This is a genomic window from Pseudomonas sp. 2822-17 (assembly GCF_002742485.1).
Taxonomy (GTDB): Bacteria; Pseudomonadota; Gammaproteobacteria; order Pseudomonadales; family Pseudomonadaceae; genus Aquipseudomonas; species Aquipseudomonas cyclaminis.
The window spans coordinates 169449-224904 of the sequence record NZ_LJRZ01000500.1 but is presented as its reverse complement, the minus strand read 5'-3'; the positions used below and the strand labels follow the sequence as shown (position 1 = coordinate 224904).

The 55456-nt window shown below is 61.2% G+C and carries 55 protein-coding genes, 1 pseudogene and 1 riboswitch (2 of these 57 only partly in view); of the genes and pseudogenes, 32 read left to right on the top strand and 24 right to left on the bottom strand.

Features of this window, described 5'->3' with window-relative positions:
• The 11 genes from AOA60_RS19470 to madM form a co-directional block, all read left to right on the top strand.
• On the top strand, positions 1–535 hold the 3' portion of the coding sequence (locus AOA60_RS19470) for a nucleotidyltransferase domain-containing protein (protein WP_099585827.1). The gene continues 95 nt to the left of window position 1, outside the view; 535 of the gene's 630 nt are visible here — the last part of the coding sequence; the start codon falls outside the window, past its left edge; it ends in the stop codon at positions 533–535.
• Positions 498–932 carry a hypothetical protein gene (locus AOA60_RS19465; RefSeq protein ID WP_099585826.1) on the top strand — a complete coding sequence of 145 codons (435 nt, stop codon included), beginning with the start codon at positions 498–500 and terminating at the stop codon, positions 930–932. The genes AOA60_RS19470 and AOA60_RS19465 overlap by 38 nt, the downstream gene beginning before the upstream one ends.
• A 171-nt stretch (positions 933–1103) precedes the next feature.
• On the top strand, positions 1104–2774 hold the full coding sequence (mdcA, locus tag AOA60_RS19460) for a malonate decarboxylase subunit alpha (protein WP_099585825.1): 1671 nt from the start codon (positions 1104–1106) through the stop codon (positions 2772–2774).
• A complete protein-coding gene (locus AOA60_RS19455) occupies positions 2775–3608 on the top strand; it encodes a triphosphoribosyl-dephospho-CoA synthase (protein WP_099585824.1) in 834 nt (277 codons plus the stop codon).
• Positions 3608–3907, top strand: coding sequence for a malonate decarboxylase subunit delta (locus AOA60_RS19450; protein WP_099585823.1), 300 nt, complete (start codon positions 3608–3610; stop codon positions 3905–3907). Before AOA60_RS19455 ends, AOA60_RS19450 begins: the two co-directional genes overlap by 1 nt.
• Positions 3900–4739, top strand: coding sequence for a biotin-independent malonate decarboxylase subunit beta (locus AOA60_RS19445; protein ID WP_099585822.1), 840 nt, complete (start codon positions 3900–3902; stop codon positions 4737–4739). The genes AOA60_RS19450 and AOA60_RS19445 overlap by 8 nt, the downstream gene beginning before the upstream one ends.
• Positions 4736–5494 carry a biotin-independent malonate decarboxylase subunit gamma gene (gene mdcE / locus AOA60_RS19440; RefSeq protein ID WP_099585821.1) on the top strand — a complete coding sequence of 253 codons (759 nt, stop codon included), beginning with the start codon at positions 4736–4738 and terminating at the stop codon, positions 5492–5494. Before AOA60_RS19445 ends, mdcE begins: the two co-directional genes overlap by 4 nt.
• Complete coding sequence (locus tag AOA60_RS19435; protein WP_099585820.1) at positions 5488–6084, top strand: malonate decarboxylase holo-ACP synthase; 597 nt, start codon at positions 5488–5490, stop codon at positions 6082–6084. The genes mdcE and AOA60_RS19435 overlap by 7 nt, the downstream gene beginning before the upstream one ends.
• The gene (mdcH, locus tag AOA60_RS19430; RefSeq protein WP_099585819.1) at positions 6081–6980 is read left to right on the top strand and encodes a malonate decarboxylase subunit epsilon; all 900 of its coding nucleotides are present in this window, start codon (positions 6081–6083) and stop codon (positions 6978–6980) included. Before AOA60_RS19435 ends, mdcH begins: the two co-directional genes overlap by 4 nt.
• 67 nt (positions 6981–7047) lie before the next feature.
• Positions 7048–7461, top strand: a complete 414-nt coding sequence (gene madL / locus AOA60_RS19425; protein ID WP_099585818.1) for a malonate transporter subunit MadL — start codon at positions 7048–7050, stop codon at positions 7459–7461.
• Positions 7446–8210, top strand: coding sequence for a malonate transporter subunit MadM (madM, locus tag AOA60_RS19420; RefSeq protein ID WP_099585817.1), 765 nt, complete (start codon positions 7446–7448; stop codon positions 8208–8210). The genes madL and madM overlap by 16 nt, the downstream gene beginning before the upstream one ends.
• A 110-nt stretch (positions 8211–8320) precedes the next feature.
• On the opposite strand, the gene AOA60_RS19415 is transcribed toward madM, so the two are convergent.
• The gene (locus AOA60_RS19415; protein ID WP_099585816.1) at positions 8321–9235 is read right to left on the bottom strand and encodes a LysR substrate-binding domain-containing protein; all 915 of its coding nucleotides are present in this window, start codon (positions 9233–9235) and stop codon (positions 8321–8323) included.
• Between the two features lie 144 nt (positions 9236–9379).
• On the opposite strand from AOA60_RS19415, the gene AOA60_RS19410 reads away from it, so the two are divergent.
• Entirely contained in the window at positions 9380–9997 is a 618-nt protein-coding gene (locus AOA60_RS19410) for a hemolysin III family protein (protein ID WP_099585815.1), read from the top strand.
• On the opposite strand, the gene AOA60_RS19405 is transcribed toward AOA60_RS19410, so the two are convergent.
• Positions 9992–10894 carry a LysR family transcriptional regulator gene (locus AOA60_RS19405; RefSeq protein WP_099585814.1) on the bottom strand — a complete coding sequence of 301 codons (903 nt, stop codon included), beginning with the start codon at positions 10892–10894 and terminating at the stop codon, positions 9992–9994. The genes AOA60_RS19410 and AOA60_RS19405 overlap by 6 nt on opposite strands.
• A gap of 96 nt (positions 10895–10990) precedes the next feature.
• Between AOA60_RS19405 and AOA60_RS19400 the strand changes: the two genes are divergently transcribed.
• The 3 genes from AOA60_RS19400 to AOA60_RS19390 are packed head-to-tail and all read left to right on the top strand — an operon-like array spanning position 10991 to position 13518.
• On the top strand, positions 10991–12238 hold the full coding sequence (locus AOA60_RS19400) for a D-amino acid dehydrogenase (protein ID WP_099585813.1): 1248 nt from the start codon (positions 10991–10993) through the stop codon (positions 12236–12238).
• Between the two features lie 10 nt (positions 12239–12248).
• The gene (locus tag AOA60_RS19395) at positions 12249–12599 is read left to right on the top strand and encodes a RidA family protein (protein WP_099585812.1); all 351 of its coding nucleotides are present in this window, start codon (positions 12249–12251) and stop codon (positions 12597–12599) included.
• 16 nt (positions 12600–12615) lie between these two features.
• Positions 12616–13518 carry a transporter substrate-binding domain-containing protein gene (locus AOA60_RS19390; RefSeq protein WP_099585811.1) on the top strand — a complete coding sequence of 301 codons (903 nt, stop codon included), beginning with the start codon at positions 12616–12618 and terminating at the stop codon, positions 13516–13518.
• Positions 13519–13592: 74 nt separating this feature from the next.
• Here AOA60_RS19390 and AOA60_RS19385 read toward each other — a convergent pair whose 3' ends face one another.
• Together AOA60_RS19385 and AOA60_RS19380 are read right to left on the bottom strand one after the other, a co-directional pair.
• Positions 13593–14312, bottom strand: coding sequence for a 16S rRNA (uracil(1498)-N(3))-methyltransferase (locus tag AOA60_RS19385; protein ID WP_099585810.1), 720 nt, complete (start codon positions 14310–14312; stop codon positions 13593–13595).
• Positions 14313–14344: 32 nt separating this feature from the next.
• Positions 14345–15751: an adenosylmethionine--8-amino-7-oxononanoate transaminase gene (locus AOA60_RS19380; RefSeq protein WP_099585809.1), complete on the bottom strand. Its 1407-nt coding sequence runs from the start codon at positions 15749–15751 to the stop codon at positions 14345–14347.
• Between the two features lie 272 nt (positions 15752–16023).
• On the opposite strand from AOA60_RS19380, the gene AOA60_RS19375 reads away from it, so the two are divergent.
• Together AOA60_RS19375 and AOA60_RS19370 are read left to right on the top strand one after the other, a co-directional pair.
• The gene (locus tag AOA60_RS19375; RefSeq protein WP_099585808.1) at positions 16024–16575 is read left to right on the top strand and encodes a cytochrome b; all 552 of its coding nucleotides are present in this window, start codon (positions 16024–16026) and stop codon (positions 16573–16575) included.
• A gap of 32 nt (positions 16576–16607) precedes the next feature.
• Positions 16608–17186 carry a YceI family protein gene (locus AOA60_RS19370; protein WP_099585807.1) on the top strand — a complete coding sequence of 193 codons (579 nt, stop codon included), beginning with the start codon at positions 16608–16610 and terminating at the stop codon, positions 17184–17186.
• A 94-nt stretch (positions 17187–17280) separates the two neighbouring features.
• Here AOA60_RS19370 and AOA60_RS19365 read toward each other — a convergent pair whose 3' ends face one another.
• The 5 genes from AOA60_RS19365 to ahcY form a co-directional block, all read right to left on the bottom strand.
• On the bottom strand, positions 17281–19167 hold the full coding sequence (locus AOA60_RS19365) for a DEAD/DEAH box helicase (RefSeq protein WP_099585806.1): 1887 nt from the start codon (positions 19165–19167) through the stop codon (positions 17281–17283).
• A gap of 222 nt (positions 19168–19389) precedes the next feature.
• Entirely contained in the window at positions 19390–20181 is a 792-nt protein-coding gene (locus tag AOA60_RS19360; RefSeq protein WP_099585805.1) for an ABC transporter substrate-binding protein, read from the bottom strand.
• A 63-nt stretch (positions 20182–20244) separates the two neighbouring features.
• A complete protein-coding gene (locus tag AOA60_RS19355) occupies positions 20245–21327 on the bottom strand; it encodes a hypothetical protein (RefSeq protein WP_099585804.1) in 1083 nt (360 codons plus the stop codon).
• Positions 21328–21410: 83 nt separating this feature from the next.
• The gene (metF, locus tag AOA60_RS19350) at positions 21411–22256 is read right to left on the bottom strand and encodes a methylenetetrahydrofolate reductase [NAD(P)H] (protein ID WP_099586237.1); all 846 of its coding nucleotides are present in this window, start codon (positions 22254–22256) and stop codon (positions 21411–21413) included.
• A gap of 178 nt (positions 22257–22434) precedes the next feature.
• Positions 22435–23844, bottom strand: a complete 1410-nt coding sequence (ahcY, locus tag AOA60_RS19345) for an adenosylhomocysteinase (RefSeq protein WP_017735703.1) — start codon at positions 23842–23844, stop codon at positions 22435–22437.
• Between the two features lie 21 nt (positions 23845–23865).
• Positions 23866–23972: riboswitch (S-adenosyl-L-homocysteine riboswitch) on the bottom strand.
• A 198-nt stretch (positions 23973–24170) separates the two neighbouring features.
• Between ahcY and AOA60_RS19340 the strand changes: the two genes are divergently transcribed.
• The 3 genes from AOA60_RS19340 to AOA60_RS19330 all read left to right on the top strand — a co-directional run bounded on the left by AOA60_RS19340 (position 24171) and on the right by AOA60_RS19330 (position 27551).
• The gene (locus tag AOA60_RS19340) at positions 24171–24575 is read left to right on the top strand and encodes an acyl-CoA thioesterase (RefSeq protein ID WP_099585803.1); all 405 of its coding nucleotides are present in this window, start codon (positions 24171–24173) and stop codon (positions 24573–24575) included.
• Positions 24576–24675: 100 nt separating this feature from the next.
• Complete coding sequence (locus tag AOA60_RS19335) at positions 24676–26592, top strand: patatin-like phospholipase family protein (protein WP_099585802.1); 1917 nt, start codon at positions 24676–24678, stop codon at positions 26590–26592.
• Between the two features lie 71 nt (positions 26593–26663).
• Positions 26664–27551, top strand: a complete 888-nt coding sequence (locus tag AOA60_RS19330; protein WP_099585801.1) for a formate/nitrite transporter family protein — start codon at positions 26664–26666, stop codon at positions 27549–27551.
• Here the strand turns inward: AOA60_RS19330 and AOA60_RS19325 are convergent.
• On the bottom strand, positions 27545–28804 hold the full coding sequence (locus tag AOA60_RS19325; RefSeq protein WP_099585800.1) for a sodium:proton antiporter: 1260 nt from the start codon (positions 28802–28804) through the stop codon (positions 27545–27547). The two genes, AOA60_RS19330 and AOA60_RS19325, sit on opposite strands and share 7 nt — an antisense overlap.
• A gap of 185 nt (positions 28805–28989) precedes the next feature.
• On the opposite strand from AOA60_RS19325, the gene AOA60_RS19315 reads away from it, so the two are divergent.
• The gene (locus tag AOA60_RS19315) at positions 28990–29376 is read left to right on the top strand and encodes an MAPEG family protein (RefSeq protein ID WP_099585798.1); all 387 of its coding nucleotides are present in this window, start codon (positions 28990–28992) and stop codon (positions 29374–29376) included.
• A gap of 53 nt (positions 29377–29429) precedes the next feature.
• Here the strand turns inward: AOA60_RS19315 and AOA60_RS19310 are convergent, their stop codons facing one another.
• The gene (locus AOA60_RS19310; protein ID WP_099585797.1) at positions 29430–30617 is read right to left on the bottom strand and encodes a murein transglycosylase A; all 1188 of its coding nucleotides are present in this window, start codon (positions 30615–30617) and stop codon (positions 29430–29432) included.
• Positions 30618–30744: 127 nt separating this feature from the next.
• Between AOA60_RS19310 and AOA60_RS19305 the strand changes: the two genes are divergently transcribed.
• Positions 30745–31194, top strand: a complete 450-nt coding sequence (locus AOA60_RS19305) for a cytochrome c (protein ID WP_099585796.1) — start codon at positions 30745–30747, stop codon at positions 31192–31194.
• 6 nt (positions 31195–31200) lie between these two features.
• Here the strand turns inward: AOA60_RS19305 and AOA60_RS19300 are convergent, their stop codons facing one another.
• From AOA60_RS19300 to AOA60_RS19280, 5 genes are all read right to left on the bottom strand, one after another.
• A complete protein-coding gene (locus AOA60_RS19300) occupies positions 31201–31596 on the bottom strand; it encodes a DUF1090 domain-containing protein (protein ID WP_099585795.1) in 396 nt (131 codons plus the stop codon).
• A 66-nt stretch (positions 31597–31662) separates the two neighbouring features.
• Positions 31663–33327: an NAD-dependent DNA ligase LigB gene (gene ligB / locus AOA60_RS19295; protein ID WP_099585794.1), complete on the bottom strand. Its 1665-nt coding sequence runs from the start codon at positions 33325–33327 to the stop codon at positions 31663–31665.
• A gap of 95 nt (positions 33328–33422) precedes the next feature.
• Positions 33423–33773 carry a hypothetical protein gene (locus AOA60_RS19290; RefSeq protein ID WP_099585793.1) on the bottom strand — a complete coding sequence of 117 codons (351 nt, stop codon included), beginning with the start codon at positions 33771–33773 and terminating at the stop codon, positions 33423–33425.
• Positions 33774–33988: 215 nt separating this feature from the next.
• Positions 33989–35179, bottom strand: coding sequence for a methionine adenosyltransferase (metK, locus tag AOA60_RS19285; protein ID WP_099585792.1), 1191 nt, complete (start codon positions 35177–35179; stop codon positions 33989–33991).
• An 18-nt stretch (positions 35180–35197) separates the two neighbouring features.
• Positions 35198–36193: a metalloregulator ArsR/SmtB family transcription factor gene (locus tag AOA60_RS19280; protein ID WP_099585791.1), complete on the bottom strand. Its 996-nt coding sequence runs from the start codon at positions 36191–36193 to the stop codon at positions 35198–35200.
• A 271-nt stretch (positions 36194–36464) separates the two neighbouring features.
• Between AOA60_RS19280 and tkt the strand changes: the two genes are divergently transcribed.
• The 6 genes from tkt (at position 36465) to fba (ending at position 42679) form a co-directional block, all read left to right on the top strand.
• The gene (gene tkt / locus AOA60_RS19275) at positions 36465–38462 is read left to right on the top strand and encodes a transketolase (RefSeq protein WP_099585790.1); all 1998 of its coding nucleotides are present in this window, start codon (positions 36465–36467) and stop codon (positions 38460–38462) included.
• A gap of 138 nt (positions 38463–38600) precedes the next feature.
• Positions 38601–39659: an erythrose-4-phosphate dehydrogenase gene (epd, locus tag AOA60_RS19270; protein ID WP_099585789.1), complete on the top strand. Its 1059-nt coding sequence runs from the start codon at positions 38601–38603 to the stop codon at positions 39657–39659.
• A gap of 17 nt (positions 39660–39676) precedes the next feature.
• Positions 39677–40840 (top strand): phosphoglycerate kinase, encoded by a 1164-nt coding sequence (locus AOA60_RS19265; RefSeq protein ID WP_099585788.1) that lies wholly within the window; start codon positions 39677–39679, stop codon positions 40838–40840.
• Positions 40841–40869: 29 nt separating this feature from the next.
• On the top strand, positions 40870–41097 hold the full coding sequence (locus AOA60_RS19260) for a hypothetical protein (protein ID WP_099585787.1): 228 nt from the start codon (positions 40870–40872) through the stop codon (positions 41095–41097).
• Positions 41098–41157: 60 nt separating this feature from the next.
• Entirely contained in the window at positions 41158–41490 is a 333-nt protein-coding gene (locus AOA60_RS19255; RefSeq protein ID WP_099585786.1) for an MliC family protein, read from the top strand.
• Positions 41491–41614: 124 nt separating this feature from the next.
• Positions 41615–42679: a class II fructose-bisphosphate aldolase gene (gene fba, locus AOA60_RS19250; RefSeq protein WP_099585785.1), complete on the top strand. Its 1065-nt coding sequence runs from the start codon at positions 41615–41617 to the stop codon at positions 42677–42679.
• 60 nt (positions 42680–42739) lie between these two features.
• On the opposite strand, the pseudogene AOA60_RS33995 reads toward fba, so the two are convergent.
• Both AOA60_RS33995 and AOA60_RS19240 read right to left on the bottom strand, forming a co-directional pair.
• Positions 42740–42853, bottom strand: a pseudogene (locus AOA60_RS33995) (fructose-bisphosphate aldolase); the annotation flags it as partial.
• Positions 42854–43083: 230 nt separating this feature from the next.
• Complete coding sequence (locus AOA60_RS19240) at positions 43084–43749, bottom strand: polysaccharide lyase family 7 protein (protein ID WP_099585784.1); 666 nt, start codon at positions 43747–43749, stop codon at positions 43084–43086.
• Between the two features lie 308 nt (positions 43750–44057).
• On the opposite strand from AOA60_RS19240, the gene AOA60_RS19235 reads away from it, so the two are divergent.
• From AOA60_RS19235 to AOA60_RS19225, 3 genes are read left to right on the top strand one after another with little or no spacing between them, the layout of a single operon-like run.
• Positions 44058–46163 carry a bifunctional diguanylate cyclase/phosphodiesterase gene (locus AOA60_RS19235; protein ID WP_099585783.1) on the top strand — a complete coding sequence of 702 codons (2106 nt, stop codon included), beginning with the start codon at positions 44058–44060 and terminating at the stop codon, positions 46161–46163.
• A 43-nt stretch (positions 46164–46206) separates the two neighbouring features.
• A complete protein-coding gene (locus AOA60_RS19230) occupies positions 46207–46707 on the top strand; it encodes a M48 family metallopeptidase (protein WP_017735682.1) in 501 nt (166 codons plus the stop codon).
• Between the two features lie 19 nt (positions 46708–46726).
• Positions 46727–47023 (top strand): helix-turn-helix domain-containing protein, encoded by a 297-nt coding sequence (locus AOA60_RS19225; protein ID WP_099585782.1) that lies wholly within the window; start codon positions 46727–46729, stop codon positions 47021–47023.
• A gap of 82 nt (positions 47024–47105) precedes the next feature.
• On the opposite strand, the gene AOA60_RS19220 is transcribed toward AOA60_RS19225, so the two are convergent.
• On the bottom strand, positions 47106–47558 hold the full coding sequence (locus tag AOA60_RS19220; protein WP_099585781.1) for a GNAT family N-acetyltransferase: 453 nt from the start codon (positions 47556–47558) through the stop codon (positions 47106–47108).
• A gap of 201 nt (positions 47559–47759) precedes the next feature.
• On the opposite strand from AOA60_RS19220, the gene AOA60_RS19215 reads away from it, so the two are divergent.
• Positions 47760–48497 (top strand): ABC transporter substrate-binding protein, encoded by a 738-nt coding sequence (locus tag AOA60_RS19215; RefSeq protein ID WP_099585780.1) that lies wholly within the window; start codon positions 47760–47762, stop codon positions 48495–48497.
• A gap of 4 nt (positions 48498–48501) precedes the next feature.
• Here AOA60_RS19215 and yccS read toward each other — a convergent pair whose 3' ends face one another.
• The 5 genes from yccS to AOA60_RS19190 form a co-directional block, all read right to left on the bottom strand.
• Positions 48502–50685 carry a YccS family putative transporter gene (gene yccS, locus AOA60_RS19210; RefSeq protein ID WP_099585779.1) on the bottom strand — a complete coding sequence of 728 codons (2184 nt, stop codon included), beginning with the start codon at positions 50683–50685 and terminating at the stop codon, positions 48502–48504.
• Positions 50686–50906: 221 nt separating this feature from the next.
• Complete coding sequence (locus tag AOA60_RS19205) at positions 50907–52085, bottom strand: NAD(P)/FAD-dependent oxidoreductase (RefSeq protein ID WP_099585778.1); 1179 nt, start codon at positions 52083–52085, stop codon at positions 50907–50909.
• Positions 52086–52138: 53 nt separating this feature from the next.
• Positions 52139–53476, bottom strand: a complete 1338-nt coding sequence (dbpA, locus tag AOA60_RS19200) for an ATP-dependent RNA helicase DbpA (protein WP_244643590.1) — start codon at positions 53474–53476, stop codon at positions 52139–52141.
• 130 nt (positions 53477–53606) lie between these two features.
• Positions 53607–55034 carry a multidrug transporter subunit MdtD gene (gene mdtD / locus AOA60_RS19195; RefSeq protein WP_099585776.1) on the bottom strand — a complete coding sequence of 476 codons (1428 nt, stop codon included), beginning with the start codon at positions 55032–55034 and terminating at the stop codon, positions 53607–53609.
• A gap of 35 nt (positions 55035–55069) precedes the next feature.
• Positions 55070–55456, bottom strand: partial view of an alpha/beta fold hydrolase gene (locus tag AOA60_RS19190; RefSeq protein WP_099585775.1) — the 3' portion only. The gene runs 504 nt beyond the window's last position; 387 of the gene's 891 nt are visible here — the last part of the coding sequence; its start codon lies off the right edge, out of view; its stop codon occupies positions 55070–55072.

Genomic DNA, 55456 nt, shown 5'->3' with positions numbered 1-55456 from the left:
CAATGAAATTGCGCGATGGGCTCATGTGGGCAAAGGCAGCCTCACCCGGGAGCTGGAGCGCTTGCAGTTGGCGGGCATTTTGAGCATGACGCGCCAAGGCAACCAGATCCACTACCAAGCCAACCCCCAATGCCCGATCTACTCGGAGCTGTTAGCCATTGTGCGCAAGACGCTGAGCCTGGATGAGCCATTGCGCGCTGCACTGGCACCGTTCGCCGAGAATATAACCTGGGCTTTTATCTACGGTTCCATCGCGAAGGGCGAAGCGCACTCATCCAGTGACATAGATCTGATGCTGATTGGCGAAAGCCTCAACTACAGTGAAGTCATGGAGCAGCTCATACCGTTGGAAGAGCAACTGGGCCGTCCCATCAATCCGACGCTTTACACCCCCGAAGACTGGCTCAGCAAATGGAATGCCGGGAACAGTTTTGTGCAGCGGGTCGTGCAGCAGGACAAGATCAATCTAATTGGGGGCAACCCTCTGGAATCCTCGAATGGACAGCAAGGCAAACCTGGAGAATCTGCGACGTAGCGGTGGCTTGAAGGCTGAGCCACCGGATCGCAAGGAGTGTGATGGGCTGATGCGTTCAGCCCTGCACCGCCTGAAAGATGCTGGTAATCCACAGTTAGCGTTCGCCAGTCGTTTCGACCTGGCTTACAACGCCGCCCATGCTCTCGCGCTCACGGCTTTGCGTCTGCGAGGCTATCGCTCTGACAAACGCTATCTGGTGTTTCAATGTCTGGTTCACACCACCGACGTGAGCAAGGTGGCGGTAAGGTTATTGGCCCTGTGTCATGAGCGTCGAAATCTGGCGGAATATGAAGGGTATATGGATGAGGATGAGGCCCTGCTGGGTCAATTGATTGATAGCGCCACAGCACTGCTGAATAAGGTGCAGGATTTGTTGGCTGGCCATGAGTGGAGATAGCGTGGTTCGTTCAAACACAGCCACTCCCACATTTTGACCTTCAGCTGGCTCGGGTCAGCGTTTGCTGACGGTCCATTACTCCAGCCGTAACGATCCACCGCCGGGCTTGATTGATGGCCCCCTGAATCACTCCTAAGGTAAGCCCACGACAGCAACCCTCGTGGAGCGACCATGACAACAATAACTACCCCCGACTCGCGCTGGACGCGGCGGCGCGATGAGAAGCAGCGGCGGCTCGGGCTGGTCAAGAAGTACGCAGACGGGGCCGTGCTGCCCAGTGACAAGATCGTCGAAGCGCTTGAAGCTTTGATCCTGCCGGGCGACCGCGTTGTATTGGAGGGCAACAACCAGAAACAAGCCGATTTCCTCTCGCGCTCCCTGGCCAAGGTCGACCCCACCAAGCTCCACGATTTGCACATGATCATGCCCAGTGTCGGCCGTTCCGAGCACTTGGACCTGTTTGAAAAAGGCATCGCCCGCAAGCTCGATTTCTCCTTTGCCGGCACCCAATCCCTGCGCATCAGCCAGTTGCTCGAAGACGGCCTGCTGGAAATCGGTGCGATCCACACTTACATCGAACTCTACGCACGGCTGGTGGTGGACCTGATCCCCAACGTGGTGCTCTCCGCCGGTTTCATGGCCGACCGTGCCGGCAATATCTACACCGGCGCCAGTACCGAAGACACGCCAGCGCTGATCGAACCCGCCGCCTTCAGCGATGGCATCGTGATCGTGCAGGTCAACCAGTTGGTGGACGATGTCACCGACTTGCCCCGCGTCGACATCCCGGCGAGCTGGGTGGATTTTGTGGTGGTGGCCGACAAGCCGTTCTACATCGAGCCGCTGTTCACCCGCGACCCGCGCCACATCAAGCCAGTCCACGTGCTGATGGCGATGATGGCGATCCGTGGCATCTACGAAAAACACAATGTGCAGTCGCTCAACCATGGCATCGGTTTCAACACCGCCGCCATCGAGCTGATCCTGCCCACCTACGGCGAATCCCTCGGCCTGAAGGGCAAGATCTGCCGCAACTGGACCCTCAACCCGCACCCGACGCTGATCCCGGCGATCGAAAGCGGTTGGGTGCAAAGCGTGCATTGCTTCGGCACGGAACTGGGCATGGAGAACTACATCGCCGCACGCCCGGATGTGTTCTTCACCGGCCGCGATGGCTCGATGCGCTCCAACCGCATGTTCTGCCAACTCGCCGGCCAATACGCGGTAGACCTGTTTATCGGCGCCACCCTGCAAGTGGATGGCGACGGCCACTCCAGCACCGTGACTCGTGGCCGCCTCGCCGGCTTTGGCGGCGCGCCGAACATGGGCCACGACCCACGTGGCCGTCGCCACGGTACCCCGGCGTGGTTGGATATGCGTCACGACGATGCGCCTGAGGCCTTGCTCGAACGCGGCAAAAAACTCGTGGTGCAAATGGTCGAGACCTTCCAGGAGGGCGGCAAGCCGACCTTCGTCGACACCCTCGACGCGGTGGAAGTGGCACGTAAAAGCGGCATGCCGCTGGCGCCGATCATGATCTACGGCGACGACGTCACCCACCTGCTTACCGAAGAAGGCATCGCCTACCTGTACAAGGCGCGCTCCCTGGAAGAGCGCCAGGCGATGATTGCCGCTGTTGCCGGCGTGACCGCCATCGGCCTGCGCCACAACCCCAAGGACACCGCGCGCATGCGCCGCGAGGGCCTGATCGCCTTGCCCGAAGATCTGGGCATCCGTCGTACCGACGCCACCCGCGAGCTGTTGGCCGCCAAGAGCGTGGCCGATCTGGTGGACTGGTCCGGTGGCCTGTACAACCCGCCCGCCAAATTCAGGAGCTGGTAAATGCGCGCTCTTAAACTGCACGAACTCAGCCTCGCGGATCGCCTGGCGGACATGGCCGTTGATGCATTGATCGATGAAGCCGATCTGTCGCCCAAACCTGCCCTGGTGGACCGTCGCGGCAATGGCGCCCACAGCGATTTGCACCTGGGGCTGATGCACGCCTCGGCGCTGTCGTTGTGGCCGATGTTCAAGGAAATGGCCGAAGCTGCGCTTGAAATCGGTGAGGTCGGCTTGCCCCTGCGCGAAGCCCTCGGGCGGATCGGCCGTGAAGGTGAGCAAGTGATGCTGATCACCACCAACGGTGTAAACACCCATCGCGGCGCGATCTGGGCGCTCGGCTTGCTCACTGCTGCGGCAGCCCTGGAACCTCGCGCAGTAACGCTGAATGCCGCCCGATTGGCCCTGCTCAACGACCGCTACGCCCCACAATCGCGGAGCCACGGTGCTGAGGTCGCGCAACGCTACGGCGCCCGTGGAGCCCGTGAAGAAGCACAACTTGGCTTCCCCTCGGTGATGCAACGCGGCCTGGTGCAACTGCACAAAAGCCGCAGCCAGAACGCCGGCGAACAGAACGCACGCCTCGACGCCTTGCTGGCGATCATGACCGAGCTGGCCGACACCTGCGTGCTCTACCGCGCCGGCACCGAAGGCTTGCACGCGATGCAGCGTGGCGCCCAGGCAGTGCTCGATGCGGGCGGCAGCGCAAGCCTCGCCGGGCGCCGCCAGCTGCATGAGCTCGACCACCAATTGCTGGCCCTGAATGCCTCCCCCGGCGGCGCCGCCGACCTGTTGGCCGCCTGCCTGTTTATCGACCGCCTCGACGGAGCGTTGTGATGGAAACCTTATCCTTTGAGTTCCCCGCCGGGCAGCCGCCGAAAGGTCGTGCGCTGGTGGGTTGCGTCGGCTCCGGCGACCTGGAAGTCCTGCTGGAACCGGGCACGCCCGGCACGCTGACCATTCAGGTACAGACCTCGGTGAATGGCGCTCAGCAACGCTGGCAGCATGTGTTCGAACGCATCTTCCAGGAGCAGACGCCGCCCGCCCTGAAGATTGATATCCACGATTTCGGTGCCACCCCCGGCGTGGTGCGCTTGCGCCTGGAGCAGGGTTTCGAGGAGCTCGGCCATGATTGATTTCTCCAGACACAGCTTCGTTGAGCTGGGCGCTCGGCAGCGGGCCAAGGCCTTGCTGGACGCCGGCACGTTCCGCGAATTGATCGACCCGTTCCAACGGGTCATGTCGCCCTGGCTCAGCCGCCAGGGCGTGGTGCCCCAGGCTGACGACGGCGTGATCATCGCCAAGGGCAGCATCGATGGCTTACCGGTGGTGATCGCCGCCATCGAAGGCAATTTCCAGGGTGGCAGCCTGGGTGAGGTCGGCGGCGCAAAAATCGCCAGCGCGCTGGAACTGGCCGCCGAGGACAACCGCAAAGGCATTGCGACCCGCGCCGTGCTGCTGCTGGAAACCGGCGGCGTGCGATTGCAGGAAGCCAACCTGGGCCTGGCTGCGATTGCTGATATCCACGCGGCGATTGTCGACGTGCGCCAATACCAACCGGTGATCGGGGTGGTGGCGGGCAGCGTTGGCTGTTTTGGTGGCATGTCCATTGCCGCCGGATTGTGCAGCTATCTGGTGGTGACCCGCGAAGCGCGCCTGGGCCTCAACGGCCCGCAAGTGATCGAGCAGGAAGCCGGGCTGGAGGAGTACGACTCCCGTGACCGCCCGTTTATCTGGAGCCTTACCGGCGGCGAGCAGCGCTTCAACAGCGGTCTCGCCGACCGTTATGTGGCCGACGATGTGGCGCAGATCCAACAGACCGTCACCGCGTTGCTGCATCAAGGCATGCCCGCTCAACAGCGCAGCCAGCAGGCTGATCTGTATCTCGCACGCCTGGCCGAACTGGACGCGGCGGCGCAAATCGACCCGGCGACGGTTCGCGATCTGTATCAGGGAGAACGCTCATGAGAGGTTTGCAGTGGTTCAACGCATTGAGCGCCGGCGCCGCACCTGTTGACGGGTTGCCGGCTTCGCTGAAAGTCGCCGATGGCCCATTAGGTCGTTTTATCGCCGTGGTCACGGATGAGCAAAACCGCTTCCCCCGTGCCCGCAATGGCGAAGTCGGCCTGCTGGAAGGCTGGGGGTTGGCCAAGGCCGTGGACGAAGCCATCGCTCGCGGCGACAAGCGTCCCATCATCGCTATCGTCGATGTGCCGAGCCAAGCCTATGGCCGTCGTGAAGAAGCCCTGGGCATCCATCAAGCCCTGGCCGCCGCCGCCGACAGCTACGCCCGCGCCCGATTGGCCGGGCATCCGGTGATCGCGCTACTGGTGGGCAAGGCCATGTCCGGTGCTTTCCTCGCCCACGGCTACCAGGCCAATCGCCTGATCGCCCTGCGCGATCCTGGTGTGATGGTGCACGCCATGGGCAAGGCGTCGGCGGCGCGGGTGACCCTGCGCAGCGTCGAAGAGCTGGAAGCATTGGCCGCCAGCGTGCCGCCCATGGCCTATGACATCGACAGTTACGCCAGCCTTGGTTTGCTGTGGGAAACCTTGACGGTCAGCCAGATTGAACAGCCTACGGCGGACGATGTGGCGCGGGTCAGTGATTGTCTGGTGAGTGCGATCAAGGACATTGGCACGTCCGATTTGAGCGGACGCCTCGGCGCCACCAATCGTGCCGCTTCCAGCCACGTGCGCCAACTGTTGCGCGAGCAATGGTGAACGCCCACGACCTGCTCTGGGGCATGACCCCGGCGCATCTGCCCGCCGACGCACCGGCCTGGGCGGTGGACGTGATCAGCGCCGGTCACCCGGTGGTGGTGCGTCGCGCCCTCGCCGAGCCGGGCGAGGTGGCGATCGGTGTGCGTGGGCGTTTGCGCGAACAGCGTTTTGCCGCCGTGATGCCGATGGCGGCGGTGCGTCGGCGCGTGGTGCCGGAGGCGTTGCGCGCCGTGATCTCGACCCGGGATTTGCCCGCGTTGCAGGCATTGCAGCAGGTGCGACCGGTGCTGGGCCAGGCAAGCTGGGGCGTCAGTGGCAGTGCGGGTTTTGAGTTGGCGAGCGGTATTGAAGCGCTGCATGCGATGAGTGACCTGGATTTGATCCTGCGCGCACCTGAGCCGCTGGATCGCAACGATGCGCGGGCGCTTCTGGAACAATTGGATAAGGCGGCGTGCAGCGTTGACCTGCAGCTGCAAACCCCGTTCGGCGCCGTCGCCTTGCGCGAATGGGCCGGGCCGTCACGCCGCGTATTGCTCAAAACCGTCAGCGGTGCGCACCTTGTACTCGACCCCTGGCAGGCCGTGGCATGAGCAGTCTGCTGGTGTTTCCGGGGCAGGGCGCCCAGCGCACGGGCATGCTCCAGGCGTTGCCGGCCGACATCCTGGCCGAGGCCAGCGATGCCTTGGGCGAAGACGTGCGCCGGCTCGACTGCGCGCAAGCCTTGGCCAGTACCCGCGCCGTGCAACTGTGCCTGTTGATCGCCGGCGTGGCGCACGCTCGCCTCCTGCAACACACCCCGGATTACGTGGCTGGTCTGTCCATCGGTGCCTACCCGGCAGCGGTAATCGCCGGCGCGCTGGCGTTTGCCGATGCGGTCAGGTTGGTCAGCCTGCGTGGTGAGCTGATGCAACAGGCTTATCCACAGGGCTATGGCATGACTGCTTTGATAGGCCCGCAGTTATCCACCGTCGAAACCTTGCTGGCTGAGGTCCACAGCCCGCAAACCCCGGTGTACCTGGCCAATATCAATGCCGACAACCAGACCGTCATCGCCGGCAGTGATGCCGCCATGAAGCGCGTTGCCGAGCGCATCAAAGGCAATGGCGTCGCCAAGCGCCTGGCGGTCAGCGTGCCGTCCCATTGCGCATTGCTGGAGCAACCGGCCCAGGCGCTGGCGCAAGCGTTCGTTGCACTGAAGGCACCGCGTATCACCTATTTGAGCAGCACCCGTGCGCGGCCGATCCACAATCCCGAGCAACTGCGCGACGACCTGGCCTTCAACATGTGCCGCGTGGTCGACTGGCGCGGCACCGTGCAAAGCGCCTATGAGCGCGGCGTGCGCCTGCAAATCGAACTGCCGCCGGGCGCCGTGCTCACCGGTCTGTCACGCCGCGTATTCGAACAAGGTACGGTGATCGCCTGCGAAGGCGCGCGCCTGGACACGTTGCAGGCCCTGCTGCAAGAGGAGGAGCGCCGCCACCGATAAAGCACCACCCAAGGCTTTCGAAGCACAAAAACAACAATTTCGATCGAGCACTTTGAGGACAACAACAATGATTATCTACGGTGTGGCGTTTCTGGCGCTCTGCACGTTGGCTGGCCTGTTTGTCGGTGAACTGCTGGGTAAGTGGATGGGTATTCCTGCCAACGTCGGCGGGGTGGGCATCGCCATGTTGCTGTTGATTGGGCTGGGCAGTTACCTCGGCAAGCGGGGCTTGTTTACCGGCAAGTCGGAGCAGGGCGTGAGTTTCTGGGCGGCGATCTATATCCCTATCGTGGTGGCCATGGCCGCCCAGCAGAACGTGTATGGCGCCATCAGTGGCGGGCCCATGGCGATACTGGCCGGGACCCTGGCCGTGGTGCTGGGCTTTGCCCTGGTGCCGGTGTTGGTGCGCATCGGCAATCGTGAGCCGAGCGCGGCCGTTCCCACCAAAGAGGCGGGGGGATCGCCATGTACGAATCCTTGATGAAAGTGATCACCGGCTACGGCCTGATCAGCGGTTTCGCGGTGATCGGCCTGACCATGTGGGTGTCCTACTGGATCTCCGACACCTTTACCAAAGGCCGCCTGCACGGCTCAGCCATCGCCATCCTGCTCGGGCTGGTGCTGTCGTACGTCGGTGGTGCCTTCACGGGTGGCGCCAAGGGTGTGGTGGATATTCCGTTGTTGTCGGGCATCGGCCTGTTGGGTGGGGCGATGCTGCGCGATTTCGCGATTGTCGCCACGGCGTTTGGTGTGAGTGTCGATGAGCTCAAGCGCGCTGGATACGTGGGTGTGCTTGCGCTGTTTGTCGGGGTGGGCTCGTCGTTTGTCGCCGGCGTCGGCGTGGCCATGGCGTTCGGTTACACCGATGCGGTGAGCCTCACCACCATTGGCGCGGGCGCCGTGACCTACATCGTCGGCCCGGTGACTGGCGCGGCGATTGGTGCCAGCTCCGAGGTGATGGCGTTGTCGATTGCGGCGGGGTTGATCAAGGCCATTCTGGTGATGGTGATGACGCCGTTCGTGGCACCGCTGATCGGTTTGAACAATCCGCGCAGTGCGGTGATTTTTGGTGGGTTGATGGGCACGTCCAGCGGCGTGGCGGGCGGGTTGGCGGCGACTGATCCGAAGCTGGTGCCTTACGGCTGTTTGACCGCAGCGTTCTATACGGCGCTGGGGTGTCTGCTGGGGCCGTCGTTGCTGTTTTTGCTGATGCGGGGGTTGGTGGGCTGATTTCGGGATTTGTGCTGTCTGGTGTGGCGCTATCGGGGGCAAGCCCCCTCCCACATTTTTAATTGCGGATACATTCAAGTGTGGGAGGGGGCTTGCCCCCGATAGCGGTCTCAGGCCTGCCGATTGGCATACATCCGACACTCCGCCAACAGCGCCAGTAAATTCGGGTCACGTTCCTTGGCCTTCAAGAACACCACGCCAATCTGCTGCTGCAACCGATACCTGGGTTGCAGCGGTATCAGCTTCACGCGGTTCTCATACACCGCCGCAATTCGCCCCGGCAGCAGCGCATAACCCACCCCCGAACTGACCATGCTCAACAGCGTGAAGATGTCATTGACCTGCATCGCCACTTTCGGCTCGAACCCCGCTTGCTTGAACACCCGGTTGCCATCCTGGTGAGTGGCGAAGCCTTGGGTGAGGGTGATGAAAGTAGCGTCGCGCACGTCGGCCAGGTCGATTTCGCGTTCACGGTCGAAGGGTGAATCGGCCGGTGTGGCGAGGAAGATGTCGTCGGAGAACAGCGCAATCTGCTCGCAATCGGGGTCGTTGGCGTGTTCGTCGAGGGAGATCAGGATCGCGTCCACTTCCATGTTCTTGAGCTTGTAGAGCAGGTCGAAGTTGGAGCCCAGGATCAGGTCGATGTTGAGCTCGCTGCGGCGGATCTTCAGGCCCATGATCAGCTGCGGCACGGTTTTGACCGTCAGCGAATACAGCGAGCCCAGCTTGAAACGCTCGGCGGAAAAACCCGCGGCTTCGCGGGTCAGGCGCACGCTGTCGACCACATCGGCCACCAGTTTCTGTGCGCGTTCTTCGAGCACGTAGGCACTTTCCAGCGGTGTGAGGTTGCGCCCTTCGTGTTTGAACAGCGGGCAGCGCAGGGCGTTTTCCAGGGAGTGGATGGCGCGGTGCACGCTGACGTTGCTGGTTTGCAACTCGGCCGCGGCGCGGGCCAGGTTGCCGGTACGCATGAACGCCAGGAAGATTTCGAGCTTTTTGAGGGTGAATTCTTCGTCGATCAGCATGGCCGCAGGCTCTTGTTCGAATGTTCCCGATTGTGCCCGCAAAACTGCGCGGCGTCGCTGGAACGTCATGCGGCGCTTGCACTCTTAAGCCCAAGGCGGGAGGCTTGCCGCCAGCCGTTAATGGTTACAGGAGGTCGGTAACACATGTATCACGGGGAACGATTCAACGCCTGGAGCCATTTGCTCGGTGCAGTCGCGGCGTGTATTGGCGCCGTGTGGATGTTGGTGGTGGCGAGCCTCGATGGCAGCCCCTGGAAGATCGTCAGCGTGGCGATTTATGGTTTTACGCTGATGGTGCTGTACAGCGCGTCGACCGTGTACCACAGCGTGCGCGGGCGGCGAAAAGAGATCATGCAGAAGGTCGATCACTTTTCGATCTACCTGTTGATCGCCGGCAGTTACACGCCGTTTTGCCTGGTGACGCTAAGAGGCCCGTGGGGCTGGACGCTGTTCGGCATCGTGTGGGGGCTGGCGGTGATTGGCATTTTGCAGGAGATCAAGCCGCGCTCCGAGGCGCGCGTTTTGTCGATCGTCATCTACGCAGTGATGGGCTGGATTGTCCTGGTGGCGGTCAAGCCGCTGATCGCCGCATTGGGCACCGCTGGGTTTACCTGGCTGGCGTCGGGCGGGGTGTTGTACACCGTCGGCATTATCTTTTTTGCCCTGGAGGACCGCCTGCGGCACTCCCATGGGATCTGGCACCTGTTTGTGATCGGCGGCAGCCTGCTGCATTTCGTGGCGATCATGCGCTACGTGCTATAGGCGTTCCAGCAACTCACAGGCGCGGCTGCCGAAGATCTCCAACAGCTTGGCCAACATATGCGGTGGCGGCTCATTGGCGCGTGTCAGGGCGTACAGGGTGATCGGCAGCGGCGGCGTGAGAGGGCGGATGCAGGTAGTGGCCGTCGAGGCGCCCAGTGCGGTGAAGGGGTCGATCACGGTCAACCCCGCGCCGGACTCGACCATCGCGCGCGCCAATGAATAGGTTTGCACCGAGATCGTCACCCGTGGCGCCGGTTCGACACTCTCCAGGTAGCTGTCGAGTTTGGCGGCCAGCGGGTCGGCGCTGGATAACCCAATCAGCGGCGCGCCGGCCAGGTCGGCCAATGGCAACGGCTGATGCAGTTCCGCATCCGGCCAATAGCCTTTGGACGCCAACGCCACCAGCACGCCGTTGGCCAGCACTTGGGTGGTCAACCCCGGATGGCCTGAGAAATTGAGGGTCAGCGCCAGGTCAATCTCGCGCATCAACAGCTTTTGCACCAGTTCGCGGCTATGGTCGCTGGACAGTTCACAGGCCATCTCCGGGTAGTCGCGCTTCCATTCCAGAATCGCCGGTGGCAGCAGCGACAGCGCCAGCGCGGGGATTGCACCGATGCGCACGCTTTGTCCCGGTGCACGGCGCAAGCTCTTGGCCAGGCGCCGCACCCCTTGCAGGCTCGCGGTGACTTTCTCGACTTCGCTTTCCAGCGCCAGGGCTTCCGGTGTGGGTTGCAACTTGCCGCGCACGCGCAGGAACAAGGGGAAACCCAGCTGCAATTCGGCGTGCTGCAACACTTTGGTCACTGCGGGCTGCGACACGTGCAGCAGTTGCGCGGCGGCGCTGACGGAGCCGGTCTGGCGGATCGCCTGGAAGATCTCGATATGACGCAAGCGCATGGCAAGTCCATAACCTTTGTTTATAGGTGGCCCATCTTTATTCATTGTCGGTGGCCTGTCACCTGCGCCTACGCTTGAAGCCTCTGATTTAAGCGGGTGACAACGATGGTGTGCATCATTGGCGGTGGGGTGATCGGTTTGGCCAGCGCCTACGCGTTGGTACGCGCAGGCCATGAGGTGACAGTGATCGACGCCCGCGACAGCCTGGGCAGCGAGACCAGTTACGCCAACGGCGGGCAGTTGTCCTACCGTTATGTGGCGCCGTTGGCCGACGCCGGTGTGCCGCTGCAAGCGATTGGCTGGCTGTTGCGCGGTGATTCGCCGTTGAAGCTGCGCCCGCGCCTGGACCCGCAACAGTGGCGCTGGATGGCCGCGTTCATTGGCGCCTGCCGTGGCTCGGTGAACACGCGTAACGCGGCCCACCTGCTGCGTCTGGCCTCCCTGAGCCAAAACACCCTGCAACAATGGCGTGTCGACGACCGCCTGGGCGACTTCGATTGGCGGCGCAACGGCAAGCTGGTGACGTTTCGCACTGCCGACACGTTTGAGCGAGCGCGCAATAAGGTCACCGATGTCCTGCAGCAACAGGTTCTTTCCACGCTGGATTGCGTCCGCCTGGAACCTGCACTGGCCCACGCGGCGCAGGGTTTTGTCGGCGGTATCTACACGCCGAATGAGGAAGTCGCGGACTGTCATGCCTTTTGCCAACGGCTGGCGCAGCGGCTTGAAGCTTCGGGGCGCTGTACCTTTATGCTGGGGCGCAAGGTGACTGGGGTTCGTCACGCCGACGGTGCAGTCACGGCCATCGAGTTGGGCGATGACGTGATGTCGGTCGAGCAACTGGTGCTGGCGGCCGGGCATCGCAGCGCGGAGCTGGGGTTGCCGGGGTTGTCGCTGCCGTTGTATCCGCTCAAGGGCTACAGCCTGAGTGTGCCGATTGGCCCGCAGCATCAGGCGCCGAATGTGAGCATCACCGACTACGACCGCAAGATCGTCTACGCACGCATCGGCGAACAACTGCGGGTCGCGGCGATGGTGGATATCGTCGGCTTCGATGCCGGCCTTGAGCCCAAACGACTGGCGCTGATGAAACGTCAGGCTGTCGAGACATTTCCTACAGCGGGTGACTACGACCATGGGGTGGAATGGGCCGGCATGCGCCCCGCCACGCCTACCGGTGTGCCGCTGATCGGCGCCAGCGTCTATCGCAACCTGTGGCTGAACTTGGGCCATGGCGCGCTGGGCTTCACCCTGGCGTGCGGCAGCGGCCACCTGTTGGCCGAACTGATCGGCCAGCGCACACCGTCCATTGATATGCAGGGCCTGGCGCCCCGCGCCGCTTGAGGATGCACACATGACCATCAACCGAATCAGCAGCAACGAGCGTCTTTCGGGTGCCGTGACCTATAAGGACTTGGTGTTCCTATCCGGCCAGGTGCCGGGTGACGGTCAGGATGTAGCGACACAAACCCGCGAAGTGCTGGCCAAGATCGACGAGCTGCTGGCCCAGGCGGGCAGTGACAAGGATCACCTGCTCAATGCAACCATTTACCTGAAAGACATCGGCACCGGCTTTGCACCGATGAACGAGGAGTGGTCGGCGTGGCTGTCGCCGGGGATGGCGCCCACGCGCACCACCCTGCAGGCGGAGCTGGCACGGCCGAGCGTGCTGGTGGAAATCAGCGTCATTGCTGTACGTAAATAACCAACGGAGCATAACAATGAAAAAAATCCTGTTGACCGGCTGTACATTGGGGCTGTTGTTCGGGGCTCAGGTTCAGGCCAATGAACCGGCGCTGAACGGCACGTTGAGCAAGATCGCCAACGCCAAGTCCATCACCCTGGGCTATCGCGATGCGTCGGTGCCGTTTTCCTATGTGGGGGATCACAGCGGCAAGCCCATGGGCTATTCGGTGGACCTGGCGAGCAGGATTGTCGAGCGCGTCCAGCAGAAAACCGGGTTGGCGGACCTCAAGGTGAAGTACAACCTGGTGACGTCCCAGACCCGAATTCCGCTGGTGCAGAACGGCACCGTCGACCTGGAATGCGGCTCCACTGGCGTGACCGCCGAGCGGCAGAAGCAGGTGGCGTTTTCCTATGGGTTTATCTACGTGAAAGGCCAGTTGCTGACGGCCAAAGACAGTGGCATCAAAGGCTTCAGCGATCTTGCGGGCAAGAACGTGGTGACCACCGCCGGCACCACCAACGAACGTTTTCTCAAGAGCTACAACGCCGAGCACAAAACCAATATGTTCGTGATCAGCGCCAAGGATCACGGCGAGGCGTTCAAGATGCTGGAGACGGGCCGCGCAGTGGCGTTCTACATGGACGACGCGCTGCTCTATGGCGAGCGCGCCAAAGCCAGGGACCCGCACAATTGGGTCGTGGTGGGCGAGGAGCAGTCGCGGGAGATCTACAGCTGCATGGTGCGCAAGGACGATCCGCAGTTTCTCGCGGTGGTCAACGAGACCTTGGGTGAGTTGTACCGCAGCGGCGAGATCAACGGGATCTACCAGCGCTGGTTTGAACAACCGATTCCGCCCAAGGGCCTGAACCTGGAGTTCCCGATGACCAGTGAGTTGAAGGCGATCATTGCCAAACCGGTCAGCGACCCTGTCGAGTAAGACGGGGTAACCCAATCCAAATGTGGGAGGGGGCAATCTCCCTCCCACATTTTTGACTGGGTTGGCAAAGGCGGTTAGAAGTCGCCCCAGAGTTGTTGGGCGACGGCCAATGCGACGACGGGCGCGGTCTCGGTGCGCAACACCCGCGGACCCAGGCGCGCTGCATGGAAGCCGGCACTTTGGGCAGTGTCGACTTCATGGTCGGTCAAGCCGCCTTCCGGCCCGATCAGGAAGGCCAGGCTCGACGGCTTGACATGGCTGATCATCGGCTCGGCCACCGGGTGCAGCACCAGCTTGAGGTCGGCTTCGGCCTGTTTCAGCCAGTCCGCCATCAACAGCGGTGGGTGAATCAGCGGCACCGTGGAGCGTCCGCATTGCTCACACGCACTGATCGCCACTTGGCGCCAGTGCAGCAGGCGCTTGTCGGCGCGTTCGTCCTTGAGGCGCACTTCGCAGCGGTCGCTGAAAATCGGCGTGATTTGGTTGACCCCCAATTCAGTGGCTTTCTGGATCGCCCAATCCATGCGCTCGCCTCGGGACAGGCCCTGGCCGAGGTGGATGTGCAGCGGCGATTCAGTCTGGCCGTTGAAGCTTTCGGTGAGGTTTACGGTGACACGTTTTTTCCCGACCTCCAGCAAGGTGCCGCGAAACTCCTGGCCGGAGCCGTCGAACAATTGCACGGCGTCGCCGTCGACCATGCGCAGCACGCGGCTGATGTAGTGCGCCTGGGCTTCGGGCAGTTCATGGTCACCGAGGCTCAGCGGGGTGTCGGTGAAAAAGCGGGACAGTCTCATGTCTGTTCTCTGAAGAATTTAGGTAGGAGCCATCAGCCCGGGTCGCGAAAGCCTGGGTGGAAGTCTGTTGGCACGGCGACGCTGACCTTGCTGTTGGTCGCGATATCGATGCCTTCGCTGGCGACGCTGGCGAGGAAGTCGATCTGCTCCGGCGTAATCACATACGGCGGCAGGAAATACACCACGCTACCCAATGGCCGCAGCAGCGCGCCACGTTCCAGGGCGTGTTCGAACACCTTCAAGCCACGGCGTTCCTGCCACGGGTAGGCGGTCTTGGTGGCCTTGTCCTGGACCATTTCGATGGCCAATACCATGCCGGTCTGGCGCACTTCCGACACATGGGGGTGATCGACCAGGTGGGCAGTGGCGCTAGCCATGCGCTGGGCCAGGGCCTTGTTGTTTTCGATGACGTTGTCTTCTTCGAAAATATCCAGGGTTGCCAGGGCCGCCGCGCACGCCAGCGGGTTGCCGGTGTAGCTGTGGGAATGCAGGAAGGCGCGCAGGGTTGGGTAGTCATCGTAGAACGCGTCGTAGACGTCGTCCGTGGTGACCACGGCCGCCAGCGGCAGGTAGCCACCCGTCAGGGCCTTGGACAGGCACAGGAAGTCCGGGCGGATGCCGGCCTGCTCACAGGCGAACATCGTGCCGGTACGGCCGAAGCCTACGGCGATTTCGTCGTGGATCAGGTGCACACCATAGCGGTCGCAGGCTTCGCGCAGCAGCTTGAGGTACACCGGGTGGTACATGCGCATGCCGCCGGCGCCCTGGATCAGCGGCTCGACGATCACGGCGGCGACGGTGGCGTGGTTTTCTGCCAGGGTCTGTTCCATGGCCAGGAACATGTTGCGCGAGTGCTCTTCCCAGCTCATGCCTTCGGGCCGCAGGTAGCAGTCCGGGCTTGGCACCTTGAGGGTGTCGAGCAGCAGCGCCTTGTAGGTCTCGGTAAACAACGGCACGTCGCCCACCGACATCGCCGCGATGGTTTCGCCGTGATAGCTGTTGGTCAGGGTAACAAAGCGTTTTTTGTCCGGCAGGCCGCGGTTGAGCCAGTAGTGGAAGCTCATCTTCAGGGCGACTTCAATGCACGACGAACCGTTGTCAGCGTAGAAGCAGCGGGTCAGGCCTTCGGGCGTCATCGCCACCAGGCGCTCGGAGAGTTCAATCACCGGCTGGTGGCTGAAACCGGCGAGGATCACGTGTTCCAACTGATCGACCTGGTCCTTGATGCGCTGGTTGATGCGCGGGTTGGCGTGGCCGAACACGTTGACCCACCAGGAACTGACGGCGTCGAGGTAGCGCTTGCCTTCGAAGTCTTCCAGCCAGACGCCTTCACCGCGCTTGATCGGGATGAGCGGCAGTTGCTGGTGGTCTTTCATCTGGGTGCAGGGATGCCACAGCACGGCGAGGTCGCGTTGCATCCACTGGTTGTTCAAGCCCATCGGTGATCTCCTCGAAGCGGTCCTGCGAGCGGCGCAGGCGAAACAATCGCGCAAGCCTATGCAATGGTGGCCTGGGTCACAAGCCATTGTCGGGAATTCGGAGTAAACACAGGACGGACTGTCACGTTTCTTAGGAATAGTCCTTAATCCTTGGTTAACTTATTGTGCATACGCTCCAGATCGTATTTCTCGATATTTCAAAGCGAAATTTTCCGCTTTAATTCGATAGGTAAAACGCTAATCTTGGGCGCGGCTCTTACGGGATTAAGTACATGCAGCTACGTAACTCTCCAGCCCGTTACGGCTGGGTCAGTATGATTTTGCACTGGGGCGTGGCCCTGGTTGTATTCGGTCTGTTCGCCCTGGGCTTGTGGATGGTCGGGCTCGACTACTACAGCGCCTGGCGCAAAGATGCGCCGGACCTGCACAAGAGCATCGGTATCACGCTGTTCGCCATCATGCTGGTGCGTATCGTCTGGCGCCTGCTCAGCCCGCCACCGCCACCGTTGGCCAGCTACAGCCGCCTGACCCGCCTCGGTGCTGCGTTTGGCCACGGGTTCCTCTATCTCGGGCTGTTTGCCGTGATGATTGCCGGTTACCTGATTTCCACCGCAGACGGTGTCGGTATCCCGGTGTTTGGCTTGTTTGAAATTCCTGCCGTGGTTTCCGGTCTACCGGACCAGGCAGACAACGCAGGCCTGGTGCATCTGTACCTGGCCTGGGTGCTCGTGGTCTTCGCTGGCCTACATGGCGTGGCTGCGTTGAAACACCACTTTATCGATCGTGATGCGACCCTCACGCGAATGCTGGGGCGCAAAGCCTGATGTTCAACCTCGACTCACAAGGAATATAAAGCATGTTGAAAAAGACACTCGCTGCTCTGGCACTCGGTACTGCTCTGCTGTCTGCCGGTCAGGTGATGGCCGCTGACTACAAAATCGACAAGGAAGGCCAGCACGCCTTCATCGACTGGAAAATCAGCCACCTGGGCTACAGCTTCATCCACGGTACCTTCAAGGACTGGGATGGCTCGTTCAGCTGGGATGCCGCCAAGCCTGAAGCCAGCAAAATCGCCGTCGACGTGAAAACCGCCAGCCTGTGGTCCAACCACGCTGAACGTGACAAGCACATCGCCAGCAAGGACTTCCTGGACGTTGCCAAGTTTGCTGACGCCAAGTTCGTGTCTACCGCTGTTAAATCCACCGGCGACAAAACCGCTGACGTGACCGGCGACCTGACCTTCCACGGCGTGACCAAGCCTGTGACCTTCAAGGCTACCTTCAACGGTGAAGGCAAGGATCCATGGGGTGGCGAGCGTGCTGGCTTCAACGCCAAGACCACGCTGAACCTGAATGACTTCGGCATCAAAGGCCCAGGCCCGTCGTCGCAGACTGTTGACCTGGACATCTCGCTGGAAGGCGTCAAGCAGAAGTAATTTCTGCCCACAGCAGGGCTCATTCATTTTTGCTGAGTCCAAAAAAATGCCCCGTCTCGAAAGAGGCGGGGCATTTTTTATGGGGCTTTAAAACTCAGCGGTTGCGGGTCAGCAGCGCTGGTTTTTCACCACGAGGGCGGCCTGGCAGTTGATCCAACTGCTCAGGTGTCGGGAAGCGGTCAGCTTTCGACTCCTTGTGGATGATCTTCGGCGCCGGGCCACCGCGCGGGTTTTGCACGGCTGGCTCGGACGAACGAGGTTGGTCGTCACGGGCCGGTCGGCGGTTGTTGCTGCGCGAGTCTTCACGGCGGGCCTGGCCGTCACGCGGTGCACCGCTACGCGGGCCGCTGCGCTTGGCAGGTGGAGTGCCGGTGGTGCCGCCGCTGCTGTTGCGCGGACCGTTTTGGCGAGCGCCCTGTGGCTGGCCGCCACGGGGTGCGCCCGTGCCTGCGCCCTGTGCTGGCGCACCTGGACGACGACCACGGCCTTGGGCCGGTTTGGCCTGGGGTACGTAGTCAACGCGGTTACCGAAGTTATCCACGTCGTCGTCGAGGAACTCGTCCGGGGCACGGTCGGCGGTAGCACGGGGCGGCTGGCTTGGCTGACGCTGTTCGCGGGCCGGGGTCCCTTCACGGGGTTTCTGCTCGCGGGCAGGGCGTTCGCCACGGCCGTTGGCGGGCGCTTTTTCCTTGCCGCCTTTGTCTTTGCCTTTGTCACGACGACCACCGCCGCCACCGCCGCCGTTCGGGCCATCGCCCTTCGGACCGCGTGGGTTGCGTGGGTTACGCACGTCCGGACGTTCGCGCACTTCAGGCTTCTCGGCCTCTACGGCGCTGGCATCGAAGCCCATCAGGTCGCCGTCGGCGATTTTCTGCTTGGTCATGCGCTCGATGCTTTTCAGCAGCTTTTCTTCGTCCGGTGCGACCAGGGAAATGGCCTCGCCCGAACGACCGGCACGGCCAGTACGGCCGATACGGTGTACGTAGTCTTCGTCGACGTTTGGCAGCTCGAAGTTGACCACGTGTGGCAACTGGTCGATATCCAGGCCGCGTGCGGCGATATCGGTTGCTACCAGGATACGTACGCTGCCGGCCTTGAAGTCAGCCAGGGCCTTGGTGCGCGCGTTCTGGCTCTTGTTACCGTGGATGGCGACGGCGGTGAGGCCGTGCTTGTCCAGGTATTCAGCCAGACGGTTGGCACCGTGCTTGGTACGGGTGAACACCAGCACCTGTTCCCACGCGCCGTGGGTGATCAGGTGGGCCAGCAGCGAGCGCTTGTGGCTGGCGGCCAGGCGGAACACGCGTTGCTCGATACGCTCGACCGTGGTGTTCGGTGGCGTGACTTCGATGCGTTCCGGGTTGTGCAGCAGCTTGCCGGCCAGGGCGGTGATGTCCTGGGAGAACGTTGCCGAGAACAGCAGGTTCTGACGTTTGGCCGGCAGGCGGGCGAGGACTTTTTTCACGTCATGGACAAAACCCATGTCGAGCATGCGGTCGGCTTCGTCCAGCACGAGGATTTCCACGTGGGACAAGTCGACGCTGCCTTGGCCGCACAGGTCGAGCAAGCGACCAGGGCATGCCACCAGCACGTCAACACCACGGGACATGGCCTGAACTTGTGGGTTCATGCCGACGCCGCCGAAGATGCAGGCGCTGACGAACTTCAAGTCGCGGGCATACAGCTTGAAGCTGTCGTGCACCTGGGCGGCGAGTTCGCGGGTAGGGGTCAGGACCAGTACGCGCGGTTGGCGCGGGCCGTGACGCTGGGATTTGTCCGGGTGACCATTGGGAAACAACCGCTCCAGAATCGGGAGGGCGAAGCCGCCGGTTTTACCAGTACCTGTCTGAGCCGCAACCATCAGGTCGCGACCTTGCAACACGGCGGGAATGGCCCGCTGTTGCACCGGAGTAGGCTCGGTATAGCCCGCTGCCTCGATGGCGCGGACTAAAGCCTCGGAGAGACCGAGGGAAGCAAAGGACATGAGTAATCCTGTTTTAGTTAGGGCTTGGCCCAAAGGGATAATCTTGCCGGGCGTGAATGGCGCTTAGGGGAGCGCAATCCCGTCCGGTCCTGCTGCGTCTGGCGGGCACTCCACCGGCTCGCGCGGGCTTCAAAGCTGCGCAGTAGCGGGGTTGGGTGCCTTTTTCAAGACCTCAGCGGCCGGGCGTAAGCCTGGCGGGAAAGCCGGAGTATAACAGAGCAATCACGGCGCGCCGCTTTCCTGCTGCTCAACGGCGTGTCCGAACGCTGTAAACGCTTGGATTCCACCATATTTGACGCTCAATTGCGTGTAGGCCGGCTCCTGTTTGAAGCGTTTGAGCTCGGCGGCAAAACGTTGCACCAACAGGTCCATGCCCGCGCCACGGCGTACGGCGAGGTATTGTTGCTGGCGGCTGACCACCACGGGGGCCTGGCTGACTTTGTTTTCCAGGCCCAGTGCCTTGATCACGTGCTGGCCCACCCGGCGGTCGGTGATCAACAGGTCGATGCGCCCCAGCAGCAATTTGCCGAAGTTGGCTTCATGGCTGGGGGCCGGCTCGCGGTTGAATTCGGTGGAGTCGATAAAGGGCGAACCGTACAGGTAGCCTGGCGACGTGCCGACCGTGAGGCCGCGCAGCTCGTCAAGGCTTTGGATCGGATGCGGACGTTCGTTGGCGTAGAACATTACGAACTCCACCTGCGACAGGGGTTCGCTGGGGTACAGCAACAGCGCGTCGCGGTCGTGGCTGTGGAAAATATCCAGCGCACCGTCAGCATGACCTTGATCAAGCATGGCCAGGCAGCGCTTCCAGGGCAGGAACTGCCATTGCACCTCGACCCCCAGGCGCTGGAATACGATCACCGTGGTTTCGTAGTCCAGCCCGTGCATGGCGCCGTGTTCCTCATAGACATAAGGCGCCCACGGCTCGGTGACAATACGCAATTTCTCGCCGTAAGCGGCCAGGCTCAGGCAAGTAAAAAATGCAGCGGTCAACAGCTTCAGAATGACGGGCATACCCTGAGGTTACGACGCCCGTGAGCTAAAGAGAAGCTCTGGCGCAAGCTTCTGCGGGCGCTGCTATTTTGTGGGCGAGGTCATCAGGTGTTCGTAGATGGCTGCACGTCGCTCGCCGAGAATCAGCCGCACCACAGGGTTGGCGAACCAATGTTCGAGTTGGTGCGCGTCGACGGGGGATTTCTGGCGTTCTTCCTGGTTCTGCAGCGCCTTGTCCCACCAAACCGGGCCACAGGCTTGGTCGAATTCATTTTCGTGCTCGTAGCAGCCGTAGAGAATCTCGCGGATGAACTGCTGCTTGCGCTTGGGCAGCGCCAGGGTGATCAGCTTGTACATCAAGCGTTGCAGGCGTGGCGGACGGGGCAGGTGCGCGGAGACCTTGCGTGTATCGGCCAGGGCCTGGGCGCAGAGCGGGTCGGCGGCGTGCTTGGTCACCCACGCCTTGACCTTGGCCCGGAACAACTGCTTGCGGCTCCAGTAGTGATGGATGAGGTCGGGGCACTGGCGGACGTCGAGTGTGCGGTACGCGGCCACCGACAGGCAGAACTCTTCCAGGGTGTAGGCGCCGCGGGCCATGGGGAACAGTTCGTCCATCAGCTCGATCGAGCGATCCAGAATGTGCGCGTCTTGCCGGGTCAGGCCCATGACGCCAGAGTTGAGCAGCCACATTTCGTCGTCGGCCAGGCCTTTGTCGGCCAAGTGTTTGGCCAGGGCTTCATACAGCACGCTTTCGTGGTTATCGCCGTACTTGGCGTGGAAGGCATTGCACAACACGGCGCCAGGTGCGACGCGTTCGAACAGCGCCATGGGCGAATCGTGGAAAAACGTGTCGGTGTCGATCAGCAGCGCCCGTTCAGCCGTTTGCAGCACCTGGCGCAACAGCACATGTTTGGTGCGGAAGTGGTAGCCGTGGGGCTCGCTCCAGCGCTGGCGCGTCGCGTCGTCCAATACATGGACCTGCACCGGCAGGCCACGGTAGGGCGCCGGATTGTCGCTGAAGACCTGGATATCCAACGGCATGTCCTGGGGGCCGCCCAGGTGAGAAAGGGCACTGGCGATACTGAATACGGCTTCCTGATGGTAGGTCTCGGCGCCGAATACCAGGTAAATCAGCTGCGGGCGGGGAGTCGGGGACGCTGTATTCATTTACTGCTGGTTTCCTTTCCGAGGATATACAGGCAAAAAAAGCCCCCGTGATAACGAGGGCCGGGTACTGCTATTAAACTGGCCTAGCGTGGCAGTTTAAGGTTGTTCCAGATAGCAAGGCTCGGCTCAGCCTGGTTCAGGGTATAGAAGTGCAACCCTGGTGCGCCACCTTGTAACAAACGCTCACACATTTCGCTGATGACCTGCTCACCGAACGCCTGGATGCTCTTGACGTCGTCGCCGTAGGCTTCCAGTTGCTTGCGCACCCAGCGTGGAATCTCGGCACCGCAGGCGTCGGAGAAACGCGCCAGCTTGCTGTAGTTGGTGATCGGCATGATGCCCGGCACGATTGGGATGTTCACACCCATCGCCCGTACACGCTCGACGAAGTAGAAGTAGCTGTCGGCGTTGAAGAAGTACTGGGTGATCGCGCTATTGGCGCCAGCGTTGGCCTTGCGCACGAAGTTTTGCAGATCGTCTTCGAAATTGCGCGCTTGAGGATGCATCTCCGGGTAAGCCGCCACTTCGATATGGAAGTGATCGCCGCTTTCTTCGCGGATGAAGCTCACCAGGTCATTGGCGTAGCGCAGCTCACCGCTGGCCATGCCCATGCCGGAGGGCAGGTCGCCACGCAGGGCGACAATGCGCTGGATGCCGGCAGCCTTGTATTGGGTCAGCAGGCCGCGCAGGTCGTCCTTGCTGTCGCCCACGCACGACAAGTGCGGAGCGGCGGGAACTTTGACTTCGCTTTCGAGCTGCAACACGGTGTTGATCGTGCGATCACGTGTCGAGCCGCCGGCGCCGTAGGTGCAGGAGAAGAAGTCAGGGTTGTAGCTGGCCAACTGCTTGGCAGTCGCCATCAGTTTTTCATGCCCAGCATCGGTCTTGGTCGGGAAGAACTCGAAGCTGTAGCGACGGTCTTGGGACATGGTCATACCCTTGGAAGCTCATAATTGCGCAATATGCACACCGTCGATGTGGGAGGGGGCTTGCCCCCGATAGCGTAGTGTCAGTTAGTAAATATATCGACTGACCCACCGCCATCGGGGGCAAGCCCCCTCCCACATTAGAAGCCCGCCCCCACTAGGAGAGCAGGCAGCAGGCATATCAGTAGCGGTAAGCGTGCGGCTTGAACGGACCTTCAACGGTCACACCGATGTAGTCGGCCTGAGTCTTGGTCAGTTGAGTCACTACGCCGCCGAAGCCGCGGACCATTTCCAGGGCCACTTCTTCGTCGAGTTTCTTCGGCAGTACTTCCACGGTCAGGCGCTCTGCTTTCTGGGCAGGCGACAGGTCGGCGTATTTCTGGCCGAACAGGAAGATCTGGGCCAGTACCTGGTTGGCGAACGAGCCATCCATGATGCGGCTTGGGTGGCCAGTGGCGTTACCCAGGTTAACCAGACGGCCTTCAGCCAGCAGGATCAGGTAGTCGTCGTTCTGCGGGTCGAAATCGCCAGCACCGGTACGGTGAACCTTGTGCACCTGTGGCTTCACTTCTTCCCATGCCCAGTTCTTGCGCATGAAAGCGGTGTCGATTTCATTGTCAAAGTGGCCGATATTGCAGACTACGGCGCGCTTCTTCAGGGCTTTGAGCATGTTTGCGTCGCAAACATTCACGTTGCCGGTGGTGGTCACGATCAGGTCGATCTTGCCCAGCAGGGCCTTGTCGATGCTCGCTTCGGTGCCGTCGTTCTGGCCGTCGATGAACGGCGAAACCACTTCGAAACCGTCCATGCAGGCTTGCATGGCGCAGATCGGGTCAACTTCGGAGACCTTGACGATCATGCCTTCCTGACGCAGGGACTGGGACGAACCCTTGCCCACGTCACCGTAGCCGATCACCAGGGCTTGCTTGCCCGACAGCAGGTGGTCGGTGCCGCGCTTGATGGCGTCGTTCAGGCTGTGACGGCAGCCGTACTTGTTGTCGTTCTTGCTCTTGGTCACCGAGTCATTGACGTTGATGGCCGGGATTTTCAGCTCGCCCTTGGCCAGCATGTCCAGCAGGCGGTGTACGCCAGTGGTGGTTTCTTCGGTGACGCCGTGGACGCGGTCCAGGATCGCCGGGTATTTCTTGTGCAGCAACTCGGTCAGGTCGCCGCCGTCGTCGAGGATCATGTTGGCATCCCAAGGCGCGCCATCTTTGAGGATGGTTTGCTCCAGGCACCACTCGTACTCTTCTTCGGTTTCGCCTTTCCAGGCGTAAACCGCGATACCGGCAGCAGCGATCGCAGCGGCGGCCTGGTCTTGAGTCGAGAAGATGTTGCAGGACGACCAACGCACTTCGGCACCCAGGGCAACCAGGGTTTCGATCAGTACGGCAGTCTGAATGGTCATGTGGATACAGCCGAGAATCTTCGCGCCCTTGAGCGGTTGCTCGCCGGCATACTTGCGACGCAGGCCCATCAGGGCTGGCATCTCGGATTCGGCGATAAAGGTTTCGCGACGGCCCCAGGCGGCGAGGGACATGTCGGCGACTTTGTAGTCGGTGAAATCTGCAGGCGTGTTGACAGCGCTCATGAAGAGCCTCCATTCGTAGTGTGCGAATGGGCGCCGTTGTGCGTTTAGTATCAGGCCAGGGGAATCAGGCCGGACAACGCCCCATCCGAGCCTGACAGGTTGAACCTGCTGCAGCGCCCCTCGGACAGGTGGCGGGAGAACGGTATCAATTGAAAATGACCGTTTTGAAACGGGTGCGATTATAGCCGTGTGCGCCAGACTTCCCAAGCCTTTCTGTCGGCGGCATGAAGATCGTTCATGGGCTTGATAGGCAATGGCTCATAGAGCTTGGGCCTGGGCTCTGCCATGATGTTGCCCATCATTCGGCAAGACGCTTTGGAGTGACCATGAACTTCCACACCCGCAAATGGGTAAAACCCGAAGACCTCAACCCCAACGGCACCCTGTTCGGCGGTAGCCTGCTGCGCTGGATCGACGAAGAAGCAGCTATCTACGCCATCGTCCAACTGGGCAACCAGCGGGTGGTGACCAAATACATTTCCGAAATCAACTTCGTCAGCGCGTCGCGCCAGGGCGACATTATCGAGTTGGGTATCACCGCCACCGAGTTCGGCCGCACCTCCATCACGCTGACCTGTGAAGTGCGCAACAAGATCACCCGCAAAAGCATCCTCACCGTGGAAAAAATGGTCTTCGTCAACCTCGGCGAAGACGGCCTGCCGGCCCCTCACGGCCGTACAGAGATCAAATACGTGAAAGACCAGTTCCAGGATGACAGCCTTCGTGAATAACACGGCAGCGGTTGGATTTTAATTACCGGATCATTCTGCGTGGATCTTTTAGTAGCGTGCTCATCACTCAGTCTCACACCCTGCAGTGAGAGGCTTGCGTATGAAAGTGTCCGGTTCCGTTCATCAGGTTCAGCCGCCGTTGCCTTGTCCTTTGGACCCAAGCACTAGCACCTCGTTGGTCGAGGGTCTAGGGCCCCGTAAGTTGAGCCTCTATCGCGACAGTAGTGGCGCAGTGGAGGTGGTTTTGTCACCGCCTGCGCCTGGACACCTGGTGCTCAGCGGTGGCGGTGCCAAAGGTGTGGCCTTTTCCGGGATGACGCAGGCGCTTGAAGATGTCGGGAAAATGCAGGGTATCAAGGTGGTGTCCGGCTCATCCGCGGGGGCGATTTCTGGCGTATTGCTTGCCAGCGGAATAGGCGGCAAGGCGTTCGATAGCCTGCTGGATCGTATCGACCTGCCCGGTTTGCTCAACAGCCAAGACCCGGTAACAGCCTGGTTGCAAGATGCAAGTTCGACCCTTGGCAAGCTCGCCAAGCGACTGCCTGGTCCGGTTGGTAATATTTCCCAGCTCTTATTGACCATGATGCCGCGCCTGCAAAGCGAGGCACCCCTATTGGTAGAGATGATGCGCAATGAGTCGCGCAAATCAATTCTCGCCCATATCGCCGACACTCCCAGGGCCACCCGGCCAGCAGAACTCATGAAGATTGCCGACCGGCTCAGTGCCGGAGGGGCGCCCACCTTTCGCGATCTTGAGGTGTTGAATCGCGTTATCCCTGCAATCAAGCAACTCAATATCACCGGCACAGCTATGTTCGACGGTCGCCCGCAGTTGGTGGTGTTCAACGCCAATCTGACCCCGGACATGGACATCGCCCGCGCTGCCCATATTTCGGGTTCGTTGCCGATGCTGTTCAAGAGCCCGGTCGAGCAGGGCCACGGATTTCAGGAGGGTTCAGAAGTTACGGCCTTTCGCGATGGTGGGCTGCTCCTCAATACCCCTGCTCCCAATGTCATTGACCGTTCGTTGCCAGAGAGCATCTGGAACAGAGACGAGCCGCTGATCGTCCAATTCGAATCCGAAAAGCCTGCAACGCCGCAAAAAAGCGGTGGTTTTTTCAGTCATCTGGTCGACACCTTTACCGATACTCCGCACACGGCGGCCGAGGCTTATCAAGATGATCGGCTCAAAACACTCGCTGATCAGACCGTGACGTTGCCGCTGAACACCACAAAAGGTGACTTCCGCGGCCTGCTCAATGGCACCGTCAACTTCACCATGACCCCTGAACAGAAAAATTATCTGCAGGCGCTGGCGCGTCAAGCGGTAGCGGCCCATCTGGAAAGGCGTGACACAACACGTGAGCATCATCCGTTCGCCTCATTGGAAAGCGCGCTGTTGGCGATGGATGATGAACACATCACCCGTGTTCAGGGTCACTTGGAGAATGATCCGGCTGCCGGAGCCGTACTGAAGTTTCGCGAGGATGCTTACGAGGCGTTGGGGGTGCTGGACGGTGCGATTACGGATGACAATCAATCTGCAGGAGCGCTTGCGCTCACGCCGAAGTTGGCATCGGCGCTACGTAACCTGGACGCACTTGCTCGTCAGCCCGAACAAGTCGAGTGGCTGGGGCAGCGCCTTAATGCCGGTGGGCAGCGTAACTTCCAGCAGCTTTTGCAGATGGGCGCCATGCAGGCATTGGTTAAAACGCCAATCTCCAAGGTCATGACCAGTGCTGTCGCCGAAATGCAGAGGCGTGATCTCGCGGTGAGGGCTGAGAACTTCACCCGTGAGGTCATTTACCCATCGCAGTACCGCCCGGGCCAGCCAGATGCCAATGTCGAGTTGTTGCAAGCGGCGGCGCGTGACTTGGCCAAAGCGACCACGCCGGCAGCATTCAACCGCGTGCTTGACGGCATTGTTCAAAATTACGGAGCACGCAATAAACCCTGGGGTAAGCCGGTCAATTCCACGACGGTGGAACAGGCCAGGGCCTGGCGTATTCCGGTTTAGTGACCTGGCCACTGAACAGCCATCGCTGGGGCGTGTCGTAGCTACAGGCACCCCTTGGACTCTGGACCATCATGGCCAAACACGAAGACGGCAAAACTCCCAACCTTTCGCAGGAAGAGCAGCAGGATGTGGACGATAACCAGCCACCCCGTGCAGCGGTGCTGCATGAAATCATCCGCACCCAGGGTGACCAGGAACTGGAGCGCAACGTGGCCGCCTTGTGGTGGTCGGCATTGGCCGCCGGGTTGACCATGGGCCTGTCGCTGATGGCCATGGGGCTGCTCAATTCACGCCTGCCCGAGGGTGAAGCATTCAAGGTGATTGCCAGCTTCGGCTACTGTGCGGGCTTTCTGGCGGTGATTCTTGCGCGCCAGCAACTGTTCACTGAAAACACTCTTACCGCCGTGCTGCCGGTCATGAGCAAGCCAACTCTGGCCAATGCCGGGCGTCTGCTTCGGCTGTGGTCAGTAGTGCTGGTCGGCAACCTCTGCGGCACCCTGTTGGTGGCCTATGTGATGCTGCACCTGCCGATCTTCGATACCAAGACCGACATGGCCTTCCTGGAGATCGGGCGCAAGATCATGGAAAACGACCCCGGTCAGATGTTCGCCAAGGGCATCATCTCCGGCTGGATGATCGCCACCATGGTGTGGATGATTCCTTCGATGGAAAGCGCCAAGATGTGGATCATCATCCTGATCACCTACCTGATGGCGCTGGGGGATTTCACCCATATCGTGGTGGGTTCGGCAGAAGTGTCTTATCTGGTGTTTGCCGGCGAGCTGCCGTGGAAGGATTTCTGGCTGGTGTTTGCCGGCCCGACACTGGCCGGCAACATCATCGGGGGCAGCTTTATCTTTGCCTTGATCAGCCATGCGCAGATTCGCAGCGAAGGCAGCCTGCCGGGCAAGAAGGCTGCGGACCCAAGGCATCCGCAGCGTATCTACCAGGATCAGTGAGCGTCAGGCGTGGCCTGGGGCTCGTCCCGGGTCACGCGCTTGACCAGCTTGCCGATGCTCAACCCCTGCAACAGGATCGAGGACAGCACCACGATGTAGGTGATGCTCAGCAGCAAGTCGCGCTCCGGGCCCAGTGGCAGGGCCAACGCCAATGCCACCGAAACCCCGCCGCGCAAGCCGCCCCAGGTCAGGATGCGGATGGTCCCGCGCGGCACCGCGCGCCAGCGGCGCAGCAGCAGGATCGCCGGGGCTACGGTCAGCAAGCGCGAAAGCAGGATCGCCACTGCCAGCAAACTGGCCGCAAATACGTGCAGCCAATTGAACGGCAACAGCAGCAGTTCCATGCCGATCAGTGCAAACAGCAAGGCGTTGAGCATGTCGTCGAGCAACTCCCAGAAACCATCCAGGTAGCGCCGGGTCATGTCGTTCATCGCCAGCTTGCGCCCCAGGTTGCCGATGATCAGCCCGGCCACCACCATCGCAATCGGTGCAGAGACGTGCAGCTCGGTGGCCATGGCCGAGCCGCCGATCACCAGGGCGAGGGTCAGCATGACTTCGATCTGGTGCTGTTCGATGCTCTTGATCATCAGGTACACCAGGTAGCCGATGAGCCCGCCGAACACCACGCCACCAACGGCTTCGTGGACGAACAGCATGGCTGTGGCGCCCACGGTAGGCGTCTCGCCCAATTGCGCGATGCCCAGCAGGACGGTAAAGACCACCACCGCTGTGCCGTCGTTGAACAGTGACTCGCCGACGATGGTGGTTTTAAGCGGTTTCGACGCATTGGCAGTACGCAGCACACCCAACACCGCAATCGGGTCGGTGGGTGAGATCAGCGCGCCGAACAGCAAGCAGTAGAGGAAACTCACGTGCCAGCCGAACAGGGCAAAGATGTAGTACGCCAGGCTGCCGATCACTACCGTGGCAATCAGCACGCCGAAGGTCGCCAGCAGGCCGATGGGCCAGCGGTAGCTGCGCAGGTCGCTGAGGTTGACATGCAAGGCACCGGCGAACAGCAGGAACGACAGCATCCAGTTCATCAGCAGGTCGCCGAAGTCGATCTGGCCTATCAGTTGCTGGATGCGTTCCTCCAGGCCGGGGTAGCCGAGCACGCTCAGGCCTTGCAGGATCAGGGAAAACAGCAGGGCCGTGACCATGACGCCGATGGTGGGCGGCAGGCCGATAAAGCGGAAGTTCACGTAGGTGAGCAGGGTGGTGAGGCAAATGAAGGCGGCGACAAGTTCAAGCATCCGGGGTCCTTGGAGGGGGGGGAAGATCAGTGATGAGTGGGGGGATGGACCGCAGCAACTGCATGAGGTTGCACCGCGCACGATAGAACCTTTTGGTGCGAGGCGGCTCTTAGCGGGTAAGTGCGGTTTGGTATGTTTAGTGCTAAAACTCTAATCGCTGTTTAAAACGACAAAAGGAATGAGTGATGACGGTCGCTTTCTGGTGTGTGTTGATCGCAATTTTTCTGCCTTACCTGTGTACGGGTGTGGCCAAGTTCAGCCAGGGCAAGTTCGGGCCTCGGCAGAACCACGACCCGCGTGCTTTTCTGGACACCCTGCAAGGGGTTGCCAAGCGTGCCCACAGTGCGCAACTCAACGGCTTTGAAGTCACCCCGGCATTTGCGGCGGCGGTGATTATCGCGCATTTGGCCGGTACGGCCGAGCTGGTGACCATCAATGTGTTGGCCGTGCTGTTTATCACCAGCCGCCTGCTGTACATCATTTGCTATCTGGCCGACTGGGCGATACTGCGCTCGGTGGTGTGGTCTGTGGGCATGGCGTTGATTGCGAGTTTCTTCTTTGTCTCGATCTGACCTGTGACGCAGGTCCACTTGTGGGAAGGGGCTTGCCCCCTCCCACATTTGACTTAGAGGGTCTCCGGAACCTGTGGCAACGCTGCGCCCTTGGGCCACAGCATCCAGATTTGCCCTTGCTGCTTCATATTCCCGGCCAGTTCACCTGCCGCATCGCCGGTGCCCCAGAACAAGTCCGCACGCACTTCGCCGGTGATTGCACCACCCGTATCCTGTGCCGCAACCGGACGTGCCAACGGCGTGCCGTCAGGCTTGGTGGTCGACAACCACAACAAACTGCCCAGCGGAATCACCTTGCGATCCACCGCCACGCTGTAGCCGGCGGTCAACGGCACATTCAGCGAACCGCGTGGGCCTTCGTTGCTGTCGGGGCGGGCGCTGAAGAATACGTAGCTGGGGTTGCTCGCCAGCAACTCCGGGATTCGCTCCGGGTGCGCCTTGGCCCAGGCACTGATGGCGCCCATGGTCACGTCTTCTTTCTTCAGCTCGCCTTGCTCCACCAGCCAGCGGCCGATAGGGCGGTAGGGGTAGCCGTTCTGGTCGCCGTAACCGACGCGCAGTTGACGCCCGTCTTTGAGTTGAATGCGCCCCGAGCCCTGAATCTGCAGGAATTGCAGGTCCATCGGCTGGGTCAACCAGGCAATCGGCTTGGCGCTGGAGCCTTGGCCGTTGATGGCGCTGGCATCGTCATAAGGCTTTAGCACGCGGCCTTCCAGGCGACCGCGCAGACGCTTGCCCTTGAGTTCCGGGTAGATGCTTTCCAGGTTGACGATGATCAGGTCATCCGGCACGCCATACACCGGCACATGGGCGGCGGCGGTCTTGGTCAGGCTGCCGGGGTAGACCGGTTCGTAGTAGCCGGTGATCAAGCCGTTTGGGGTGTTATCAGCCGAGCGCAGCCCGAACACATCCAGGCGCTCCTTGAGAAAACCGCGCACCGCTACGGCATTGCCCGGCACGCTGGCTGCCGCCGCGCAGGTCGCGCCCCATACCGGGTCGGCCTTGAGGCGTTGGCAAGCGCTGCGCCAGGATTCAAAGCCGGCCAGCAGGTCGCTGTCGGATACCGTCGGCAGCGCTTCCCAGGGGGCGCTGACGTAAGTGGCAACGGCATGGGGTTTGGCTGCTTCATCTTTAGCTGTGTCTTTACCGGTGTCCTTGCCTGCGTCGCAGCCGGCCAGCAGCGCAATCATCGGCAGAGCCCACGCCAGACGGCGGCTCCAGGGTTTCAACATGAGACTCATACACGTATTTCCTGAAACGATTGCCCGCGCCTTGGCGCCTTGGGCAACCCTTGTTATTAATAGGGCTATTGGTCTTTGCGGGCGGGGCGAGGATACTGGCCGCCGTTTCCCGTGACCCTGAGCCACCATGACTTTTAAAAAAATGACGGTTGTACTGTTGGCCTGCCTGGCAGTGTCTGCCTGCGGTGGCGTCGATCCGAATTCGCCCCTTGGCCAGCGCAAGGCGATCTTCAAGCAGATGCTCAAGACCGGTGAAGACCTGGGCGGCATGTTGCGTGGACGCATTCCGTTCGACGGCGCGAAATTCGCCGAAGGCGCGGTCAAGCTCGATGCGTTGTCCCATGAACCATGGAAGCATTTTCCGAGCGTGCGCGAGCAAGATCACACCAGCGCCAAGGATGACGTGTGGCAAAAACAGGCGCAATTCCAGCAATTGGCTCGCGACCTGGAAGCGGCCACCGGCGAGTTGGTGATCGCCAGCCAGGTGCAGCCCTACAAGGCCAGTAACCTTTCGCCTGCCGTACAGAAAGTCGAAGACGCCTGCAGTGCCTGCCATAAACAGTTTCGTGACCACTGACCGGTTTTACTGGTCGAGTTCTTCCACGGCGTCCTGCAGTTCCTTGCGGGACTCGGCGAGTTTGTCCTTACGTTTGTTGATCTTCTCCGAGTCGCCTTTTTTCATCGCCTTGTCGAGGTCGGCCTGACGGCGGCTGACCTCGTGCTTGGCGTCGAGCACTTTGTTTTCCCGCTCCTTTCTCAACGAGGCGTCGGTGCAGTTGGCGGTGACTTCGCTCAAGGCTTTTTCCAGGCCGGCCTGTTGGGCGCTGTTGCCGTGGGCCTTGGCTTGTTCGATCTGGGTGCTGATGGCTTGGCGCTTGGCGGCGCAGCCGGTGAGTTGGGGGGCTTCTTCAGCGGCCAGCAGTGGCGTGGCCATGAAGCTTGCGACGGTCAGCAGGGCAAAAGGGGCGAGGAATTTCATGTGGAGCTCCAGGGTCGCAAAGTGCAGGGTGAATTCTGCGGTGGTTTAAGGGTGGCTGGGCGGGGTTTAAAACCCGTCTATTCCTGCCACGCGTAATGTTTCAGCCAAAGCCAGTACTTGTGGATCGCGGAAAAAAGCGCTCAGTTGCGCTGCACGCCCCGGACCTATGCCATCGATGGCCAACCAGGCCTGGGTATCTCTGGCGACCAGCGTCTGCCAGTTGCCCTCCAGATTGCTGCGGGCCGCAGGCGGCACACCCAAGGCTTTGAGCCATTGTGCAAAGGGTCGTTGCCGAGCGCTGTGAAGGCTGTCGAGCAGTCGTGCGCGGCTGCGCTCACCCAAGCCATCAATGTTAGCAAGCTCTGTCGTATCCAGGGTTAACCAATCGAGAAAGCCTGCGATTAGACCGGCCTGGATCAATATGTTCCATGTCTCGCGACCCATGTGCGGCAACGCCAGGCCCTGGTTGCCGCTCAGCCAGGTCAGGCGTGCGAGCAGCTGTTCTTCGCAGCCTGGGTCCAGTTGCCAGCAACTCAGGGCGTGAAAGTCCTGCGGGACGGGGACAGGAAGGTCGATCCGTTTGGTATTGCGCAGGATCACCTGGTCCAGTCGCGGGATCACTTGGCCTGCCAGGCTGATGGACACCTGGTCGCCAGGGCGAATATCCAGCGCCTGCCAGCGTTTCAGCGAGCCGGCGCTGACCCGGCTGATCTGTCGGTCGTCCAGCCGCACTGGCTCCAGTTCCAGAATCGGCGTTATGCGCCCCGTGCGGCCGATCTTGAACTGCACCTTGCGGACCAGGGCCAACGCCCTGGAAGCGGGGTACTTCCAGGCGACAGCCCAGTAGGGTGCGCTGACTTGCCAGCGCTTGGCGGGCACCTGTGATGCCTGATGCAGTACCACCCCGTCGCTGGCGAAGGGCAGTGTGTGGTTGTACCAATAGGTGCGCCAGTGCGCGGCTTCGGTGATTGTCCGGGCGGGTTGGCTATAGCGCTGGCTGTCGGTGAAACCCCAGTGTGCCAGGATGGCCAGGCGTTCGGTAAAAACGGCCGGGCCGTCCGGCCAGGCCCAGACAAACAGGCCGATACCGGCGGCGTCGGCGTTACTCAGCTGTCGGCGGTTCATCAGGCCGGCCACCTTGCTGCGGGCATTGAGCCCGCCCAGGGCTGATTGCACGTGGTCGTCGAGGCGCCAATACAGCTCGCCTTGCAGCACCACATCGATGGGCTCCGGCAGTTGCTGGACAATGCCGGGGATCCTGCGGGCGGAGGCTGACCAGTCCTGGCCGAGAGTGCCATCGCCGCGGCTGATCACCTGCTTCAAGCGGCCCTGACGGTACACCAGCGTCACTGCAACGCCGTCGACCTTGGGTTGGATCCACACGTCGTGTCGGGTGTCCAGCCAGGCGCCGACGGCCTGTTCATCCAGGAGTTTTTCCAGGCCGGTATGCACGACCGGATGTGGCAAGGTGCCCCGAGCGCTAGCCAGTGGGTTATCAGGTTTCGAGGGGGTTGGAGTGACGCACTGGCGCCAATGGGTCAGGCGCTGGCGTGCTTGGTCGTAGAGCTCATCATGGACGGGGGATTGGCCGAGGCGGTGGTAGCTGTCATCCCACAGGCGGACCTGTTCGGCCAGGGTGTCGACCTGTGTCCTGGCCTCGTCGGGGCAGTCTTCGGCCGATGCCAATAAGGGGAACGTGCTGAGTAACAGGGCAACCAATAAACGCATCATGAGCATCCTTGCTCGGAAAGGGTGCCCAGCCTAAATGAACCTCACGGCCACAAAAAAGCCCCGACAGTGCGGGGCTTTTTACCGGGTGTTTCTACTTACTTGAACAGACCGCCCAAGGCTTTCACGGCATCCGGCTTATCAGCCTTGGCCTCTTGGGTTTGCTGCTTGGCGTCGGCTTTGGCCTGGGCTTCCGAAAGTTTGTCACAACCTTTGTTGATCTGGTCTTGCGCCGCTTTGAAGGCCTTCACTTTCAAGGTGTCTTTGCTGGCTTCGGCCGCATCGATCTTGGTTTGCAGGTCTGCGGCTTGTTTTTGGCAGTCGCCGGAGTTGCCGCCGCCCAGCTGGGAGGTCAGGGCGCCACTCAGTGCGCTCAGGTCAGCGGCGTGGGCCGGCAGGGCGAACAGGCTGAGCAGAAGGGCAGCAGGGGCGAGCGTGGAGATGCGCATGAAAAACCTCAATGTTCGATTGCCTGTGCACGTGTCTATCCCGGGCTGGCGCAGGTCAATATCCAGATAAGGTTAGAGGGCCCGAGAGGGCGCGGATTCTAGAGGGCCGTCATTGGGCCTGCAAGGTTTGGATCCAAAAAATGTGAAAGGGGTCGCGCAGGCCATAAAAAGCCCCGCCGGGCGAACCCGGCAGGGCTTTTGGGTGCAGCGCGTGCTTACAGGCCGGCGGCGGTGCGCAGGTCGTTGGCGCGGTCGGTTTTTTCCCAGGTGAACGTGGTGAAGGTGTCGTCGCCGACAGTCTTTTGCGCAGGGGTACGACCGAAGTGGCCGTAGGCTGCGGTTTCCTGGTACATCGGGTGCAGCAGGTCGAGCATGGTGGTGATCGCGTACGGGCGCAGGTCGAAGATCTCACGCACCAACTTGACGATCTTGTCGTCGCTGATCTTGCCGGTGCCGAAGGTATTCAGCGAGATCGACGTAGGCTGGGCCACACCAATGGCGTAGGACACCTGAATTTCGCAGCGCTCGGCCAGGCCAGCCGCAACGATGTTCTTGGCCACGTAACGACCGGCGTAGGCGGCCGAACGGTCAACCTTGGACGGATCTTTACCGGAGAACGCGCCGCCGCCGTGACGCGCCATGCCGCCGTAGCTGTCGACGATGATCTTGCGACCGGTCAGGCCGCAGTCGCCCACCGGGCCACCGATGATGAACTGGCCAGTCGGGTTGATGTGGAACTGGGTGTCTTTGCTCAGCAGTTCGGCCGGCAGTACGTGCTTGACGATCAGCTCCATCACGCCTTCACGCAGGTCGGCGTAGGACACGTCAGGGTTGTGCTGGGTCGACAGCACGACAGCGTCGATACCCACCACCTTGCCGCCTTCGTAGCGGCAGGTCACCTGGGACTTGGCGTCCGGGCGCAGCCAAGGCAGCAGGCCGGATTTACGCGCGTCGGCCTGACGTTGCACAAGCTGGTGCGAGAAGGTGATCGGTGCTGGCATCAGCACTTCAGTTTCGTTGCTGGCGTAGCCGAACATCAGGCCTTGGTCACCGGCACCCTGGTCTTCTGGCTTGGCACGGTCGACACCTTGGTTGATGTCCGGGGACTGCTTGCCGATGATGTTCATCACACCGCAGGTCGCGCCGTCGAAGCCGACGTCGGAGCTGGTGTAGCCGATCTCGGTGATCACGTCACGGACGATCTGCTCCAGGTCAACCCAGGCGGTGGTGGTCACTTCGCCGGCGATGATCGCTACACCGGTTTTCACCAGAGTCTCGCACGCCACGCGGGCGAACTTGTCTTCAGCAATGATGGCGTCCAGCACCGCATCAGAAATCTGGTCGGCGATTTTGTCCGGATGCCCTTCAGACACGGACTCGGAGGTGAAAAGGGAGTATTCGCTCATCTCGATGTTTTCCTGATATTACCGATGGTGAGTGTCGCCAGCCGGTCGCTGAAAATGGCGAACCTGGATCTGGAAACCATTACGTAAGCCTACATAGAGGCTTTCCCCGGGAACGAGCCCCGCAGCGGTGGCCCAACGGGCCAGATCGTCCTGTTCAAAACCCAACCAGAGATCACCGCAGGCCTCCCTGGCCCAATTCTGGTTGTGGCTGCATAAATCCGTAACCAACAGGCTACCGCCGGGGTGCAGCAACCCGGCCATTTGCTTTAATGCGTCGGCGGGAGCGGCGAAATGGTGCAAGACCATGTTCAGCACCACGCAGTCGGCCTTGATCAGCGTGCCGCTCAAGGCGTCAGCCAGTTGCAGGGTCACATTGCCCAGCGATTCACGCTCGCACAGCTGTCGCGCCAGTTCGAGCATCGCCGGGCTGTTGTCCAGCGCGGTCACCTGATGAAAGCGGCGCGCCAACTCCGGCAGAAAACCGCCATCTCCAGGCCCGACTTCCAATGCCGTCGCCTCATCACTGAAGCTCAGCTTGTCCAATAGCGCCAGCACGCTGTCGCGGTACTGCGGCAGGCCGGCGATCAGGTCTTGCTGCGCACGAAACTTCTCGGCCACCCGTGCGAAAAAATCCTGACTCGCCGCTGCGCGTTGCCCGTGGACCTGGCCGATGCGCGACTGTACGTCGGTTGGCAGGCTCAGGTTGTCCACTTCTTCGAGCAGGGCGGCGTGCAGCTTGCCGCCGAGCAGGTCGGTGTGGGGCAGGGCGCGGCGGTAAAAAATTGCATTGCCTTCGCGGCGCGTGGCTACCAGGTCGGCCTGGGACAGCACCTTCAAATGGTGGCTCATGCCGGACTGGCCGATGGCGAAGATCTGCGCCAGTTCCAGTACGCCGAAGGAGTCGTTGGTCAGCGCACGCAAGACGTTCAGGCGCAACGGGTCCCCAGCGGCCTTGCACAAGGCTGCCAGTTCATCGCCGTCGTCGGGACGCAGTGAGGGCACGGGTAGGTTCATAAGGCCAGCAGTCTAGTGACGGGTGCATATCCTCGCAAGGCCAATATCAAAAAGTTTTGATATTGATCGATAAGTGGCGGTTATAAGCCGCCGCTATAACCGTTAGACGAACAAGTTGCCGATTTCTGCAGGCGATTGCCGGCAACGCACAGGAAAAACAGCCTCAAGTGACTATCTGTCATTGCCCGCAGGCGGTGGCTGAGGGAAAATGCCGGTCCTTTTTTGCGTTTCTTTTTATTCACTCTTTATTCAAATCCTCAGGAGAACAGCGATGCCCAGCCGTCGTGAGCGTGCCAACGCCATTCGTGCCCTCAGCATGGATGCCGTGCAAAAAGCCAACAGCGGCCATCCCGGTGCCCCGATGGGCATGGCGGATATCGCCGAGGTACTTTGGCGTGACTACCTGAAACACAACCCGAGCAACCCGTCGTTCGCCGACCGTGACCGCTTCGTGCTGTCCAACGGCCACGGCTCGATGCTGATCTACTCGCTGCTGCACCTGACCGGCTACGACGTCACCATTGATGACCTCAAGAGCTTCCGCCAGCTGCACAGCCGCACACCGGGCCACCCGGAATTCGGCTACACCCCAGGCGTCGAGACCACCACCGGTCCCCTGGGCCAAGGCCTGGCCAACGCTGTTGGCTTCGCGCTGGCTGAAAAAGTTCTGGGCGCGCAGTTCAACCGTCCTGGCCACGACATCGTTGATCACCACACCTACGTGTTCCTGGGTGATGGCTGCATGATGGAAGGCATTTCCCACGAAGTCGCTTCCCTGGCCGGTACCCTGGGCCTGGGCAAGCTGATCGCCTTCTACGATGACAACGGCATTTCCATCGACGGCGAAGTCGAAGGCTGGTTCACCGATGACACGCCAAAGCGTTTCGAAGCCTACAACTGGCAGGTGATCCGCAACGTCGACGGCCACGATCCTGAAGAAATCAAGACCGCCATCGACACCGCTCGCAAGAGCGCGCAACCAACCCTGATCTGCTGCAAGACCACTATCGGTTTCGGTTCGCCGAACAAGCAAGGCAAGGAAGACTGCCACGGCGCCCCACTGGGTGACGCGGAAATCGCCCTGACCCGTGAAGCGCTGAAGTGGAACCACGGCCCGTTCGAAATCCCGGCTGACATCTACGCCGAGTGGAGCGCCAAGGAAAAAGGCCTGGCGACCGAAGCCGAGTGGGACCAGCGTTTTGCTGCCTACTCCGCCGAATTCCCAGAGCTGGCCAATGAGCTGGTACGCCGCCTCGCCGGTGACCTGCCTGCCGACTTCTCGGAAAAAGCCTCGGCCTACATCGCCGAAGTCGCGGCCAAGGGCGAGACCATTGCCAGCCGTAAAGCTAGCCAGAACACCCTGAATGCCTTCGGCCCGCTGCTGCCTGAGTTCCTTGGCGGTTCGGCCGACCTGGCCGGTTCCAACCTGACCCTGTGGAAAGGTTGCAAAGGTGTCTCGGCCGAAGACGCCAGCGGTAACTACATGTACTACGGCGTGCGCGAGTTCGGCATGAGCGCCATCATGAACGGCGTGTCCCTGCACGGCGGCCTGGTGCCGTACGGCGCGACCTTCCTGATGTTCATGGAATACGCACGTAACGCAGTACGTATGGCCGCGCTGATGAAGAAGCGTGTGATCCATGTCTACACCCACGACTCCATTGGCTTGGGCGAAGACGGCCCGACGCACCAGCCGGTCGAGCAACTGACCAGCCTGCGTACCACGCCGAACCTGGATTGCTGGCGTCCAGCCGACGCGGTGGAATCCGCTGTGGCCTGGAAGCACGCCATCGAGCGTAAGGACGGCCCGTCGGCGCTGATCTTCTCGCGTCAGAACCTGCAACACCAAGTGCGTACCGACGCACAGATCGCCGACATCGCGCGTGGCGGCTACGTGCTCAAGGACTGCATCGGCGAGCCGGAGCTGATCCTGATCTCCACCGGTTCCGAAGTCGGCCTGACCGTTCAGGCCTACGACAAGCTGACTGCCCAGGGCCGTAACGTGCGCGTTGTGTCCATGCCGTGCACCAGCGTGTTCGAAGCCCAGGATGCTGGCTACAAGCAATCGGTCCTGCCGTTGCAGGTCAGCGCGCGTATTGCCATCGAAGCGGCTCACGCCGACTACTGGTACAAGTACGTGGGCCTGGAAGGCCGCGTCATCGGCATGACCACCTACGGTGAGTCGGCGCCGGCGCCAGCCTTGTTCGAAGAATTCGGTTTCACCCTGGAAAACATCCTGGGTCAGGCTGAAGAGCTGCTGGAAGACTAAGTCAGTCTGCGTTGTCTGTACTGGCGCTATCGCGGGCAAGCCCGCTCCCACATTTGGATCGCGGTCTAATGTGGGAGCGGGCTTGCCCGCGATGGCGTCAGAACATTCGACACCGAACTAACCTTGATCGAGAACCCCATGCCCCAACCGCGTCCCTACAAAGTTGCACTCAACGGCTACGGCCGCATTGGTCGTTGCGTCTTGCGTGCTCTGTTCGAGCGAGGGGCGGCTGCCGGGTTTGAAATTGTCGCGATCAACGATTTGGCCGACATGGCCAGCATCGAATACCTGACACGCTTTGACTCCACTCACGGCCGCTTCCCTGGTGAAGTGCGGGTTGAAGACGATTGTCTGCATATTAATGGCAACTGCGTGCAGGTCTTGCGCAGTGCCACCCCCGAAGGCATCGACTGGAAAGCATTGGGCGTCGACCTGGTGCTGGAATGTTCCGGTGTCTATAACACCCGCGCCGACGGCCAGCGTTTTCTCGATGCCGGCGCGCCGCGTGTGCTGTTTTCCCAGCCGATGGCCAGCGAGGCGGATGTCGACGCCACTATCGTCTACGGTATCAATCAGGATTGCCTGACCGGCGATGAGCTGCTGGTATCCAACGCTTCCTGCACCACCAACTGCAGCGTGCCGCTGTTGCGCCTGCTGGATCAGGCGATCGGCATCGATTACGTGTCGATCACCACCATCCACTCGGCGATGAACGACCAGCCTGTGATCGACGCCTATCATCATGAAGACCTGCGTCGTACACGCTCGGCGTTCCAGTCAGTGATTCCGGTGTCCACAGGTCTGGCCCGCGGCATCGAGCGCCTGCTGCCGGAACTTGCCGGGCGAATTCAGGCCAAAGCCGTACGGGTGCCGACGGTGAACGTGTCCTGCCTGGACATCACCCTGCAAACCGTCAGCGACACCGATGCGGTGGAGGTCAACCGGATTCTGCGCGACGCCGCCACCCGCGGCCCGCTCAAAGGCTTGCTGGCCTACACCGAGTTGCCCCACGCCAGTTGTGATTTCAACCATGACCCGCATTCGGCGATTGTCGATGCCAGCCAGACCCGCGTTTCCGGCCCCAGGTTGGTGAACATCCTGGCTTGGTTCGACAACGAATGGGGGTTTGCCAACCGTATGCTGGATGTTGCGGAACATTATCTGCACATCGCCTCTAAACAACCTCAACAACAGTAACTCAGGAACTGCGACCCATGACCGTGTTGAAGATGACCGACCTCGATCTGCAAGGTAAGCGCGTACTGATTCGCGAAGACCTCAACGTCCCAGTCAAAGACGGTGTTGTCACCAGCGATGCGCGGATCCGGGCTTCGCTGCCGACCATCAAGCTGGCCCTGGAAAAAGGTGCAGCCGTCATCGTCTGCTCCCACCTGGGTCGTCCGACCGAAGGTGAGTTCTCGGAAGAAAACAGCCTCAAGCCTGTAGCCGATTACCTGAGCAATGCCCTGGGCCGCAACGTGCCACTGGTGACTGACTACCTGGGTGGCGTTGACGTGAAGCCCGGCGACCTCGTGCTGCTGGAAAACGTGCGCTTCAACAAAGGCGAGAAAAAGAACAGCGACGAACTGGCCCAGCAATATGCGGCCCTGTGCGACGTGTTTGTAATGGACGCGTTCGGTACCGCCCACCGTGCTGAAGGTTCGACCCACGGCGTGGCCAAGTTCGCCAAGGTCGCCGCTGCTGGGCCGCTGCTGGCTGCTGAACTGGATGCACTGGGCAAAGCCCTCGGCGCACCGGCCCAGCCGATGGCTGCCATCGTGGCGGGCTCCAAGGTGTCCACCAAGCTGGACGTGCTCAACAGCCTGAGCCAGATCTGCAACCAATTGATCGTCGGCGGCGGCATTGCCAACACCTTCCTGGCCGCTGCCGGCCACCCGGTGGGCAAGTCGCTGTACGAGCCGGACCTGCTGGACACCGCCCGCGCCATCGCTGCCAAAGTCAGTGTGCCGCTGCCAGTAGACGTAGTGGTAGCCAAGGAATTCGCCGAAAGCGCCGCCGCTACCGTCAAACTCATCGCTGACGTCGCTGAAGACGACATGATCCTGGACATCGGCCCGCAAACTGCAGCCAACTTCGCCGAACTGCTGAAAGCCTCCCAGACCATCCTGTGGAACGGCCCGGTTGGCGTGTTCGAATTCGACCAGTTCGGCAACGGCACCAAAGTGCTGGCCAACGCCATCGCTGAAAGCTCGGCCTTCTCCATTGCCGGCGGTGGCGACACTCTGGCGGCCATCGATAAATATGGCGTGGCTGACCGTATCTCCTACATTTCTACCGGTGGCGGCGCATTCCTTGAATTCGTCGAAGGCAAAGTCCTGCCTGCCGTTGAAGTGCTGGAAACCCGAGCCAAAGGTTAAGGCCCGTGATCAGGAAAAGGAGCATTCCCATGATCAAGTCGTTGGCACTGGTGATCGCAGCGGGCCTTTTGGCCGGCTGCGGCAGCACGCCAAGCGCGGCGCAGCAGGCTGGAAAGCCGGCATCGCAGCAGAAAACGAGCTGCTACCAGGCGGACTGGCAAGCCGAGACCATGCCGGTGATCAACAAGCGCATCGGCAATGAGCGGCTGGAGAAATACGACTCCGCGCCCAACGGTCAGGAACAGGGTTGCCCTTGACGGGTCTGATCAACTAACCGACAGCATCGGCGGCCTTTGGCGCCGCTGCGAGGATTGGCAATGAAAGGCGTTTTCGCCCTGGCAGCCCTGGCCCTACTGGCCGGTTGCAGCAGCATGAACATGTTCAACAAGGCAGAACCTGCCGACAAGTGGACCACCTGGACCTGCGACAGCAAGGCCGAGGTCAACTGGCGCTTTGCCAATGCGGCCAAATCCGAGGTGGATGTACGCCTCGGTGGTTCCGACCAGGTTTACCGCCTTAAACAGGATGTTGCGGCTTCTGGCGTGCTGTACAGCAACGACCAATTGGCGTTTCACACGAAAGGTGAGGAAGGCCTGGTTTACTGGGTGGCTACCGACGATTTGATCGGGCGCGGCTGCAAAGCCCAATAAGCCTGACAGCAATAACGATTCAGCAGGCCAGGCATGCAAAACCTGACCGGCAATAACTTGAATAGCAGCCGCCGCTACGGCAGGCTTGCACGATTAACGACCCTCGACCGGGAGAGACAACACAATGGCACTTATCAGCATGCGTCAAATGCTGGACCACGCAGCCGAGTTCGGCTACGGCGTCCCAGCCTTTAACGTCAACAACCTTGAGCAGATGCGCGCCATCATGGAAGCCGCTGACAAGACCGACTCCCCAGTGATCGTCCAGGCGTCGGCTGGTGCGCGCAAATACGCCGGCGCCCCGTTCCTGCGTCACCTGATCCTGGCAGCCATCGAAGAATTCCCGCACATCCCGGTGTGCATGCACCAGGACCACGGCACCAGCCCTGACGTGTGCCAGCGCTCCATCCAACTGGGCTTCAGCTCGGTAATGATGGACGGCTCCCTCGGCGAAGACGGCAAGACCCCGACCGACTACGAATACAACGTGCGCGTGACCCAACAAACCGTGGCCCTGGCTCACGCCTGCGGCGTCTCGGTTGAAGGCGAGCTGGGTTGCCTGGGTTCGCTTGAAACCGGCATGGCCGGCGAAGAAGACGGCATCGGCGCCGAAGGCGTGCTGGATCACAGCCAGATGCTGACCGACCCGGAAGAAGCCGCCGACTTCGTCAAGAAGACCCAGGTCGACGCCCTGGCCATCGCCATCGGCACCAGCCACGGCGCTTACAAGTTCACCAAGCCGCCTACCGGCGACGTGCTGGCCATCGACCGTATCAAGGAAATCCACAAGCGCATCCCCAACACCCACCTGGTGATGCACGGTTCTTCCTCGGTCCCGCAAGAGTGGCTGGCGATCATCAACCAGTACGGCGGCGACATCAAAGAAACCTACGGCGTACCAGTTGAAGAAATCGTCGAAGGCATCAAGCACGGCGTGCGCAAGGTCAACATCGACACCGACCTGCGCCTGGCGTCCACCGGCGCAATGCGTCGCCTGATGGCCACCAACCCGAGCGAATTCGACCCACGTAAATTCTTCGGCGCCACCGTGACCGCGATGCGTGATGTGTGTATCGCACGCTACGAAGCGTTTGGTACTGCGGGTAATGCTTCGAAGATCAAGCCGGTATCGTTGGAAGCGATGTATCAGCGGTATTTGAAAGGTGAGTTGAACGCTAAGGTGAACTAAGCCTCAAGCGTCTAACAAAGAAGCCCGCAGCGATGCGGGCTTTTTTTGTCTGGGATTTGATCAGCTTGCAGGTGTTGAATAGAAACCCCGATGTTCAATCACCCGAAACACATCGCTCACGTCCTGCACCGGAATGCGTGCGGTATTGGCCACGTTATTCAAGTCGCGCTGGGCTGCGCAGCAGCCCCAACTTGGTCACCGCAGAATGCCAGAATCACTTGAGGTGAAGGTTTTGGGGCTGCTTCGCAGCCCAGCGCGGGACAAGCCCGCTCACCACAGAGTTAGGTGTCAGCCTTTAAGCATAACTATGCCGTTATCTCGGGCAAGCCCGGCTCCCACAGGAATCGCGGTGTGTTTAACAAGGTAGCTTCACCGAGGAATCGTCCTCGGCACCACCGGACACTTCACTCGTGATCTATATCCAACTTCGCAAACGTCACCTTCGCCCCTTCCTTGCTGTCCCCACTGTTGTCCTGCACATACGCGCCCGCCTTGAAATACAGCGGCTTGGCCGCCCAGGCCGCGCCGATGCGCTCGTTCCATTCACTGTCGGCGGCGTACACGCTGAGTAGCCCAGCCTTGTTGAGGTTGATCACGTAAGTGAAGCTTTTCTCCAGCGGCACATTGGACGCGACGATGATTACGCGGCTTTCATCTTCATCCGGGCGCATGCGCACTTTGGCGACGATGTTGCCGGTCTGGGTCTTTTCCTTGAACTGGTATTCGAGCTTGATCAGTGGTTTTTGGCTGTCATAGGCGTGGATCTGGCCAATGACGATCTTGCCGCTGGAGGGCACCTGGTTCACGGCCAGGGTGGCGCGCAGGAAGTTGTCGGCGTCGGGGTAGGTCCAGTTGCGCAGGCGGCCGTCGGCGTAGGTTTCGCGCAATTCACTGCGCGGGTAGATGGCGTTTTCGGTGCGGGTGCCGGTGACGGGGGTCCAGAATTGCACGTTGCTGCCTTCGGCCTGGAAATACTGGTCGTTGAAGCCGCTGAGCAGCTTTGGCGTGTCGATAGTCGCGGGGGGCGAGCCGACCGGAATGCTCAGGTTCCACGTGGAGAGGTCGATCATGGCGTTGGCCTTTTACAGGGGGTGACGGCTTTGGCCCGGGGGCCTGACAGGTTCTTTATAGGCGGTGGCCGTCCAGTTGTTAAACATTTGCTGGCAATTTATTGACGCCATAGGAATGCCAAAAAGCCATGTTTCCCATGAACCGTGGGCTGTAGAGGTTGACCGTTAGTCGGCTGACTGAACTTTGGCGCAATGATGGCATCCACGTCACTTCTGATTTTCAGGATCCGGGGCTAGAGTGAGGCCTTGATGTTTGTCCGGGTTTTCTGTCAGAAATGACCGGATTAGACCTAAGGAAGAGTCCCAGCATGGAATGCGCTCCACATCACGGCGATGGCAGTTCGGTTCTTCTGGTGGTCGATGACTACCCGGAAAACCTGATCAGCATGCGTGCGCTTTTGCAACGCGATGACTGGCAGGTGATCACCGCCGCATCCGGGATGGAAGCCCTGGAGTTGTTGCTGCTACATGAAGTCGATTTGGTGTTGCTGGATGTGATGATGCCCGGCATGGACGGCTTCGAAGTCGCGCGGTTGATGCGCGGCAGCCAGCGCACGCGCATGACCCCGATCATCTTTCTGAGTGCCAACGCCCAGTCGCCCGCCGCCGTGCTGGAAGGCTATGCCAGTGGTGCCATCGACTATCTGTTCAAACCCTTCGACCCGCATATCCTCAAGCCCAAGGTCCAGGCGTTGCTGGAGCATCAGCGCAATCGCCGGGCGTTGCAGCGCCTGAGCCATGACCTGGAGTCCGCGCGGGCCTTTAATGCGTCGGTGCTGGATAACGCCGCCGAGGGCATTCTGGTGGTGAGTGAGGAGGGCGTGATCGAATACGCCAACCCGGCGATTTCGCGGCTGCTCAACGCCACGATCCAGGAGTTGCAAGATCAGGACTTCCTGAGTTTCCTGCAAAAACCCCATGTGCCCGCCTGGCTGGACTCGCAGATGTACGCCGGTTATCGCAAGGGCGAAACCTGGCGTCTGCACGATGCGCTGCTGCGCACCCGTCGTGGCCAGCAGGTGCCGGTGGCACTGTCCTGCGCGCCGTTGCCCGCCGAGCAGAAGGCCATGGTGGTGACGGTGCTGGACATGTCCGAGGTCCGCCACTTGCATCAGCAGTTGGAATTCCAGGCCGTCACCGACCCACTGACCGGGCTGCTGAACCGGCGCGGCTTCCATCAGGCAGTGGAAAACACACTGTTGCGCAGCGAGCGCACGGAGCAGTCCCTGGTGTTGCTGTACCTGGACCTCGACGGTTTCAAGCGGGTCAACGATTCCCTGGGCCATGACGCCGGTGATCGGGTGCTGCGCTGGGTCTCGGAGCAATTGCAGGGCTGCCTGCGCTCCTACGACATTATCGGCCGCATGGGCGGGGATGAATTTACCGCGCTGCTGGAATTGGAATTCCCGGAGCAGGCGGCAAAGATTTCGGAGAAGCTGATCGAGCGCGTCTCGGTGTGCCAGCAGGTCGACGGTCTGGATGTGATGCTCGGCGTGAGCATCGGCATTGCGACCTACCCGGATTGCGGCTCGGATCTGAATGGTTTGCTGCGTGCGGCCGACATCGCCATGTACGAAGCCAAGCGCGCAGGCCGTCAGCAATATCGTTATTACGACCAGGAAATGAACGGCCGTGCGCGCTCGCGGCTGATGCTCGAAGACAGTGTGCGCACGGCGATCCAAAACAGGGAGTTCACCCTGGTCTATCAGCCCCAGGTTTCCCTGGCGGATGGACGCTTGCGCGGCGTCGAGGCGTTGTTGCGCTGGCAGCACCCCAGCGTCGGCGACGTGCCGCCAGGGCTGTTTTTACCGTTGCTGGAAGAGGCGCGGCTGATCAGCCAACTGAGCGCGTGGATTTATCAGCAGGTCGCTGCCCAGCGTCAGATGTGGCAAAGCGCCTTCGATGACGAGTTGGTATTGAGCGTGAGTCTGAGCAGCAGCCAGTTCAACATGCCCAACCTGGCGAACCAGTTGCAGCAGATGATGGAGCGGTATGGGCTGCAGACGCACCAGTTGGAGGTGGAAATCGGCGAAGACTGCCTGATGAGTAACCTGGAAGAGGCCGCCAAACAGCTCAAATTGCTGCGCCGCATCGGCGTACGCATTGCGCTGGATGACTTCGGCGCGGGGCAGTGCTCCTTGTCGCATCTGCGTGACTTGGCGTTCGACACCCTCAAACTTGACCCGCAATTGGTTGCGCGCCTGCCGGGTTCGGTGAGGGACACGGCGATGGCGCGCAGCATTATCGAGCTGTGTGGGCATTTTGATGTGGTCGTGGTGGCCGAAGGCGTGGAAACCCAGGAACAAGCTCAGTGGCTCAAGGCCCATGGCTGCCCGTTTATCCAAGGGCCGTGGGCGGCACAACCGCTGATGGCCGATGAAGTGCTCGACTGGTCTCGCGCCCGCATGCGCTGAATTCGCTACACTGGCGCCCATTCGAACCCTGTTGCAGACCTCCATGACCGCGCTGAAATACCTCCAGGCCTATCCCGCCGCCCTCCAGGAGCAGGTACGCCAACTGATCGCCAAGGACCAGTTGGGTGCCTACCTGGAGCAGCGCTACCCCGAGCGCCACGCGGTGCAGAGCGACAAAGCCCTGTACGCCTACGCGCTGGCCTTGAAGCAGGAACACCTGCGCAACGCGCCGGCCATCGACAAGGTGCTGTTTGATAATCGCCTGGACCTGACCCACCGCGCCCTCGGCCTGCACACCACGATTTCGCGGGTGCAGGGTGGCAACCTCAAGTCCAAGAAAGAGATCCGCATTGCTGCGTTGTTCAAGGACGCCGCGCCGGAATTTCTGCGCATGATCGTGGTGCACGAACTGGCACACTTCAAGGAATCGGACCACAACAAGGCGTTCTACAAACTCTGCGACTACATGATGCCGGGTTACCACCAGGTGGAATTCGACCTGCGGGTGTACCTCACGTATCGCGACCTGCAGGGCAAACCCTGACCGCACAAGGCGACTGACCATGGATGTGAGCAAGACCAAAAGCAGCTTCTACCGCCGCCTGTACGTGGCGTACCTGATCGACAGTGGGCTGGCCAGCAGTGTGCCGGCGCTGACCGACGCCACCGGCATGCCTCGGCGCACGGCGCAGGACACGATTGCGGCATTGGCTGACCTGGATATCGTGTGTGAATTCGAGCAAGAGGACGGTGCCCGTAACCATGCCGGGCACTATCGGATTCGTGATTGGGGCGCAATTGATCGGCGCTGGATCGAAGGCAATCTGGCTTCGGTGAAGCAGGTGTTGGGGTATCCCTGAAGGTTTTGCACTGTTTCAGCTGACGCCATCGGGAGCAAGCCCCCTCCCACATGTGGGAGGGGGCTTGCTCCCGATGAGGCCCTCAAGCCCGGCGCATACCTATATGTGGAATATCATCCTCAAGGTATTCCTCACCCGCCACCACAAACCCATACCGCCCGTAATACCCCTGCAGATGCGCCTGGGCTGACAGAAAGATCGGTGTCTCTGGCCAGATCTCGTCAATCTGCTTGAGCGTTTCTTCCATCATCGTGTGCCCCAGCCCGGTCCCCCGCTCCCCCGACGCGACGATCACCCGGCCAACTACCACATCGCCGCCTTGGGACTCTGGATCCAGCAGGCGCAGGTAGGCCACCAGTTCATCGTCTTTCCAGGCCATCAGGTGGTGGGTGTCGCCCGCCAGGTCTTGCCCGTCGATGTCTTGATAAACGCACTTCTGCTCGACAACGAAGACCTCGCCGCGCAGGCGCAGGATGGCGTACAGCTGCTCCTTGCCCAGGTCGGTGTGATGTTTGCAGACCCAATCGACTGTCATGGTGTGTTCTCACGTGAATGTCTGTTCTGGATAGTAAGCGCGGCGCGCGGTGGTGTCTAAATCAACTATTTTTGTGAGTGAAATCAATTTGCCATCATTGAGTGCATGCGCCAGCCGTTTCTTTGTGTAATCTGAGCTAATGTTAGAACCTCAGGCGCAGCCTGAGCTAAGGCCACCGCCTGTCCGCCAAGGATTTTGAGCATGCCGCGATTGTCTCGTGCCGTTGCTTTGATGGGAGTGTTGTTGCTGGCGACGCCTGCATGTGCACAGCGCCTGCGTCTGGTCGCGGATGCCTGGCCGCCCTTTACCGATGCCACGCTGATCAACGGTGGCTTGGCCACCGATATTGTCAGCACGGCCCTGGCCCGCGCCGGCTATGCCAGTGATTTCGAGCAGGTGCCTTGGGCCCGTGCGCTGATGGGCGTGGGTGACGGGCGCTATGACGTGCTGATCAACGCCTGGTACGACGACGCCCGTACGCAATTGGGGCAGTTCTCCGGCGAATACCTGCTCAACCGCGTGCGCTTTATCAAGCGCCGTGATGATCCCATCGAGTATCAGAACCTGCAGCAACTGCACGACTACCCCATCGCCGTGGTGCGCGGTTATGCGTATTCGGCGGCGTTCGATGGCGATGCGCAGTTGCAGAAAGTCCCTGTGCATAACTTTGCCATGGCCGTGCGGATGCTGGCGGCGCAGCGCGTGCGGCTGACGGTGGAGGATGAATATGTGGCGCGCTTTTACCTGTCACGGGAATCGGCGCGGGTGCGCAATTCGGTGGAGTTCCTGCCCCAGCCGCTGAGTGAAAACAGCCTGCATATCCTGGTGAGCCTGAAGAACCCAGAGCATGCGCAGATTGTCGCGAGCTTTGATCGCGAGATTGCCAAGATGAAGGCTGATGGCAGTTATGCGCGGTTGATGAAGGCTCATGGGATGTAGCGGCCTAAGCCGCGCTGGTGTCCTTGATCAAATGCGCCGCCAATGTTCGCAGCGGCCCTAGCTGCCGACAAATCAACGCCAACTGCGTCTGCACCAACCGCTGCCCTTCATCTATCTCGTCCGGCATCTGCTCCAGGTCCGCCGCCAGGGCTTCCTCGGCGTCGCTCTGGATCGCAATGGGCTGCTTGTTGGCCAGTCCTGTCGCGATTTCATCAATGCTCGTCGCGAGTGTTTTGCCCGCGCCGTCGATGAGATGCTCGCGCACTTCGGCCGGCAATTGCGTGTCGCGGTGTGCACCGAGCCCTGACAGGTAACTGAGCAAGGTGTGGGACAACACCAGGAAACGGAACCCCACATCCGCTTCCTTACGGAAATGTCCCGGTTCCATCAGCATATTGGCGAGGGTGGTCGACAGGGCCGCGTCGGCGTTGTGCGCGTTGCGGCGGGCCAGGCGGTAGGCCAGGTCGTCGCTCTTGCCGGCAGCGTATTGCTGCATGATCTGGCGCAGGTAGATGCTGTTGCAGGTCAGGGTGTTGGCCAGCACTTTGTTCAGTCGGCGGCCTTGCCAGTCCGGCAGGAACAGGAACACCGCCAGGCCCGCGATCAAGCTGCCGAGCAAGGTATCGAACAGCCTTGGCAGGAACAGCCCGTAGCCATCCCCCACCTGGTTGAAGCAGAACAGCACCATCAAGGTGATCGCTGCCGTGGCCAGGGTGTAGCGGGTGGTGCGGTTGATAAAGAACACCAGGCCAGCGGCGATGGCGAACATCGACTGCACCAAGGGGTTGGGGAACAGGTCGAACAGCGCCCAGGCCACGGTAAGGCCGATGGCGGTGCCGATGATCCGCTGGCCGAGCTTGCGCCGCGTGGCGCCGTAGTTGGGCTGGCACACAAACAGGGTGGTGAGGATGATCCAGTAACCTTGGGAAGCATGGATGGCGTGCAAGGTGCCGTAGCCGATGGTCAATGCCAGGGACAGGCGCAAGGCGTGGCGGAACAGCAGCGACGTCGGCGTCAGTTGCGTGCGCAGGCGCGTCCACATTTCCCTGAGGTTGCGCGGCGCACGGTCCAGCAGGTTGCTGTCGGTGGCGTCGGCCAGGGCGTCCGGGTTGCTCGCATCGCCCAGCAAACGGTCGAGGGTGGACAAGTTGGCCGCCAGCGCGCGCAACGAGCGCAGCAGGCCGCGCCAGGCCGGGTTGCTCTGGATGCGCAGGTGTTCCAGGGAGGCATTCAGGTCGCTGAGGGCTTCGGCGAAGCTGTCGTCATAGATGAACGGTTGGCGCAGTTGGATCGACTCGGCCAGGGCCTGGCAGGCCTTGCCTTGCTGACGCAGCAGGCGCTGGCAGCGGAACAGCACGTCGCTGTGGAAGAAGGCATCGGCGAGGGCGTTGTAAGGATAGTGGGAGGAACTGGCGCGCTCGTGGATGTCCTGGGCGAGGAAGTACAGCTTGAGGTAGCGGCTGACCTTCGACCCCGGTCGGCCGTTGCCCACGCGGTGCAGGATGATTTCCTTCGCCGCATTCAGCGCGGCCACCACCCGACCATTTTGCTGGGCCAGTTCCAGGCGGCGCGCTTCCACATCCAGCTGGCGGATCGGTTCGAACAGCGACGATTTGAGCTTGAGATAGCGCCCCAACTCGCGGAACAACCGCGCCAGGCTCTGCTGCACCGGCTGGTTGGAAAACAGCGCCTGCCACAGCACCGACAACGCGCCGTACCAGGCCGCACCGGCCACCAGCAGCAATGGCTCATGCCAGAAGTCACTGACGGCGCCGCCACGCTGGTCCACGCCGATCATGGTATAGACCGACAAAATCAAGGTGGCCGAGGCAATCGCCCCATAACGTTCGCCCAAGGCGCCGAGCATGGTCAGGCCGAACGTCGCCAGGGCCAGGGAGATGGCGAAAACCCAGGGATAAGGGAACAGCAACTCCACCGACAGCGCGGCGATGCTGAAACACACCAGCGTCACGGCCAGGGCGTTGAGGCGGCCTTGCCAACTGTCGTCGGTCTCGGCCAGGGCGCTGGCGATAATCCCCAGGAACAGCGGGATCAGCAGCGTCATTTCATCCTGGTACCAGCACAGCGCCATGCTGCCGGTGAGGGCGATGAATACCCGAATGCTGTAGCTGAATTTATCCAGGGCCCACAGGCGCCGCATGGACTGCTTGAACGAGGTCGATGACATGAAGTCGTGAGTCTTCCGGGACGATGCCGTTAAATTGAGCTATCAAGGACGCCACGGCAAGGGTGGTGATCACATCTCAGTGCAATTTATTCCCTGGCACACCTCAAATCAAAATGTGGGAGGGGGCTTGCCCCCGATAGCCGTGTGTCAGCCAGAACATCTTTGACTGATACACCGCCATCGGGGGCAAGCCCCCTCCCACATTTGACCGAGTACATCCTCTAGGCGTACTGCGCAGCAGCGTAACCCGACGCCCACGCCCACTGGAAGTTGAACCCACCCAAGTGCCCGGTCACATCCAGCACTTCACCAATGAAGTACAACCCAGGGCTTTTCAGCGATTCCATGGTCTTGGACGACACTTCCCGCGTATCCACCCCGCCCAACGTCACCTCGGCGGTGCGATAACCCTCGGTACCCGCCGGCACCAGCTGCCAACTGCCCAGCTTCTGCGCAATGTCGGCGATCTCCGCGTGGGTGTACTGCTTCATCGGCTTGGACACAAACCACGTCTCTGCCAGCAGGTTGGCCATCTTCTTGGTGAAGATCTCACCCAGCAAGGTTTTCAGCTCGCTGTTGGGGCGCTCGGCCTGTTGCTGTTGCAGCCAGGTGTGGGCGTCGTGGTCGGGCAGCAGGTTGATTTCCACGGTGTCGCCGGATTCCCAATACGAGGAAATCTGCAGGATCGCCGGCCCGCTCAGGCCACGGTGGGTAAACAGGATGTTCTCGCGAAAGCTCTGGTCGTTGCAGCTGACCAGGCAATCCACGGAGGTGCCGGACAACTCGCCGCACAAGTCCTTGAGCTGATCGGTGATGGTGAACGGCACCAGGCCTGCGCGGGTCGGCAGTAGTTCGTGGCCGAATTGCCTGGCCACTTGATAACCAAAACCGGTGGCGCCCAGGGTCGGTATCGACAAGCCGCCGGTGGCGATCACCAGGGATTCGCAGCGCAGTTCGCCCAAGGTGGTCTGCAATTGATAACCGCTGTCGACCTTGGCGATTTCCTGCACCGAAGTGTCCAGGTGCATGTTCACGCCCGCCTGGATGCACTCGTCGAGCAGCATGCCGAGGATGTCGCTGGACTTGTTGTCGCAGAACAGCTGGCCGAGCTTCTTCTCGTGATACGGCACGCCGTGCTTGGCCACCAGCCCAATGAAATCCCACTGGGTGTAGCGGGCCAGGGCGGATTTGCAGAAGTGCGCGTTGTGCGAGAGGAAGTTGGCAGGCTCGGTGTACATATTGGTGAAATTGCAGCGGCCACCGCCGGACATCAGGATCTTTTTACCGGCCTTGTTCGCGTGGTCGATCAACATCACCTTGCGCCCACGCCCGGCGGCGGTCAGCGCACACATCAAGCCTGCGGCGCCGGCGCCAATGATCACAACTTCGGTCGAGCGCAAAACGGTGTCCTCATGCAAATTCTGATTTGGATCTCCATTGGGTTGGAGATTTCTTACAGGATGCGCACGCGCAACGAACGGCCTTTGATCTTGCCGTCATTCAAGCGCTGCAACGCCTGCTTGGCGATGCCACGCTCCACGGCCACGAATGCCTGGAAGTCAAAGATCGCGATCTTGCCGACCTGGGCGCCGGGGATGCCGGCGTCGCCGGTCAGTGCACCGAGGATGTCGCCCGGACGCACCTTGTCTTTACGGCCAGCGGCGATGCACAGCGTGCTCATCACCGGCAGCAACGGACCGCCGCTTTGCGGCTTGAGGTTGTCCAGTTGGTCCCAGTTCAGTGGCGACTTCTGCAGTTGCTCGATGGCCTGGGCGCGGTGCGCTTCAGACGGCGCTACCAGGCTGATGGCGATACCGGTCTCGCCCGCACGGCCAGTCCGGCCAACGCGGTGGATGTGGATTTCCGAGTCACGGGCCAGTTCGACGTTGATCACCATGTCCAGCGCATCAATGTCCAAACCACGGGCGGCGACGTCAGTGGCCACCAGCACTGAGGTGCTGCGGTTGGCGAACATCGCCAGCACCTGGTCACGGTCGCGCTGTTCCAGGTCGCCATGCAGGCCAACGGCGGAAATACCCTTGGCCGTCAGGTGGTCGACGGTTTCCTGCACTTGCTGCTTGGTAAAGCAGAACGCCACGCAGGAGGCCGGGCGGAAGTGCGCCAGCACCTTGGTCACGGCGTCCATGCGTTCTTCCGGCGAGATCTCGAAGAAACGCTGCTCGATCTGGTCATCGGAGTGGAAGGCTTCGGCCTTCACTTGCTGCGGTGCGCGCATGAATTTGGACGCCAACTGCTTGATGCTCACCGGGTAGGTGGCCGAAAACAGCAGGGTCTGGCGGCGTGGCGGGGTCTTGCTGATGATGTCTTCGATGGCGTCGTAGAAGCCCATGTCGAGCATGCGGTCGGCTTCGTCGAGGATCAGGGTGTTCAGGCCGTCCAGCACCAGCGAACCTTTGCGCAGGTGTTGCTGGATGCGGCCCGGAGTGCCGACGATCACGTGGGCGCCGTGTTCAAGGGACGCGATCTGCGGGCCGAGGGACACGCCGCCGCACAGGGTCAGGACCTTGATGTTGTCTTCGGCACGGGCCAGGCGACGGATTTCCTTGGCCACCTGGTCGGCCAGTTCACGGGTCGGGCACATCACCAGCGCCTGGCAGCCGAAGTAGCGCGGGTTGATCGGGTTCAACAGGCCGATGCCGAAGGCTGCGGTCTTGCCGCTGCCGGTCTTGGCCTGGGCAATCAGGTCCAGCCCCTTGAGGATCACCGGCAAGCTTTGCGCCTGGATCTGCGTCATCTCGACATAACCCAGCGAGTCGAGGTTAGCCAGCATGGCGGCGGAGAGCGGCAAAGTATTAAAAGCGGTGGCGATGGTGGTCACGGGACTGGCTCTGCAAAACAAAATGTCGCGCAGTGTACCAGTACCGTGGGAATTTCCCTGCAAGTTCTAGACGAGCCGCCGGTTAATGCTCGATATGTTGGTCCGGATTGGCCACCCGTTTCCCGTCTTTTGGCGACAGTTGCAGGAAGATCGCCGCCGCCAGCATCGCCATGATGCCCACGGTGAGGAAGGTCAATTGGAAGGCGCCGAGGATACTGTCCACTCCATCATTGCCCGCTTCGGCAGTAAACCCGCCGAGCAGCGCACCGGCACAGGCCACGCCCAGGCTAAGGGACAATTGCGCCACCACCGACAGCAAACTGTTGCCGCTGCTGGCCTGGGCGTCGTCGAGGTCGATCAGGGTCACGGTGTTCATCGCGGTAAATTGCAGGGAGTTGATCGCCCCCAGCACCGCGAGCATGCCCAGCAGCAACGGGTAGGGCGTTTGTTCCGTGACCAGGCCCATGCTGGCGAGCATCAGGCCCAGCGCCAGCGTGTTGCCGGTGAGCACGATGCGATAACCCAGGCGCTCGATCAGCGGCCGCGCCACCGACTTGGCAAACATCGCCGCCGCCGCCAGGGGCAGCATGCTCATGCCGGCTTGCGACGGCGAATAGCCCAGCGCCACTTGCAACAGCAGCGGCACCAGGAACGGCAGCGCGCCGCTGCCCAGCCGGGCGAACAGGTTGCCCAGAATGCCCACGGCAAAGGTGCGCGTCTTGAACAGCACCGGCGAGAACAGCGCATTGTCGATATGCCCGGCCCGCAACCAATACGCCGCCAGGCACGCCAGCCCGCCAAACAGCAGCAACATCACCCGCAGGTGCGGCAGGTGCAGTTCGCCCAGGCCTTCCATGGCGATAGTGATCAGCACCATCGCCGCGCCGAACAGCAGGAAGCCGATGCCATCGAAGCGCGTGCGCTCGCTGCCGCGCAGGTCGGGGATGAATTTCCACACGGCGTAGCAACCGATCATGCCCACCGGCAGGTTGATCAGGAAGATCCAGTGCCAGGTCAGGTATTGCACCATCCAGCCGCCCATGGTCGGGCCGAGCAAGGGGCCGAGCAGGCCGGGAATGGTGATGAAGCCCATGATCCGCACCAGCTCGGAGCGTGGGTAAGCACGTAAGACTACAAGCCGGCCCACGGGCAGCATCAACGCACCGCCCAAACCTTGGACCACCCGCGCGCCCACCAGCATGGTCAGGCTGCTGGACAACGCGCACAGCAAGGAGCCGATGCTGAACAGCATGATCGCGCCAAAGAAGATTTTCTTGGTGCCGAAGCGGTCGGCGATCCAGCCCGACGCCGGGATCAGCAGGGCGACGGTGAGCATGTAGGCGATCACCACGCCTTGCATGCGCAGCGGGTTCTCGGCGAGGTCCCGCGCCATGGCCGGCAGTGCGGTGTTCAGAATCGTCCCATCCAGCGACTGCATGAAGAAGGCAATCGCCACCACCCAGGGGAGCCAGCGGGCGGTCTTGGCATCGAGCGGGACGCGATTCGGCATGGGAACCCTTTTGTTAGCAGGCTATGTGTTGGCGATTATGCGCCATCCGTCGCGCTTTTTCCCACTGGCGGTTCGTCTAAGTCCGACAACGTCGCGTGCTCACCCACCAGGTAATTCAGCAGGGCGCGGTGCACCGACAACGCGGCCTCGCGGGACTCCAGATCGAGCAAATGGCCGGTGTGCTCGGCCACGGCAAAGCTGCTGCGCGCCACGTACTGCTTGAACAACTGGGCTTCGGCAGCCGGGGTGTATTCGTCCAGGGCGCCGTTGAGGAAATGCACCGGCGTTTCAATCTGCCGCAGTGCGGGCAGGTAGTTGCCGTCGCCCAGGCCCAGCACCTGATGGATATGAAAGCGCGCCTGGCGGTACTCGGTGGTGGCCATGGTCGACAGGTGCCGATGGTTGTTGCGTTTGAGCCGGGG

Excerpts from the sequence above, each read along its gene's own strand:
- AOA60_RS19300 (WP_099585795.1), bottom strand. The coding sequence starts at position 31,596 with ATGAAATTCCTCGCCCCTTTTGCCCTGCTGACCGTCGCAAGCTTCATG.
- AOA60_RS19230 (WP_017735682.1), top strand. The coding sequence starts at position 46,207 with ATGACCGCGCTGAAATACCTCCAGGCCTATCCCGCCGCCCTCCAGGAG.
- metF (WP_099586237.1), bottom strand. The coding sequence starts at position 22,256 with ATGTCCCAAGACCGTCGCTACAGCTTCGAGTTCTTCCCGACCAAGACC.
- mdcA (WP_099585825.1), top strand. The coding sequence starts at position 1,104 with ATGACAACAATAACTACCCCCGACTCGCGCTGGACGCGGCGGCGCGAT.
- AOA60_RS19325 (WP_099585800.1), bottom strand. The coding sequence starts at position 28,804 with ATGCTTGAACTTGTCGCCGCCTTCATTTGCCTCACCACCCTGCTCACC.
- AOA60_RS19410 (WP_099585815.1), top strand. The coding sequence starts at position 9,380 with ATGTATCACGGGGAACGATTCAACGCCTGGAGCCATTTGCTCGGTGCA.
- AOA60_RS19290 (WP_099585793.1), bottom strand. The coding sequence starts at position 33,773 with ATGCGCATCTCCACGCTCGCCCCTGCTGCCCTTCTGCTCAGCCTGTTC.
- mdtD (WP_099585776.1), bottom strand. The coding sequence starts at position 55,034 with ATGCCGAATCGCGTCCCGCTCGATGCCAAGACCGCCCGCTGGCTCCCC.
- AOA60_RS19235 (WP_099585783.1), top strand. The coding sequence starts at position 44,058 with ATGGAATGCGCTCCACATCACGGCGATGGCAGTTCGGTTCTTCTGGTG.
- AOA60_RS19415 (WP_099585816.1), bottom strand. The coding sequence starts at position 9,235 with ATGCTGATCGACGAAGAATTCACCCTCAAAAAGCTCGAAATCTTCCTG.
- AOA60_RS19370 (WP_099585807.1), top strand. The coding sequence starts at position 16,608 with ATGTTGAAAAAGACACTCGCTGCTCTGGCACTCGGTACTGCTCTGCTG.
- fba (WP_099585785.1), top strand. The coding sequence starts at position 41,615 with ATGGCACTTATCAGCATGCGTCAAATGCTGGACCACGCAGCCGAGTTC.
- AOA60_RS19280 (WP_099585791.1), bottom strand. The coding sequence starts at position 36,193 with ATGAACCTACCCGTGCCCTCACTGCGTCCCGACGACGGCGATGAACTG.
- AOA60_RS19375 (WP_099585808.1), top strand. The coding sequence starts at position 16,024 with ATGCAGCTACGTAACTCTCCAGCCCGTTACGGCTGGGTCAGTATGATT.
- AOA60_RS19260 (WP_099585787.1), top strand. The coding sequence starts at position 40,870 with ATGATCAAGTCGTTGGCACTGGTGATCGCAGCGGGCCTTTTGGCCGGC.
- AOA60_RS19220 (WP_099585781.1), bottom strand. The coding sequence starts at position 47,558 with ATGACAGTCGATTGGGTCTGCAAACATCACACCGACCTGGGCAAGGAG.
- AOA60_RS19380 (WP_099585809.1), bottom strand. The coding sequence starts at position 15,751 with ATGGGCTTGAACAACCAGTGGATGCAACGCGACCTCGCCGTGCTGTGG.
- AOA60_RS19365 (WP_099585806.1), bottom strand. The coding sequence starts at position 19,167 with ATGTCCTTTGCTTCCCTCGGTCTCTCCGAGGCTTTAGTCCGCGCCATC.
- AOA60_RS19450 (WP_099585823.1), top strand. The coding sequence starts at position 3,608 with ATGGAAACCTTATCCTTTGAGTTCCCCGCCGGGCAGCCGCCGAAAGGT.
- AOA60_RS19240 (WP_099585784.1), bottom strand. The coding sequence starts at position 43,749 with ATGATCGACCTCTCCACGTGGAACCTGAGCATTCCGGTCGGCTCGCCC.
- tkt (WP_099585790.1), top strand. The coding sequence starts at position 36,465 with ATGCCCAGCCGTCGTGAGCGTGCCAACGCCATTCGTGCCCTCAGCATG.
- AOA60_RS19315 (WP_099585798.1), top strand. The coding sequence starts at position 28,990 with ATGACGGTCGCTTTCTGGTGTGTGTTGATCGCAATTTTTCTGCCTTAC.
- AOA60_RS19310 (WP_099585797.1), bottom strand. The coding sequence starts at position 30,617 with ATGAGTCTCATGTTGAAACCCTGGAGCCGCCGTCTGGCGTGGGCTCTG.
- madL (WP_099585818.1), top strand. The coding sequence starts at position 7,048 with ATGATTATCTACGGTGTGGCGTTTCTGGCGCTCTGCACGTTGGCTGGC.
- yccS (WP_099585779.1), bottom strand. The coding sequence starts at position 50,685 with ATGTCATCGACCTCGTTCAAGCAGTCCATGCGGCGCCTGTGGGCCCTG.
- AOA60_RS19335 (WP_099585802.1), top strand. The coding sequence starts at position 24,676 with ATGAAAGTGTCCGGTTCCGTTCATCAGGTTCAGCCGCCGTTGCCTTGT.
- dbpA (WP_244643590.1), bottom strand. The coding sequence starts at position 53,476 with ATGCTGGCTAACCTCGACTCGCTGGGTTATGTCGAGATGACGCAGATC.
- AOA60_RS19265 (WP_099585788.1), top strand. The coding sequence starts at position 39,677 with ATGACCGTGTTGAAGATGACCGACCTCGATCTGCAAGGTAAGCGCGTA.
- AOA60_RS19355 (WP_099585804.1), bottom strand. The coding sequence starts at position 21,327 with ATGAATACAGCGTCCCCGACTCCCCGCCCGCAGCTGATTTACCTGGTA.
- AOA60_RS19255 (WP_099585786.1), top strand. The coding sequence starts at position 41,158 with ATGAAAGGCGTTTTCGCCCTGGCAGCCCTGGCCCTACTGGCCGGTTGC.
- AOA60_RS19405 (WP_099585814.1), bottom strand. The coding sequence starts at position 10,894 with ATGCGCTTGCGTCATATCGAGATCTTCCAGGCGATCCGCCAGACCGGC.
- mdcE (WP_099585821.1), top strand. The coding sequence starts at position 4,736 with ATGAGAGGTTTGCAGTGGTTCAACGCATTGAGCGCCGGCGCCGCACCT.
- AOA60_RS19445 (WP_099585822.1), top strand. The coding sequence starts at position 3,900 with ATGATTGATTTCTCCAGACACAGCTTCGTTGAGCTGGGCGCTCGGCAG.
- AOA60_RS19225 (WP_099585782.1), top strand. The coding sequence starts at position 46,727 with ATGGATGTGAGCAAGACCAAAAGCAGCTTCTACCGCCGCCTGTACGTG.
- metK (WP_099585792.1), bottom strand. The coding sequence starts at position 35,179 with ATGAGCGAATACTCCCTTTTCACCTCCGAGTCCGTGTCTGAAGGGCAT.
- mdcH (WP_099585819.1), top strand. The coding sequence starts at position 6,081 with ATGAGCAGTCTGCTGGTGTTTCCGGGGCAGGGCGCCCAGCGCACGGGC.
- epd (WP_099585789.1), top strand. The coding sequence starts at position 38,601 with ATGCCCCAACCGCGTCCCTACAAAGTTGCACTCAACGGCTACGGCCGC.
- ahcY (WP_017735703.1), bottom strand. The coding sequence starts at position 23,844 with ATGAGCGCTGTCAACACGCCTGCAGATTTCACCGACTACAAAGTCGCC.
- AOA60_RS19340 (WP_099585803.1), top strand. The coding sequence starts at position 24,171 with ATGAACTTCCACACCCGCAAATGGGTAAAACCCGAAGACCTCAACCCC.
- madM (WP_099585817.1), top strand. The coding sequence starts at position 7,446 with ATGTACGAATCCTTGATGAAAGTGATCACCGGCTACGGCCTGATCAGC.
- AOA60_RS19390 (WP_099585811.1), top strand. The coding sequence starts at position 12,616 with ATGAAAAAAATCCTGTTGACCGGCTGTACATTGGGGCTGTTGTTCGGG.
- AOA60_RS19465 (WP_099585826.1), top strand. The coding sequence starts at position 498 with ATGGACAGCAAGGCAAACCTGGAGAATCTGCGACGTAGCGGTGGCTTG.
- AOA60_RS19360 (WP_099585805.1), bottom strand. The coding sequence starts at position 20,181 with ATGCCCGTCATTCTGAAGCTGTTGACCGCTGCATTTTTTACTTGCCTG.
- AOA60_RS19215 (WP_099585780.1), top strand. The coding sequence starts at position 47,760 with ATGCCGCGATTGTCTCGTGCCGTTGCTTTGATGGGAGTGTTGTTGCTG.
- ligB (WP_099585794.1), bottom strand. The coding sequence starts at position 33,327 with ATGATGCGTTTATTGGTTGCCCTGTTACTCAGCACGTTCCCCTTATTG.
- AOA60_RS19385 (WP_099585810.1), bottom strand. The coding sequence starts at position 14,312 with ATGAGACTGTCCCGCTTTTTCACCGACACCCCGCTGAGCCTCGGTGAC.
- AOA60_RS19330 (WP_099585801.1), top strand. The coding sequence starts at position 26,664 with ATGGCCAAACACGAAGACGGCAAAACTCCCAACCTTTCGCAGGAAGAG.
- AOA60_RS19395 (WP_099585812.1), top strand. The coding sequence starts at position 12,249 with ATGACCATCAACCGAATCAGCAGCAACGAGCGTCTTTCGGGTGCCGTG.
- AOA60_RS19435 (WP_099585820.1), top strand. The coding sequence starts at position 5,488 with ATGGTGAACGCCCACGACCTGCTCTGGGGCATGACCCCGGCGCATCTG.
- AOA60_RS19455 (WP_099585824.1), top strand. The coding sequence starts at position 2,775 with ATGCGCGCTCTTAAACTGCACGAACTCAGCCTCGCGGATCGCCTGGCG.
- AOA60_RS19305 (WP_099585796.1), top strand. The coding sequence starts at position 30,745 with ATGACTTTTAAAAAAATGACGGTTGTACTGTTGGCCTGCCTGGCAGTG.